At 65.0% G+C, this 57,671-nt stretch carries 44 protein-coding genes and 2 pseudogenes (1 of these 46 cut by a window edge); 12 read left to right on the forward strand and 34 right to left on the reverse strand.

What is annotated here, in order from left to right; all coding sequences use genetic code 11:
• The first annotated feature begins 286 nt into the window (after positions 1–286).
• Positions 287–853: an HPF/RaiA family ribosome-associated protein gene (locus QO014_RS15930; protein WP_266349704.1), complete on the forward strand. Its 567-nt coding sequence runs from the start codon at positions 287–289 to the stop codon at positions 851–853.
• Between the two features lie 138 nt (positions 854–991).
• Here QO014_RS15930 and QO014_RS15935 read toward each other — a convergent pair whose 3' ends face one another.
• The 6 genes from QO014_RS15935 to QO014_RS15960 form a co-directional block, all read right to left on the reverse strand.
• Entirely contained in the window at positions 992–2,185 is a 1,194-nt protein-coding gene (locus QO014_RS15935; RefSeq protein WP_266349705.1) for an efflux RND transporter periplasmic adaptor subunit, read from the reverse strand.
• Between the two features lie 3 nt (positions 2,186–2,188).
• Positions 2,189–4,552: an ABC transporter permease gene (locus QO014_RS15940; protein ID WP_266349937.1), complete on the reverse strand. Its 2,364-nt coding sequence runs from the start codon at positions 4,550–4,552 to the stop codon at positions 2,189–2,191.
• Complete coding sequence (locus QO014_RS15945) at positions 4,549–5,301, reverse strand: ABC transporter ATP-binding protein (protein WP_307258464.1); 753 nt, start codon at positions 5,299–5,301, stop codon at positions 4,549–4,551. Before QO014_RS15945 ends, QO014_RS15940 begins: the two co-directional genes overlap by 4 nt.
• Positions 5,302–5,500: 199 nt before the next feature.
• Complete coding sequence (locus QO014_RS15950) at positions 5,501–5,920, reverse strand: Zn-ribbon domain-containing OB-fold protein (protein WP_266349706.1); 420 nt, start codon at positions 5,918–5,920, stop codon at positions 5,501–5,503.
• A 1-nt stretch (position 5,921) separates the two neighbouring features.
• Positions 5,922–7,202 carry a thiolase family protein gene (locus QO014_RS15955; protein WP_266349707.1) on the reverse strand — a complete coding sequence of 427 codons (1,281 nt, stop codon included), beginning with the start codon at positions 7,200–7,202 and terminating at the stop codon, positions 5,922–5,924.
• Positions 7,203–7,398: 196 nt separating this feature from the next.
• On the reverse strand, positions 7,399–8,532 hold the full coding sequence (locus tag QO014_RS15960) for an epoxide hydrolase family protein (protein WP_266349708.1): 1,134 nt from the start codon (positions 8,530–8,532) through the stop codon (positions 7,399–7,401).
• Between the two features lie 91 nt (positions 8,533–8,623).
• On the opposite strand from QO014_RS15960, the gene QO014_RS15965 reads away from it, so the two are divergent.
• Together QO014_RS15965 and QO014_RS15970 are read left to right on the forward strand one after the other, a co-directional pair.
• Positions 8,624–9,538 carry a LysR family transcriptional regulator gene (locus QO014_RS15965; protein WP_266349709.1) on the forward strand — a complete coding sequence of 305 codons (915 nt, stop codon included), beginning with the start codon at positions 8,624–8,626 and terminating at the stop codon, positions 9,536–9,538.
• Positions 9,539–9,770: 232 nt separating this feature from the next.
• Entirely contained in the window at positions 9,771–10,157 is a 387-nt protein-coding gene (locus QO014_RS15970; protein WP_370877154.1) for an ester cyclase, read from the forward strand.
• A gap of 46 nt (positions 10,158–10,203) precedes the next feature.
• Here QO014_RS15970 and QO014_RS15975 read toward each other — a convergent pair.
• The 6 genes and pseudogenes from QO014_RS15975 to QO014_RS16000 form a co-directional block, all read right to left on the reverse strand.
• Positions 10,204–11,313: pseudogene (locus QO014_RS15975) on the reverse strand (IS3 family transposase).
• Between the two features lie 121 nt (positions 11,314–11,434).
• Complete coding sequence (locus QO014_RS15980; protein WP_266349710.1) at positions 11,435–12,262, reverse strand: hypothetical protein; 828 nt, start codon at positions 12,260–12,262, stop codon at positions 11,435–11,437.
• Positions 12,263–12,285: 23 nt separating this feature from the next.
• Positions 12,286–13,815: an MBL fold metallo-hydrolase gene (locus QO014_RS15985; RefSeq protein WP_266349711.1), complete on the reverse strand. Its 1,530-nt coding sequence runs from the start codon at positions 13,813–13,815 to the stop codon at positions 12,286–12,288.
• Positions 13,808–17,188: a S8 family serine peptidase gene (locus tag QO014_RS15990; protein WP_266349712.1), complete on the reverse strand. Its 3,381-nt coding sequence runs from the start codon at positions 17,186–17,188 to the stop codon at positions 13,808–13,810. Before QO014_RS15990 ends, QO014_RS15985 begins: the two co-directional genes overlap by 8 nt.
• A complete protein-coding gene (locus QO014_RS15995) occupies positions 17,131–19,074 on the reverse strand; it encodes a M15 family metallopeptidase (protein ID WP_266349713.1) in 1,944 nt (647 codons plus the stop codon). The genes QO014_RS15990 and QO014_RS15995 overlap by 58 nt, the downstream gene beginning before the upstream one ends.
• Positions 19,075–20,522: 1,448 nt before the next feature.
• The gene (locus QO014_RS16000) at positions 20,523–21,167 is read right to left on the reverse strand and encodes a TetR/AcrR family transcriptional regulator (protein WP_266349714.1); all 645 of its coding nucleotides are present in this window, start codon (positions 21,165–21,167) and stop codon (positions 20,523–20,525) included.
• 79 nt (positions 21,168–21,246) lie between these two features.
• Between QO014_RS16000 and QO014_RS16005 the strand changes: the two genes are divergently transcribed.
• Positions 21,247–21,972: an SDR family oxidoreductase gene (locus tag QO014_RS16005; RefSeq protein WP_266349715.1), complete on the forward strand. Its 726-nt coding sequence runs from the start codon at positions 21,247–21,249 to the stop codon at positions 21,970–21,972.
• A 229-nt stretch (positions 21,973–22,201) separates the two neighbouring features.
• On the opposite strand, the gene QO014_RS16010 is transcribed toward QO014_RS16005, so the two are convergent.
• Genes QO014_RS16010 through QO014_RS16055 form a run of 10 tightly spaced genes read right to left on the reverse strand, consistent with a single transcriptional unit; the run spans position 22,202 to position 35,715 of the window.
• Positions 22,202–22,735, reverse strand: coding sequence for a DUF2478 domain-containing protein (locus tag QO014_RS16010; RefSeq protein WP_266349716.1), 534 nt, complete (start codon positions 22,733–22,735; stop codon positions 22,202–22,204).
• A 9-nt stretch (positions 22,736–22,744) separates the two neighbouring features.
• Positions 22,745–23,740 carry a GTP 3',8-cyclase MoaA gene (gene moaA, locus QO014_RS16015; protein WP_266349717.1) on the reverse strand — a complete coding sequence of 332 codons (996 nt, stop codon included), beginning with the start codon at positions 23,738–23,740 and terminating at the stop codon, positions 22,745–22,747.
• On the reverse strand, positions 23,737–24,999 hold the full coding sequence (locus QO014_RS16020; RefSeq protein ID WP_266349718.1) for a molybdopterin molybdotransferase MoeA: 1,263 nt from the start codon (positions 24,997–24,999) through the stop codon (positions 23,737–23,739). Before QO014_RS16020 ends, moaA begins: the two co-directional genes overlap by 4 nt.
• Entirely contained in the window at positions 24,996–25,283 is a 288-nt protein-coding gene (locus QO014_RS16025; RefSeq protein ID WP_266349719.1) for a hypothetical protein, read from the reverse strand. The genes QO014_RS16020 and QO014_RS16025 overlap by 4 nt, the downstream gene beginning before the upstream one ends.
• Before the next feature lie 7 nt (positions 25,284–25,290).
• Positions 25,291–26,193 (reverse strand): peptidylprolyl isomerase, encoded by a 903-nt coding sequence (locus QO014_RS16030; RefSeq protein WP_266349720.1) that lies wholly within the window; start codon positions 26,191–26,193, stop codon positions 25,291–25,293.
• A 2-nt stretch (positions 26,194–26,195) separates the two neighbouring features.
• Positions 26,196–26,972 (reverse strand): respiratory nitrate reductase subunit gamma, encoded by a 777-nt coding sequence (narI, locus tag QO014_RS16035; RefSeq protein WP_266349721.1) that lies wholly within the window; start codon positions 26,970–26,972, stop codon positions 26,196–26,198.
• 11 nt (positions 26,973–26,983) lie between these two features.
• Positions 26,984–27,682, reverse strand: coding sequence for a nitrate reductase molybdenum cofactor assembly chaperone (gene narJ / locus QO014_RS16040; RefSeq protein WP_266349722.1), 699 nt, complete (start codon positions 27,680–27,682; stop codon positions 26,984–26,986).
• Positions 27,679–29,205 carry a nitrate reductase subunit beta gene (gene narH, locus QO014_RS16045; protein WP_266349723.1) on the reverse strand — a complete coding sequence of 509 codons (1,527 nt, stop codon included), beginning with the start codon at positions 29,203–29,205 and terminating at the stop codon, positions 27,679–27,681. The genes narJ and narH overlap by 4 nt, the downstream gene beginning before the upstream one ends.
• Positions 29,202–32,945 (reverse strand): nitrate reductase subunit alpha, encoded by a 3,744-nt coding sequence (locus QO014_RS16050; RefSeq protein WP_266349724.1) that lies wholly within the window; start codon positions 32,943–32,945, stop codon positions 29,202–29,204. The genes narH and QO014_RS16050 overlap by 4 nt, the downstream gene beginning before the upstream one ends.
• 28 nt (positions 32,946–32,973) lie before the next feature.
• Entirely contained in the window at positions 32,974–35,715 is a 2,742-nt protein-coding gene (locus QO014_RS16055; protein ID WP_307258471.1) for a nitrate/nitrite transporter, read from the reverse strand.
• 180 nt (positions 35,716–35,895) lie between these two features.
• Between QO014_RS16055 and QO014_RS16060 the strand changes: the two genes are divergently transcribed.
• Complete coding sequence (locus QO014_RS16060) at positions 35,896–36,603, forward strand: helix-turn-helix domain-containing protein (protein ID WP_266349725.1); 708 nt, start codon at positions 35,896–35,898, stop codon at positions 36,601–36,603.
• Positions 36,604–37,137: 534 nt separating this feature from the next.
• Positions 37,138–37,620: a transcription elongation factor GreA gene (gene greA, locus QO014_RS16065; RefSeq protein WP_266349726.1), complete on the forward strand. Its 483-nt coding sequence runs from the start codon at positions 37,138–37,140 to the stop codon at positions 37,618–37,620.
• Between the two features lie 326 nt (positions 37,621–37,946).
• Here the strand turns inward: greA and QO014_RS16070 are convergent, their stop codons facing one another.
• From QO014_RS16070 to hcaE, 7 genes and pseudogenes are all read right to left on the reverse strand, one after another.
• A complete protein-coding gene (locus tag QO014_RS16070) occupies positions 37,947–38,183 on the reverse strand; it encodes a diguanylate cyclase domain-containing protein (protein WP_266349727.1) in 237 nt (78 codons plus the stop codon).
• Positions 38,184–38,220: 37 nt separating this feature from the next.
• Positions 38,221–38,286, reverse strand: a pseudogene (locus QO014_RS16075) (hypothetical protein); the annotation flags it as partial.
• 213 nt (positions 38,287–38,499) lie between these two features.
• Positions 38,500–39,771 carry a 3-phenylpropionate/cinnamic acid dioxygenase ferredoxin--NAD(+) reductase subunit gene (gene hcaD / locus QO014_RS16080; RefSeq protein ID WP_266349728.1) on the reverse strand — a complete coding sequence of 424 codons (1,272 nt, stop codon included), beginning with the start codon at positions 39,769–39,771 and terminating at the stop codon, positions 38,500–38,502.
• Between the two features lie 171 nt (positions 39,772–39,942).
• Positions 39,943–40,755, reverse strand: a complete 813-nt coding sequence (gene hcaB, locus QO014_RS16085) for a 3-phenylpropionate-dihydrodiol/cinnamic acid-dihydrodiol dehydrogenase (RefSeq protein WP_266349729.1) — start codon at positions 40,753–40,755, stop codon at positions 39,943–39,945.
• Positions 40,752–41,087 carry a 3-phenylpropionate/cinnamic acid dioxygenase ferredoxin subunit gene (gene hcaC / locus QO014_RS16090; RefSeq protein ID WP_266349730.1) on the reverse strand — a complete coding sequence of 112 codons (336 nt, stop codon included), beginning with the start codon at positions 41,085–41,087 and terminating at the stop codon, positions 40,752–40,754. Before hcaC ends, hcaB begins: the two co-directional genes overlap by 4 nt.
• 3 nt (positions 41,088–41,090) lie before the next feature.
• Entirely contained in the window at positions 41,091–41,669 is a 579-nt protein-coding gene (gene hcaF, locus QO014_RS16095) for a 3-phenylpropionate/cinnamic acid dioxygenase subunit beta (protein ID WP_266349731.1), read from the reverse strand.
• Positions 41,662–43,026 (reverse strand): 3-phenylpropionate/cinnamic acid dioxygenase subunit alpha, encoded by a 1,365-nt coding sequence (gene hcaE, locus QO014_RS16100; RefSeq protein WP_266349732.1) that lies wholly within the window; start codon positions 43,024–43,026, stop codon positions 41,662–41,664. Before hcaE ends, hcaF begins: the two co-directional genes overlap by 8 nt.
• A 131-nt stretch (positions 43,027–43,157) precedes the next feature.
• Here hcaE and QO014_RS16105 point away from each other — a divergent pair, with 131 nt between their 5' ends.
• On the forward strand, positions 43,158–44,060 hold the full coding sequence (locus QO014_RS16105; protein WP_266349733.1) for a LysR substrate-binding domain-containing protein: 903 nt from the start codon (positions 43,158–43,160) through the stop codon (positions 44,058–44,060).
• A gap of 122 nt (positions 44,061–44,182) precedes the next feature.
• Here QO014_RS16105 and QO014_RS16110 read toward each other — a convergent pair whose 3' ends face one another.
• From QO014_RS16110 to araD, 4 genes are all read right to left on the reverse strand, one after another.
• Positions 44,183–45,964, reverse strand: a complete 1,782-nt coding sequence (locus QO014_RS16110; protein WP_266349734.1) for a hydantoinase B/oxoprolinase family protein — start codon at positions 45,962–45,964, stop codon at positions 44,183–44,185.
• Positions 45,965–45,978: 14 nt separating this feature from the next.
• A complete protein-coding gene (locus QO014_RS16115) occupies positions 45,979–48,042 on the reverse strand; it encodes a hydantoinase/oxoprolinase family protein (RefSeq protein ID WP_266349735.1) in 2,064 nt (687 codons plus the stop codon).
• A gap of 62 nt (positions 48,043–48,104) precedes the next feature.
• The gene (gene araD1, locus QO014_RS16120; protein WP_266349736.1) at positions 48,105–49,100 is read right to left on the reverse strand and encodes an AraD1 family protein; all 996 of its coding nucleotides are present in this window, start codon (positions 49,098–49,100) and stop codon (positions 48,105–48,107) included.
• A 53-nt stretch (positions 49,101–49,153) separates the two neighbouring features.
• A complete protein-coding gene (araD, locus tag QO014_RS16125; protein WP_266349737.1) occupies positions 49,154–50,878 on the reverse strand; it encodes an L-arabinonate dehydratase in 1,725 nt (574 codons plus the stop codon).
• A gap of 172 nt (positions 50,879–51,050) precedes the next feature.
• Between araD and QO014_RS16130 the strand changes: the two genes are divergently transcribed.
• The 4 genes from QO014_RS16130 to QO014_RS16145 all read left to right on the forward strand — a co-directional run bounded on the left by QO014_RS16130 (position 51,051) and on the right by QO014_RS16145 (position 55,839).
• A complete protein-coding gene (locus tag QO014_RS16130) occupies positions 51,051–51,872 on the forward strand; it encodes an IclR family transcriptional regulator (RefSeq protein ID WP_266349738.1) in 822 nt (273 codons plus the stop codon).
• 210 nt (positions 51,873–52,082) lie between these two features.
• Positions 52,083–53,207, forward strand: a complete 1,125-nt coding sequence (locus tag QO014_RS16135; protein ID WP_266349739.1) for a sugar ABC transporter substrate-binding protein — start codon at positions 52,083–52,085, stop codon at positions 53,205–53,207.
• Between the two features lie 89 nt (positions 53,208–53,296).
• Positions 53,297–54,355: an ABC transporter permease gene (locus QO014_RS16140; RefSeq protein WP_266349740.1), complete on the forward strand. Its 1,059-nt coding sequence runs from the start codon at positions 53,297–53,299 to the stop codon at positions 54,353–54,355.
• A complete protein-coding gene (locus tag QO014_RS16145; RefSeq protein ID WP_266349741.1) occupies positions 54,352–55,839 on the forward strand; it encodes an ATP-binding cassette domain-containing protein in 1,488 nt (495 codons plus the stop codon). Before QO014_RS16140 ends, QO014_RS16145 begins: the two co-directional genes overlap by 4 nt.
• Positions 55,840–55,934: 95 nt before the next feature.
• Here QO014_RS16145 and QO014_RS16150 read toward each other — a convergent pair whose 3' ends face one another.
• Positions 55,935–56,975 carry an HAD family hydrolase gene (locus QO014_RS16150; protein WP_266349742.1) on the reverse strand — a complete coding sequence of 347 codons (1,041 nt, stop codon included), beginning with the start codon at positions 56,973–56,975 and terminating at the stop codon, positions 55,935–55,937.
• Between the two features lie 489 nt (positions 56,976–57,464).
• On the opposite strand from QO014_RS16150, the gene QO014_RS16155 reads away from it, so the two are divergent.
• A protein-coding gene (locus QO014_RS16155; RefSeq protein ID WP_266349743.1) for a cytochrome c3 family protein crosses the window boundary here: on the forward strand, positions 57,465–57,671 show its 5' end (the start). The gene runs 2,154 nt beyond the window's last position; the window shows 207 of its 2,361 coding nt (coding positions 1–207); it begins with the start codon at positions 57,465–57,467; its stop codon lies off the right edge, out of view.

Here is a 57,671-nt window from a genome sequence, read left to right on the forward strand (position 1 = left end):
TACTTCAGAAATTCTATGTCCACCGAGATCTCGATCGACGGTGACCTGCCACTGCATTTGGCAGGTCTCGCTCGTGGCTCGGGCTCCAGGATGAAAGCCTCAATCCTCAGGCGAGAGATGCCTGACGGGCTCGGTTGATGCGAGCCGGCGACAATCGGAAGCGCCGCCTGAGCGCCACCGACGGAAGTGATGTTGCATTGATCCGGCTCAATTCCAGGGCCGATGGGTTGGTGCATTCTCCATCAACGGCCGTTTAGAGCAGCAGGGCCAGGGAGAGGGGGCAGCAATGCAGGTTCCCGCAGAAATCACCTTCCGCAATTGCGAACCGTCGGAGGAACTCCGCGCCGAGATCGCCAGGGAACTGGATCGTCTGGAAAAATTCAGCGGCCAGATAACGAGTTGCCATGTGGTGATCGAGGGCCCGAGTTCGCGGCATCGCAAGGGCGGCGCTTTCAACGTCGAGTTGCGCATCGCGATGCCCGAGCGCAAGGATATTCTGGTCAGCCGGTCGCACGGCGACATCCCCGGGAACGAGCACCCGCTCGTCGCGATCAGGAATGCATTTCACACCGCACAGGGTCAAATCGAGGATGCCGAGCGCGAGATGCGCGGCGACGTCAAGACCCACCAGCCACCCGATCACGGACGCGTCACGAGGTTTCTCGCGGGCGAGGACTGCGGCTTCATCGAAACCAACGACGGGCGAGAGTTGTTCTTCAGCCGCAACGCCGTGCTGAACGATGGGTTTGACCGCCTGGTGGTCGGCAGCGAGGTCCGGTTCGTCGAGCAACAGGGCGACAAGGGTCCGCAGGCGAGTTCGGTGCGCTTGATCGGCAAGCACCACCCGACGTAGCGGGATCACCATGTCCACGCTTGGTGCCTTACGGACACGCCAAGCGATGGATGGCGGAGAAACGGCCGCGTAAGCATGCCTCAGAGAACCTCCTGATGCCTTCCCCGAGCCAGCACACCAGTCCCCGACCTCGATTCTTCAGTGTGTTTCCACCCGAACATCATCGGCAACGCTGTCGCTCGGATAGACGATGACTTGGTCGCCTGGTTGCAGTCCCGCGGACACCGCCGCGACGCGGCCGGATCGCCTCAATAGCTGGACGGCACGGAGCCGGGCCCTGCCGCCCGCCACCACATAGACATTCCATTGGTCGCCGGCACGAAACAGAGCGCCGGTCGGAATCATCGTCACATCATCGCGCCTGAACACTGTGATCCGCGCATCGACCTGATAGGCGTCGCCGAGACGGATCCAGTCCTTCTCCGGCGAGACCAGATCGATGAGCACGTTGACGCGTTGCTCCTCCACGCCCAGCGTCGAGACCTTGGTAAAGGCGGCCGGCTCGACCCTGCGCACGCGTCCGGCGAGCACGCCCGCTCCGCCCCAATTGTCGATCGCAACCTCGGCGCCTGGAGCGATTTCCACCGCATCGACACTGAGCACGTCGACGACGATCTCCAAGTCGCGAGGATCGCCGATTTCAAGAATGGGAGTGCCGGGTTGGACAATGGTTTCGCTCTCTTGCGTTACCTTCAGGACGAGCCCCGACACCGGCGCGGTCACGAGCCAGAGGTCAGGCGTCGTGTCGCTGCCATTCCGATACTGCGCGAGCAGCGCCCGGGCCTGTTCCATCTCATGTTCGGCGGCGTGATCCAGAAATTGCGCAGCGCGCAGTTCGCGATCGGCCACGCGCTTCGCGGTCTCGGCACGCTCAAGCACTTGTTGCGTCGACACGCCGCGCTGGGTCAGGGCACGCGCCCGCTCCAGATCGCTCGTTGCTTGCGCGACTTCCGCCTCGGCGCGCTCCACAGCGGCCTTGCTCCGTTCACGGCTGGCTTCGGTGACGCCCAGATGTTCCTCCGCCTCGCGGCGGCTGCGCGGATCGAGGAGGGGCGCCGGCGAAGGCGTGAGCGTCGCAATGGCGCCGCCGGCCGTCACCTCGTCGCCCGCCTTGAGCCAAACGCGACTCAGTCGGCCGGAGAGTGGCGCCGCCACGACGTAGCGCTCGCGGATCTGTGTCTTGCCGTCCTCGTCGATGGTAGCAACGAATTCGCCCTCGGTCGCGGTCGCCGTCTCGACGACCACGCGCTTTGGCACCATCAACCAGATGACCAGCGCCAGCAATGCGGCGACAGCGAAAAAGGACAGAACGCGGCTGAGCGTGATGCGCATCGTCTAGTCCCTCGTCTTGAGCACCGCGACCAGATCGAAACGGTCGACACGTCTGCGCACCACATAAGCGCTGCCGACGGACGCGGCGATCACGACGATACAGGCGGCGAAATAAGTCCCGGCGGTGACGACCCCGGGAATTTGGAAGCTTTCATTGGAGTAGAATTGGGTGATCAGGTGGATGAGGCCCTGCGAAAGCAGCATTCCGAGAGGAAGCGCCAGCGCAATCTCGATCACAAATTCTCCAAGCAGAATTTGGGCGACTTCGGCACGGGTGAAGCCAAGCACGCGCAAGGTTGCCAGGTCCCTCGCGCGCTCCTGCAGCCCGATACGGGCACTATTGTAAACGACACCGATTGCGATGATCACGGCGAATGTCGTGAGGATGCCCGCGCTGACCAGCAACATCTTGGCAATCTTGTCGAGGAAGGAAGCCAGCGTGTAGGTCTTGATGGCGACGGATTCGATGACCGGCAAATCCCTGAAGCGCTGCGACAGGGCCGGCAAGGCCGAAGGCTCGATGAAGAGCGCCGCGCCGGACACGACGTCGCCCTCGCCGGTAAGGCGGTTCAGCGTGCCGATCTCCATATAGGACCCCATGCCGAGCACCTCGTCGACGATGGCGCTCACGGGAACATCGCGTTTCCGACGCATTCCCTCCATGACCTCGACCGTCATGACGTCGCCAGGCGCGACGCCGAGGCGCTCGGCCAGCCGGCGCGTCAGCGTAATGCCGTCTTGCGATATCTCGATGGGGCGAAGCCTTGAATCATGCGGCCGGCGCAATTCTCCGTCCATCGGCAGGCCCGTGACGGCGGTCAGATAGCTGCGCTGGCCGGCGCGCATCCGTACCGGAACGATACGCTGGCCCTCAGCGGCAAGGACGCCGGGCTCTCGGCCCAAATCACCGATGATGCGGCGATCCAGCGGGTGCGGGAATGTCACCGTGGCATTGCCGCGTTCCACCAGGTTGAACTGGATTTCGATCATCGCATCGATGGCGTCGTGCCAGAATAGTCCGAGCACCACCATCGGAATGGCGAAGGCGATGCCGATCGTCGTCAGGGAGGCGCGGATGGGGCGGCCGAGAAGATTGCGCAAGACCATGATGCGCCGTGGCGTCAGCAGGCGCGACGACAGCAGGATCTCCAGCCACGATCTTCGGAAGCGCAGCGGTGCTGCTGGGCGCATTGCGACGGCGGGCGCCAGGACGACCACTTTGCGCAGCTCGGTGACGACGCCCAGAGTCGCCGCGGCGAAGCTGAGACCCACACCGGCTACGATCGACCACGCCGTCAGTTCGAACGTCAGGGTCGGAAGGCGGAAAAATCCCTGATAGCTCGCGATCATAGCGCGGCCGAAGGCGACGCCGCCGACAACGCCAAGCACCGAGCCCAGGATCACGACCACCGCCACCAGCTTCAGGTAGTGCGCGACGAGCGGGGCATTCGAGAATCCGAGGGCTTTCAGCGCTGCAATCTGCTCGCGCTGGGCCGCCACCTGTCGGCTGAGCGTCACGTTGAGCAGGAAAGCCGCCACGCCGAAGAAGATGACCGGAATGATGATGGAGGTCACCTTCTGCTGATCGAGTTCGTCCTCCAGGAACCGGTTGGACGGCTGATCGCGCCTTTCGAGCGCGCCCACCGAGCCGTAGGGTTCGAGCAGCCGGTCCAGTTCGGCGATCACCGGCCCCTGATCGACCCCTGGCGCCAGGGAGATGGCGAGGTCGTTGAACGCGCCCTTCATGTCGAAAGCAGCTTCGGCCGCGCTGCGATCGATCCAAAGAACGGCGTAGAAGCGATCATCCGGAATGGGAGCGCCAGGCTTCACGGCATAGACATATTCCGGTGAGAGCGCGGTGCCGGTCACGGCGAAGTTCTGCACGCGGCCATTGAGGATCACGCGGATATCGGTGCCCGGCACGGCGCCGTTCGTTTCGGCGAAGGCTTCATTGACGACGGCGCCGTGCGTTTCATTCGGTCCTGGCGCCGTGCCGCGCCGCACATGGAGGCGGGCAAGCGTTTCATCCCCACCGTTGGAAAGCGAGACCATGCGCGCCGACACGGGCAGGAGGGAATTGGGCCAGTCGACGATGACGTCGCGGACGATGCGTGGCTCGACCACCGCTACGCCTGGGATCGCTGCCAATCGCGACACGATCGATAGCGGGGCACGTTTCAAGCTGACGAAGATCTGGGGAAACCGCGCGCTGTCATAGAAGCGCGAGCGGCCAGATTGCAGGGAGTTGAAAGTCGAGATCGATGCTACGAAAACAGCTACGCCAGCGGCGACGACAAATGCGATCGTGATGATCTGGCCGCGCAGGGACAGCAGGTCGCGCCAGAGCTTCCTGTCGAGCAGGCTCACCACCTCAACTCCTCTGGCGACAGCCGGCACTCGTTGCGCTCCTCGCCGACGATGCGGCCGCCGCCGAGTTTCAGTACCCGGTCGGCCATTCCGGCGATCGCGGCATTGTGCGTGATGATGACGGTCGTCGTGCCGAGCTGTTCGTTGACGCGGGCAATGGCCGCCAGGACCAGCTTGCCAGTGTCGTAGTCGAGAGCGCCGGTCGGTTCGTCGCAAAGGAGGACGTCGGGTGACTTCGCAATCGCTCTGGCGACGGCAACGCGCTGTTGTTCGCCGCCCGAAAGCTGCGACGGAAAATGGTCGAGTCGCTCCGTAAGACCGACCAGAGCCAGGGCTGCTCGCGGGTCGAACGGCTTTTCGGCGATCTCCTGCACCAACTCGACATTTTCGAGGACTGTCAGGCTGGGTATCAGATTGTAGAATTGAAAGACGAAGCCGACATGTTCGCGCCTGTAGCGTGTCAATTCGGCTTCGCCCGCATTGACGAGATCGTGGTCGCGCCACCTGGCCTCGCCGGATGTTGGTGCATCGAGCCCGCCAAGGATGTTGAGCAATGTCGACTTGCCAGACCCAGAGGGACCGAGCAGCACGACGAATTCACCCTCACGGATATCGAGATCGATATCGCGAAGCGCGTGCACCTCGACTTCGCCCATGACATAGGTCTTCGACAGTCCACGGGCGTGGAAGACCACGCTTGGCGGGAGGTCCTTTGGCGTATGCGTCGGGTGAGAGCCGCCTTGTGTCATTCGACGTCGATCCGGGGTCAGTTTTGAACGCCGTCTGACACGCCGTGGACGCTTTGCGGCTTAACCTGTCGACGCGTACTCTTGCAATGCGATGCAGATCATCTGCGCCATGTTCCGGACGCCTCGCGCGAAACTGGCTGCAGCACGGGCAACGCCTGCTGCAGCCACGATGCAATGCGGGAGCCGTTTGCGCGTCCGCTCAGCCCGCCAAACGGAATGCAATAACTGGCAGATCGCTCATCTGCAGCGTTTCTGCCTTCACCGGAACCGGACCACGCTCGAATAGGGCCTTGAGATCCTCCGGGGTTGGCTTTACGCCGAGAACGATCCCCTGGACGATCGGCCCCTCCTTCAGGCGGAGATGGCCGTAGACATAAGGCGCGATCTTCTCGAACCTCGGATGGCAGGCCGGCGAAATATTGTGTGACGCCAGCAGCAACGTCGCGTCGCCACTCAGCTCGACCGGCGTCACGTCCCAACTGGCGCAATGTTCGCAGCAGCCGGTCGGCGGGAAAGTGTAGCCGCCGCAGGCTTTGCAGGTGACCGCCCGAAAGACGCCCTTCGCGAGCCCTTCGTAATAGGAGCGGATGGCACTCGACTGTTCGGCAACGTTCGGCATGTCAAACACTCCCAAGGACGACGACGGTGCCGATCATGGCGTAGCCGTGTGTGTGAATGACGGATATCTCCGGTGTCTTCCTGATTTGTCGCGGCCCCGCCTGGCCGCGCATCTGCAACACGGCCTCGTAGGTGTCGGTGCCGGCGCTGGCGCCCCAGGCATGGCCGAAGGCGTGGCGGCCGCCGTGGGTCGACATCGGCCGGTCGCCGTCAAAGCGCAGCCGGCCATCGCGCGCCGCGGCGAGCCCCTTGCCGGGTTCGAGATAACCGGTGGCCTCGGCGGTGCAGATGCCGGAGATGTGGGAGCAGTCGTGGGTGTGCAGGTAGTCGATGTCGGCGGCGGTGATGCCGGCCATATCGAAGGCGGCGTCGATCGCGCGGCGGTCGAATTCCCAATAGGTGGCGTCTTCGCCGTACCACGGCAGGTCACTATAGCTGATGCCGAAGCCCTTGAGCTCGACGGGCTGCGATTTGGCGCCTTTGGCTGCGTCCGCGCGGGTGATGACCATGGCCGAAGCGCCGTCCGCGGTCGTTACCAGGCTCAGAAGCCGTGACGGCCACGCCACGAAAGGATTGTGCTTGTCGGATTGCCAGTAGTCGTATGGATCGGAGAAGCCTTCCCTCGCCGCGCGGTCTTCGAGCTTCTCCTGAATGTTGGCTTTGGGGTTCATGGAACCGTGGAGGCGCCGTGTGCGGCAGAGCTCGAACATGCTGCGATCAAAGTCGTCGATCGACATGCCGTATTTGCGGCAGTAACCGAGCGCGACCAGACCGTTATAGGTCGAGAAGATGTCGTAGCCCTGCGGCACGCCATAGGCCTGATTGACCGCCATGTCGGTCCAAAGCCAGGTCTGCTGATGTGAAATCGGCTCGCGCTCGTAGGGACTGAACCCTTTCACCTTGGTGCGCGTGGTTTCTAGGCCATAGACGAGCACCGTGTCGTAGACCCCAGCCGCGACCGACATCGCGGCCATGGCGGCGCCGACATTGGTGGTTGAACATTGCGCCTCGAAATGGACGCCGGCCTTGAACTGCGTGCCGGTCCACTTGGACAGTTGCGAATAGGTGCCCGGCACCTGCGAACTGTGGACCATCGCATTGCCGGCGAAAACCGCGTCAACGTCCTGGCCGGTTATCCCGGCGTCGTCGAGCGCTTCCTTGACCGCGCGCGCCATCAGCTCCTGAATGCTCAACCCCTTCAGCTCAGGCGTTTCAAGCAAATCACCGAAGCGCGAGCAGCCGACACCCGATATCACGGCCCGTTCGACTAATTTGTTTCTCATGGACTGATCCCTCCCAGTCGTACCGAAGGCGTCTGTAGACGCTCTTATGACGAATGCGGCGGGGAACTCGGCACGAGAATGGCGCATCAATCCGCCGATAGCTCATTACTGTTGACCAACTGGAACAGACCGCTTTGATATGGGTCAAACAATTACGCGGAGCTGCATGGGAGGAAAGTGCTTCTTGAGCGAGAATTTAGGGTGGCGACACCGTTGCGATAAATGCCCCTAGGTCAGCCAACAACAGCTGCGGCTCCTCCAATGCGGCGAAATGGCCACCTCTCGGCATGTCGGTCCATTGAACGATGTTGTAGGTCTTTGCGGCGAACGAGCGCGGCGGCGGCAGGAAGACCGGGTCCCTAAAGGCCGCGAACCCCATCGGCGTCTCGACGCGTGCGCCGGCCGGAAAGCGATCGGCTCCTTCGAGCCGCTGCCCGTGATAGATCCAGCTCGCCGTCACGACCGCTGGCGGGGCGACATAGAGCATGATGTTGGTGAGCAGTTGCTCTTCCGAGAAGCGACTCCAGAGATCAGGGCTGCCGTCTGCGCGCCGCGGCAGATCAGCCCAGACGCCGAATTTCTCCAGTATCCATGCAGCAGCCCCGACCGGGCTGTCAGCCATCGCCGCGCCCAATGTCTGCGGCCGGGTTCCCTGCTCATGGCTGTATCCCTGCTCCCAGTCGAGGATTGCTGCCCGACGCACGAACCAGTCCTGCTCTTCGGGCGAAGCGGGAACGACGTCCTCTGCGAACACGCCGACCATGTTCATGTGAAAGCCGAGCAGTGCCTGCGGCTGATCCATGGCCATCCAGCTCGCGATCCCCGATCCCCAATCGCCACCCTGAACGAAGTAGCGGGTTTGCCCGAACAAGCGCTGCATCAGGCCATGCATGAGCCTGGCGGTTCGCCTTGGCCCGATGATGCCTGTGATCGGCGTCGAGAACGCGAAGCCGGGAAGCGATGGCACCACGACGTCATGCCCGGCCGATGCCAGCGGATCGAGCAACTGTTCGAACTCGAGATAAGAGCCCGGCCATCCATGCAGCAACAGGAGTGGCGGCCTCGTCCCATTCCCGCGCTTGTGCAAGAAGTGAATGCGTTCGCCGTCGATCTTGGTCGTGAAGTTGGGCAACCCGTTCAGGCGGCGCTCGATGGCACGCCAGTCGAACACCTCCTGCCAATAGGAAACAAGCCGCCTCAGGTCGTCTTTGCCGATGCCCGCCGACCAGCCGCCCGCATCCGGGAGACCATCCCAATCGTATTGCGCGACCCTGCTTCGAATGGCGGTAAGTCGACGTTCGGGGATGTCGATGACAAAGGGAGTAACCATTCCGTTCTCCTGGCTTGTCGAATTTCAGCGACTGACACAAAAATGGACGTCCTGATCCAGGCTTTGTAGGCTCCCAGCGATGAGAGGTCCTTTGCATCCCGCGCATCACAAGGCCCCCTCTGCAGATTGGGGCAGGGAGCTGGAGCTGTTCGCGCTGGTTGCCGATAACGGGAGCTTCTCGGCGGCAGCGCGGAGACTCGGTCTTGCTCCATCATCCGTTTCGCGCGTCGTCGACCACATGGAGGAACGGCTCGGCGTCCGGCTCCTGCTGCGAACGACGCGTTCTTTGACGCTTACCCCCGAAGGGTCCAGCTATCTCTCGGCCGCCCGCCGCATCCTGGCTGACCTCAGGGAAACCGAGCAATTGATCTCCCATCAGAGTTCACCCAAAGGGCGGCTGCGGGTCAGTGCGTCGATCGAGTATGGGCGGATGTTCCTGCTGCCCGTCCTCGGTGGCTTTATCCAGCGCTATCCGGACATATTGCTGGATGTCAGCTTGACCGACACCGTCGTCGACATCGCGGCCGGTCAAGCCGATGTGGGGATTCGGGTGGGTCCTCTGGCGGACACACAGCTGGTCGCCCGCAAGCTTGCGGAGACCCGAAAGGTGATCGTCGCGTCCCCGGACTATCTGGCGCGACGCGGGGTCCCCGGAACTCCCGAAGACTTGCACGCCCATGACTGCCTCGGCTTCAATTTCAAGCGCACCGCACCGGTCTGGCCGTTCCTGAGGGAGGGGCGCCACTATGCGCTCGCCATCAAGGGGAGCGTCGAGGCCGATAATGGCGATACGCTGAGACAGCTCGCTATCGGTGGCGTCGGCATCACGCGTGTCGGGACCATTACCGTCGAGGAAGAGATTCGATCGGGCGCGCTGATCCCCCTGCTAGAGGAATTCAATCCAGGCGATGTGGAGGAAGTCCACGCTCTTTTCGTCGGGGGCCCGCATATTCCAGCCCGGGTCCGATGCTTTTTGGACTATCTGACAGAGACGCTTCGGCCCTAGCCAAGTGCCGCAGGAGAGCGCCGGCCCCGCTCGGTGACGAACTCGATCAGAGCATGGCGGATCTGGTTTGGCGCCGGGACGGGCGTTAGCGCCATAGTGACGTTCATCCGCGCGCTCCGTGCAAAGGTTCCGTGCGCCGTGCAGCTCTAGGTCAAGCGCATTCCAGCCCCCATCTCTGTGTTGCACGGGCAATCACCGGCCATCCTTCTCTTGCACGATCGGAGACATCCTGGTGACCGCCACCATCGCCGACATCTATCGTTGCTATATCGACTGCCTGAATGCTCAGGACTGGCCGAGCCTCAGCCAGTTCGTGGCGGACGATGTCGAACATAATGGCCGGAGCTTTGGACTGGCCGGCTATCGCGCCATGCTCGAGGAGGACTTCCGGCAGATACCCGATCTCGCCTTCAGGCTTGATCTCCTGATCGAGGATCCCCCGATCATCGGCGCGCGGCTCGTCTTCGATTGCCGGCCAGCCGGCCTGTTTCTCGGCCTTCCCGTCTATGGTCGCCGTGTCTCGTTCACGGAGAACGTCTTCTATGAATTCCGCGGTGCGAAGATCGCACGCGTTTGGTCGGTCATCGACAAGGCTGCGATCGAAGCGCAACTCGCATGACACGCCCGAGCGCGATCACATTGACGTGCTCCCAGATTGCCCTCGCTCATAACTGGACTCTGTTCTCTCTTTGGTCCGTTTTGGACCGAGCCGCAAACTCGTTCGAGGTGAGGCCGCGCAGGCTGGTGTGCGGCCGGTGATGGTTATAGTCGTTCCTCCATTCTTCGGTGATGCGGCGTGCCGATGCCAAGCCGCGGAACAGATGTTCGTTGAGGCATTCGTCCCGGAAGCGACCATTCAGGCTTTTGACGAAGCCGTTCTGCGTCGGCTTGCCGGGCGCGATGTAGTGCCACTCGACGCGGGTATCTTCCTGCCACTGCAGGATCGCCCGCGAGGTCAACTCGGTGCCGTTGTCGGAGACGATCATCAATGGCCGGCCACGTGCCTCGGCGATGGCGTCCAGTTCCCGCGCCACCCGCATGCCGGAGAGCGACGTGTCGACGACGAGCGTCAGGCACGCGCGCGTGAAGTCGTCGACTACCACCAAGACCCGGAACCGCCGGCCGTCAGCCAGCATGTCTGAGACGAGGTCCGGGCTCCACCGCTGGTTCGGCCCCTGCGACAGCGCCATGGGCGCCCTTGTGCCCAGCGCCCGCTTGCGGCCGCCGCGCCTCTTCACCGTCAACCGCTCCTCGCGATAGAGCCGGAACAGCTTCTTGTGGTTCAGCTCGATGCCTTCCCGCTTCAGCAGGATATGCAGGCGCCGATAGCCAAACCGGCGCCGCTCAAGCGCCAGTTCTTTCAGTCGCCCCCGCAGGGCGGCATCGTCCGGTCGCCGTGACGCATAGCGATAGGTCTTCGGGTCGAGCCCGATCAGCCCGCAGGCCCGACGCGGCGAGTAACGCTTCTCTTTGATCGCCCAGGTCACGAAGTGCTTCCTTGTCCTGGGCGTCAGAACTTTCCCAGCCCCTCCCGCAGCGTCGCGACGTCCAGCATCGGCTCCGCCAACGACTTCTTGAGCTTGCGGTTCTCATCGTCGAGCGCCTTCAGCCGGCGTGCGTCGGACACTTCCATACCGCCATTAGCGACTGCGCCAGCTGCAAAACGTAGCGTCGCTGATCCCGCGCTTGCGGCAGATCTCCGCCACAGGAATCCCGGTCTGATGCTCTTTCAGGACGGCAATGATCTGCTCTTCGCTGAACCGGCTCTTCTTCATCCCGTCTCCTTCCGACGGGGGCCAATTCAAACCGAAGGCATTGCAGGGGGCAAGGTCACCCTTCATTTACTCCGCCCGCTTACCTGGATGAGACCTCGACACGAACGAAAGGCTTGATGCTCTAGAGCCGGGCGATGAAGTCGAGGACAGCGCCCGGCGCGAAGCGGTAGGTGCCGTCGATATCGGAGGCGACGACAGCTCCCGCCTCGTCCCGGCCCGTCACCTCGACGCGGTACTCCTTCGCTACCTCGAGTTCATAGCCGCCGGCCTGTGGGAAGCGGTTGCGGTCGAGCAGGAACACCGAGCCGATGATGGCCCAGAAGCCGCGCGGCGCGACGATTCCGGCCAGTTGCGGCGGGCTTGCCTCCGTCACTGGTCCAGCCTCGGTGACACGCACATAGACCTGGCCGACCGCGCTACGGCGCTGGACCTTGACAGAAATCCAGGCCTTGTCCTTCTTCGGCCTCGGCCGGATTTCGGCTTCGCTCGGCGCCTGCCGGTAACCGAGCGCGACGAGGACGCGGTAGACACCGGCGCTGCCGCCCGCGAGGATCAGCGCGGTGAGCAAATGCGACAGCGGCCCGCCACCCTCGCCCGAGACGAGGCCGTATTGGCTGAGCATAGTCTGCACTACATCGATGTTGAACGCCCATACGGCGAGCGCCGAGACGGCGATCATCACCAGTGTCTTGACGCCGCGGCCATAGAAGAGCTCCAGGAACAGCCGCCAGTTGAAGATGACGGCCAGGGCGGATTCTATCAGCACGGCCATGACGAAGAGCAGCGTCAGCGCCTTCAACGAGACGGCGTAGAAATTGGCGCTCCCCATCGTGACCCAGGCCGAGGCGGGCGGCGTCGGCGTATCGGCGAGCGCCGCGCCGGTGAACCCCGCCACGACGACCAGCGCGAGGGTAAGGGCGGCGATGGCGTCGCGGCTCTTCCTGGGCATCGAAGGCTCCCTTTTGGACGTCATCAAGCGAGATCGAACTCGACCCAAAGGCCCGCGCCATGCCGGATCGTGCGGATGGACCCCGACGGCGAGAAGTTCGGCTGCCCGTCGGGATCCGCTACCCAAACATCGTCGGCGCGCACGACACGGCCGGCACAGCGCTCCTTGAGCGCCGTGAGGATCTTGTCATAGGGCATGGCGCCCCAGTGGACGTTGGCCGCATCTTTCTGGTTGGTCGGGATGAATGCCGAGAGATCGGGGCTCGTCATCAATTCGAGGCCCTTGGCGCGCGCCGTGGCGTTTTGGCTGCCGTGATGGCCGACCTTGTAATAGACCGTCCGGCCGAGCAGATCGGGCCCGGTGACGACGGCGCCGTCAACCTGCCATTTCGTGTCCAGCCACGACAGCCAGTTGCCGATCTGCGCGTCGGCGGCGAAGAGCAGGACGCGCTTCGTGTCGGTAAACTCGAAGGCGAGCACGAGGCTGGTATTGTTGGTCCTGTCGTCAAGCTGCATTGCGAGGTCGGCAGAGACGCCGAGCCAGTCCATGTCGATCCGCCGCCAGGATTGATCTCTGGCTTCGGGATCAGGCGCCTTCGCCTTTCGGCGGCCTCGTGCTGGCGCCGTCTCGACAGACAGCGGCCCGAAATAGCGCTCGCGCGCGAAGTCGGCTATCTCCGGGGCGATATCGTCCGGCGGTGAGACCGGCGAAGCGGCCAGTCGCGCGAGATCGCTGCCGACATTGGGATCGAACGGCGCGGCATAGTCGAAGGTCTTGCTGCCGGCCGGATCGGTCGCCGCGAACGCCGACGACAGGGCTCGCTCAAGCGGCCATCCCGGACCGGCGCCCATGGCGTACATCTCGCTCGCCCGCTCCGTCAGCCCCAGCAGCGCCGGATCGCGCGGCGGGCCGAGGACATAAATCCGCAGGCCGGGGACATCCGTTAACTCGATCGGTGGGTCGCCGGGCTCGAAATAGCGCACATGCCCCTTGGCCAGCGCGGCAGCGGCGTCGCGCGAGGCGCGGACGCGCTCGCCTTTGACGCCGAAATTGAAGCCGAGCAACGCATCGAGCCCCGCGTGCAGGCCCGCAAGGTGCGGGTTGAGCGGGCCGGCCGCGCCGAGACGCTGGCTGGACGATTGCAGCGCGGCGAGGGCCTGCTGCTTGAACTTGTCAAGTTCGTTAGCCTGTGCGTCCAGAGGATCCTCGGTCCAGGCCATCCAGACCTCGCCGACCGAAAAGCCTTTGAAGGCGTCCGCCGCGGTCAGGAAGGCAGAGACGTGGTCCGTATGCTCGTGCGTGACGACGACGACGTCGAGGCGGGCCTTGGTGACCGCCGCGATATCGGCGACGACCTTGGCCATCTTGGCCGAGCCGCCGGAGACGGAGGAATGGACGCCGCAATCGATCAGCATCCAGAAATCGCCGCCGCCAGCCTTGGGGAAGCGCAGCAAATGGCTGTCGCCGATGCCCTGGCAGTAGTGGCGCACCGTGACCACCCCACCGATGGAGGGTGCCTTGCCGACCTTGGCCGGTGTCGCCTTCTTAGCCATCCTCCGGACCTCCATCATGGGTGTGCAGCAGCGCGAAGGGCTCACCGGGCGTTTCGCCGAAATAGAGCTGGCGGAGCGGCGAAAGGGCGTTGCCGGACGCCGTCTCGCGCTGCCGTTCGATGCGGCTGGTGCTCGCGCTGTTCTTGACGATGCTGTAGCGGACCTCGCGCTGCCCCTCGCGCGGATCAAGGATCAGTGTCGTGCCGCCACGGAACCAGAACCAGTGCCCGGCCTCGTCGTCCGGATTCAGGGGAACACGGCGCCGTTGCTGGATGGTGGCGACGAACTCGGTTCGGAAAGAACCGTCCGGCGCGACACGGCGGGCCGGACGCACGCTGAACACCTCGAACGTTGTGCTGCCGGGTTCCGGTTGTTTGACGATGTTGCCCTCGCTGTCATAGCGGGGTACGTCCGGCATCAGTCCGAACTGCACCAGAAGCGCCGGATCCTTGTCGAACTCCTGTTTGAGCGCCCGCCACATCGACCAGCGGTTCTTCTCGTTCAGGGCAAAGATCTGCGAGCGGTCGAGAACGCGGTCCCAGCCCAGGTCGAGCTTGGCCAGCACCTTGTCGAGCCAGGCCGGTTTCGGATCATCGAGCGTGCCCCAGGCGAGCGTTTCCTCCGATACGGTGCGCACATCGCGCGGCAGCAGGCCGCGGCGGCGGAACGCCTCCATGAAGGCGACGCGGTAATAGAAGCGGTCATTGGGGACGAGATCGATATCCGCCGTAATCAGGGCGCGCAAATATTCGCCGAAGGTGATGTCGACCGCCGGGCAATAATCCAGTGCGCGAATGCACATGCGCAGGACGTGCCGGGCCGCCTTGCAGCTTTCGGCGGTCAGGGCGTCGACGAGATCGGGATGCAGCGCGCCCTGGGGCAAGATGCCCGTGCCATTGGTGGCCAGACGAATGAGCAGCGCGGTTCGCCGTTCGACGATGCGCAGGAACGCGTCATAGACCGCGGAAACGAGGATCGAGCCGCGCGCATGGACCTCGGTCGTCGTCGCGTAGTCGAGCCCATGCACCTCCGCGCCGAGATAGTCGCGCAGCGGCCCGCCGCGCTGCGTGCCCTCGCCGAACTGCTTGGCGAGACCGCCGAGCAGCTCCGCCGCACTCAGCTTCCCTCCCGCCTGCGCGATCTGGAAGCGCACCAGCTCGGGAATCGCGAAATGCTGGAACAGTGCCACGATGTCGGCGAACGCCTCGTGGAACGCCGGCACGTCCGGATTCGACGCCTCCTGCAGACGGCGGTGCAATCCGTCGAGCAGGGCGTGCGACATCTCGTGGACGACAATGTCGCTTGAGAGGCAGGCAAAGACCATCGTCCCGGGCGCCGTCGCATCGTCGTCCTTTGGCTGGGCCGGGAAATAGCCGAACAGTAGCGCGACCTTCTCGGGACTGTAATAGGCATTCTCGGTCCGCAGCGCATGCGGATAGAGCCGGAGCCGAGGCACTTCATAGCTGGCGGTGCGGTCGTCGCCGTCGGCGTCCTTGGTCACGACCTGGCGCGGCGCCCACAGCGCCTTGCGGCCGAGTGCTTCCTCGAAATGGTCGATTGTCGTCATGGCGACCGCATAGACCATCTGCTGGTGAAAGCCGGGATTGCCCTCCGACGGTGGCCAGCCGTCCTGCGCAAGCAGCCTCGGCTCGTCGAGATTGACCGGGTCGTAGATGCGGTTCGAGGCCGGGTCGATGTCGACCACCTCCAGATACTCGCCAACGGGGCCGGGTCTCAGCTTCTCTTCCCAGCGCACCGTCAGAACTGTCTCGTTGACGACGACCGAGTCGAGTGACTTCGCTACGCTCGGATCGAGCGCGTAGACGCGAAGGCGTCGCTTTGGCGGCGGCAGCGCCTTCTGCTTGCGCTTGATCGGTGGCGTGGGCATCGCACCTGCCGCCGGCGCCGGCGCCTGCGCGCGACCGAGCGCCTGCTCAAGCGCCGCCTTCAGCGGCGTCGACGGATTGCCGGCATCGAGCGCCGCCTCGAGATAGCGCCGGCGCGCGGCGGCCGGAATCTGGTCATCCGGCAGGTCCGGATCGCCGATCGCCTCGTCGACGGCGGCGACGCGCTGCGCCATCTGCGTCAGTTCGAGCGCGAACATCGCGCCCCTACCATCGCCGGCCCCGGCGGCAAAGCTTGGATCCGTGCCGAGCAGAATGTCGAGCCATCCGAGGCTCGCCTTGGCCGGCGGCAGCTTGACGAGATCGTTGGCGGGGACCGGCTGATGCTGCAGCGCCGCGGCGGCCTTCATCACACCTTGGCCGATCTTCTGTAGCGTCTCGGCCGCCGTCATCGCCGCGGTGTTCTTGGTCGCCGAGGTGAAGAGCGCGCGGCGCGCCGCCTCGACCCACATCCACGCCTCGGGATATTGCGCCAGCGCCTGCCGGTGCTCGGCCAGCCAGAGCGCCGTGGCCGCCGCGATCTGCGGCGTCGCCGAGGACGTCCCGGCGCCGTCCATGTCGACGACCTTGCCGCAATCGATCGTCGCCCAGGGCACGTTCGGCGTATAGGCGCCCAGCGCCGTCTGCATCTTGCTGTCCGGGCCGTAGCTGCCCTGCATCGTGCCGGCTGCAAGGCCGGCATAAGCCCTTCCGTCGGCCATCACGCCGCAAGCGGCGAGAACGCGCCGGTAGCGGGCGGGATAGACGATCGATCGTGGCATAGGCGAGCCGGCATAGTTGTTGCCCGCAGCCGTCACCATGACCATTCCAGATTCGTAGGCGAGGTTGATCGCATCGACGAGTGCGGCCGAGGTCAGGCCGCCCATGCTCATGGAGAGCACATGGGCGCCCTGCCGGATCGCATAATCGATGCCCTGCACCATCGTGCCTGTCGAGAAGCGGACGACCCAGTCGGCGATGCGGATCGGGATCACGCGGGCATAGGGCGCCCCGCCGATGAAATCGTTGAAGCCCGGCCAGCTCGGCGAGGTGCCGTCGAGCTTGTTGCCGGCGAGGAGCGCCAGCGTCGCCGTGCCGTGGCCGCGATTGCGGATCGCGCCCATGCCGGTCGGCGTATGATCCGAGGCATCTCCCGGATCGGGATCGCCGTCGACGAAGCTGCGCTGATGGGCCGTATCGAGGTTTATTGGCCGCGTCACGTGCTGGGGATCGTAGCCCGTATCGAGATGGGCGATGACGATCTGCGACAGCTTCTGCTCGAAAGCGGGGCCGAGGGCGGCACGCGCCTTGGCAAGTTCCGAATAGCCATCGCCGAAATTCCAGGCGATGCCGGGGCCGACGGCCTTGCCGCCGGAGGGGTCCTGGTCGTCGAAAGCGCAGCGGTCCGCGGCAGAAGCCGCTGCGGCTCCCGTCACCTCGCGCGGCACGGGGAGCCATTCCTGCTGGATATCGGGCTCGACGAACTGCACATCGGCCGCGGCGGCCGCGGCAAAGCCCTGGCCGGGCGAGAGCAGCTGGTGGGCGTCGTCCCAAGGATTGCCGCCGCCCCCCCCCTCGGCGCCGAAAGCTGAAGCCAGGCTGAACCGGCTGAAGGCGCGAGACCTTTGCCCTTCGCCCCTGGCGGTATAGTCAGGATCGTCCGGACATCGACGCCGGCCGCGCCGAACGCCTTTCCGGTTGCCGCGACAAAGCTTTTCCCATTGCCGCGTACTTTGACCAAGAGCCGTGTATTCGCCATCGCCGTGCCTCCCGGACGATTTCGCTCGACTTCAGATCCTGCCGCCGCGAGAGCCGCTGCCGGCGCGCCGCAAACCCCTCGCTTCAGGAACGCCACTTCGAAATGCATGCCGTCCTTGCGGTTGTCATAGTGCCCGCCCCACCAGAAGCCCCAGTCATTGGCGAGCGGCACGAGTTCGCGCACGGAGCCCTTCTCGCCGACAAGGGCCGGCCGATGGCCGAGCTTGTTGAACTTCTCATTGATGTCGAAGGCACTACCGAAGGCGTGATTGCTGAGATTGGTGCGGCTGCCGCGCACGAAACGGGGCACGAACGAACCGTCATAGATCAGCACTCGGTCGAGCAGCTCCGCCTTCTCCCATGCCGCCCACATGCCCTGCAGCTGCGCGGCCGCCAGGCGGTGGAACTGCATCGTCTGCGGCGCCTTGGAACCTAGCGCCTTGCGCAGCTGCGGGATCGGCACGGCGATGATGTTGTCCCTTTCCCAGCTGCCGAGGATGCGGATTGCCTCAAGATTGCCGGGCTGCGGCGCCGACACGAAATCATAATGGCCGAACAGCGCCTCGCGCTGCGCGTTGGTGACGAGCGGCGAGAAGCCCGGACGCGGCGGAAAATTGGAGCTCGTATCGTCGTTCGCGGGTTCCTCGATCAGCTCAAGGCCGATCGACGCCGCCTCCAGCAGCGTTGCGCGCCCCGCGACGCCATCGGCCGTGAGTTTCTCCCGCTTCTGGAACGCCTTGGTCGCATCGCGCGTATGCTCGCCGAAACCGCCATCGAGGGCGCCCGGATCGAATCCCTGCCCTCTCAGGAAGGTCTGCCAGGCGAGGATGCGCGGTCCCGACATGCCGATCCGCAGTGCCGAAAGCGTCGCCGGCTGCGGCGCGTCGGCGGTTGGCAAGGCGGCAATCCCTGCGAGATGAAGGGAATTCGCGGCCATAATGCCGCCCGTCACGCCGGGCCCGCCGGCCATCGCCAAGGGCGCGGGGGCAGCGGCAAGCGCCGAGGCAGCAACTGCTGCCGGGGCGGCGGAGGGAGCCAGAGCCGCTTCTGCCGTCATCGGGAAGGTCTTGGCGATGTCGAGCGCCTTGTTCCAGCGATTGACCAGCCCCTTCCAGAACTTGCTCTTCTCGTCGCGATGGACGACGTCGCGCTCATAGGCTTCGCGTGCCGCGCGCAGCTTCTTCAGAAGCGCCGGGGCATCGCTCTCCGCCGCCGTCTCGGCGTCGCGGGTCGTCTTGCCGACGGCGCCGTCATCGGCGACGCCGAGCGCCCGCTGCAGGATGCGGGCACCACCGCCGGCGCCGCGGTTGAAGACGCAGTCGCGCAGGTAGGATTCGATCGCCGGGATCCGGGTCCAGGCGGCGGCACGATCCGTGTCCTCGGCGATGAAATCGGTCGCGAGTGCTTCGGCCTCGGCGAACTTCTTCTGTGCGAGCAGCGCAACCAACGCGTCGGCGACGGGCTTGTTGTAGCGCTCATTGATGCCGCCGACCTCATAGGCACCGCCGCCATCGCCGGCGGGGAGCTTATAGACCTTGAGATTTCCGTCGCGGTCACGCCTAGCTTCGAAATCAAGTATCGTCGCCGCCATGCGGTGGCGCTGTTCTGACGTCGCCATTCAGCCCCCCTCTGAACAGTCACCCCGAATATTTCTTGGTTGTGATCATTAGATCGTAACTCGTCATAATAGTAGAGGAATACACGGGGCGCTCTTGAGACTGCGACAGTGACGCGCCACTGCTCTTTAGTCCGGCTGCGGTTAGCGCCTCGGTGGGTTTGATCTGAGCCCCGAAAAATGGACCGTTTTCAGTTGAAGTGTTCCGCGGCAAAATCTCCTGGCTGGGAGGAGCGGAAGACGATTGTGAATAGGCGCGGACTGGAGGCCTCGGCTTGGGTCGACCTGAATATCCAATTTTCATTATTTATTTCGAGTACAGCCGGGGTCATGATCGGCGCCGATCGAGGCCCAGCCAGACTTAGGCTTTCTGAAGTATCGTCAATGAGTTGAAGCCATCTGGTCTGGGGTCCCGCTTCGGCGCCTATTCACAGCCGGCTCTTTGGATTGCCCGACCGACCCTTCTGGAAGCGTATCCAGCCTGGCGGATTCGTATAGACGAGCGGCTCATCATGATCCTCAAACCCCGCCATCGACGCCTCCCTGGCTGGCACCGGCTACCACTTCCTCATGGTCCCCGAAGCTTCGTCCCGTGACGACGCTCTTGCCGCAACGCGCTGCCTGCGGCGGGGAACCGTGTCGCAATAGAGCGGGTCATATTCGATGAGGCGGGCGAGCCGTCCCGTCCTCCCGACCGGGACTAACGTCGACCCGGAGCCGCCGAGTGAAACACAAACTGAGGGCGTCCAGAAAACTCGGGGCAATCCAAAATTCCGCCGCGATGAGCTGCTCGTCGTCGGAAGTGCGCATGTTCTCGGCGTTGGAGCGCCTACGGTCTGGCCAATTCCGAATTCGACCATCGGATACCGCAAAGCGGCGATGCTTGCCCGCTTAACGGCAAGGCAGCACCGGATAACGACAGTGCCGAACCGGCATGTGGCAAAGCGATTCCGCAATCGCGCAAGCGGATCCCGCAAGCTTGCAGTCTGATCCCGGCTAACGACAACGCAATCCCGCCAAACGACAATCGATTTCCCCTGATAGCGGCTGAGAACACCCTTCCAGATGTCGAAAAATCGGCCCATCATTTCACAAAGATATTCAGGTAACGCACGGAAATCGCGTCACTTTCCAGCGGGCACGCGACCCGAGGTCGCGAGGAAGGCCCTCTCTGGCGATTCTGCTCGGAACAGGGAAGCCGGCAGAGACGGGTTCACGGCGGACTGCGCCCACCGCCACAGATTTCTCTTAGCTATTGATTTTTTGGCTTGGCTGCCAATTTGCCTGAACTTATATCCCGATTGATCGGGATGGTATGCGCCATAGTTCTGCGCTGCGTTTCCTCGTGCGCAGCTATCGCAAGTCGATGAAAACCTGCGAACATCGCATCCCTGCCGCGCGGAAGGGGAATATGACGTCAGTCGATGCCATTTCTGTCCTATGGCCGTCGTTCAGCCACCATCGGGTCCATTGCCATCGTCCGACTGTTTGCAGGACACAAACACGCCGACCGTCCCCATCAGCACGCGTTGACGCGCCACGGACTCGGTGTCCTTGTAGCGATCGATGGCCCATGACAGAGCCAGCACGAGCTCGAAGACTTGTTCGGCAGTGACACCGGCTGCGGCCTGGTTGCGCGCCTGAGCGGCCCGCAACAAGCGCCCTGTCTCCACGATCAAGGGCCGGTTCGAGTCGTTCAGCGTCGCCGCAGTATCGGCATGGGCCGACGCCAGACAATAGGGCAGCTCATGCCAGATATGCAGTCGCCAAGCCAGCCCGACCAACCATTCCGCCAGTGCGGGCGCCGGCTCAAGTTCAGCAGACAATTCCTGGCCATAGGCGAGCGCATCATCGAAGCTCGACTGGATCACCGCGGCGAGTAGATCTTCCCGGGTCGGAAAGTTGCGATAGAGCGTTGCATTGCCAACCCCGGCCAGCACGGCAATGCCGTCAAGCGGCGCCATGACCCCTTCGGCCTCAAACGTTCGGCGCGCCGCATCCAGAATGGCCTCGCGATTACGCAGCGCGTCGCTGCGTGGTCGGCGAACCTTGGGCGTGGCTTCGAGAGGCTCCTGCCCAGCGAACATATTGATCATCGCTTCCTGCTTGCATAAGTGGGGAGTATCCCCATATAGATCGATACGGGGAGACTCCCCGCATAAATAGGGAATTCAGATGGAAAAGTCACTCAACGGCCGGACCGTGTTGGTAACAGGCGCGAATGGCGGCCTCGGCGAGCAGTTTGTGATCCAGGCGCTGGAGCGGGGCGCCACCAAGGTCTATGCGGCTGCGCGCAAGCCTCGCCATTGGGAAAACAGCCGCGTTCAAGCGCTGGCGCTCGACATCACCGATCCCGATTCAATATCTCGTGCCGCAGCACAGGCAACCGACGTCGACTTGCTCATCAACAACGCAGCCATTGCGCCGGCCGGCGATTCGATGTCGGGTCCGGAGGCGGAGCTGCGACGCATTTTCGAAACCAACTTCTTCGGCACGCTGCGCGTCGCCAATGCTTTCGTGCCCATCTTGGCAAACCATGGCGGCGGAACGATCCTCAACGTCTTGTCGACTGCGGCATGGATCGGCCTTTCGACCGGGTACTCCGTTTCCAAGGCCGCGATGTGGTCCGCGACGAATGGCCTGCGTTTCCAACTGCAGGCACAGAACACGCAGGTTATCGGCCTCTTGGTCGGCATGATCGACACGCCGATGTCATCGCGCTGGGATTTCCCGAAGGTGAGCGCCGCCAGTGTCGTTGCCCAGGCCTATGACGGTGTCTCCGATGGTGCAATGGAAGTTCTGGCTGATGAACCGACGCGGAACCTCAAATCGATGCTGAGCATGAAAGGTGAAGAGCTTTATCCTATGCTGCACGAGCAACTGGCCTCGTTCAAACCCTGACGATCCGCGTTGCATACCCATAAGGTGCGTTGATGTTCTTCAATCGGCCAGTAATGAACTAGGGCGTTTCTGCTTTTGATTGAATCGGTGGGATTCCCGTCGTGATGAGTTTGTGCTTCAAGATGCTGGCTGGGCGGAGGCCAGCATCGATGGTCCGAGTTCTTTCGAATGATCCGCGCGAGCGGGTGGTTGCGGCGGTTCTTTCTGGCGAGACGAGCAAAATCATCCATCAGCAGACCCCCGGTGCCAGCGCTTCGTCGAACAGACCGGGGTGAAAATCCTCGACGGGCACAAGGCGGGCGAATTCGCCGGCATAGGCCTTGAAGGGCCGGAGATTGATCGCCGGAACGCCGATCATCACGGGAATGCTGCGCTCCAGCGCTGCCTCGATCAGGCCGCGAACGCCGCCGCCCTCGCACTCGACCTTGCCGAACTTGCTCAGCACCACCAGGGTGGTGCCAGCTGCCAGCCCGGGTTCGGCGGCGGTGCAGGCGCGCAGGAGAAGATCGACGTCAAGCGTGCAGCCGCGCGCCGCCTCGCCGCGATGCTCGGAGATCGGGTGCAGCCGTCCGGTGGCAAGATCGCGCAGCGCCATGTCGCATTTGCGCCGATCCGGGCGCGCGATGCTCTGCTGGACCAAGCCGGCGAGGCGAAGGCCCCGTGCTGCGAGGTTTCTGACCGTCTCCTCGAGGAGGGCCTCGAAGGCCGCCCCATCGGCATAGACGATTGCCGTGATCGGTCGGTGCGCGACATCCGCCATCATGCAGGCCTCCTATCCGCCGAGTGCCGACATGTGGCGTGCGAGTTCCGGCCGGCCGCGCTCGATCCGGAAATCATGGCCGCGCGGCTTCGTGCGGATCGCGCCGTCGATCGCGGCGTGCAGCACTTCGTCCGCCTCGGAGCCGCGGAGCGCGGCGCGGAGGTCTGTCTGATCTTCCTGCCCGAGGCAGGAGTAGAGCGTGCCGGTGGCGCTGACGCGCACGCGGTTGCAGCTCTCGCAGAAGCTGTGGCTCATCGGCGTGATGAAGCCGATCCGCCCGCCGGTCTCGCGGATGCGCGCATAGCGAGCCGGACCGCCGCTGCGTTCCGCCATGTCGGTCAACGTCCAGCGGCTCTCGATGAGACGGCGCAGCGTCGTCAGCGGCACATACTGGTCGGTCCGATCGGCGCCGACATCACCGAGCGGCATGGTCTCGATCAGGGTCAGGTCCATGTCGTTGCCATGCGCGAAGGCGATGAGATCGTGGATTTCCGTCTCCGTGATCCCCTTGAGTGCCACGGTATTGAGCTTGACGCGCAGCCCCACCTCCCGGGCCGCGCGAAGCCCGTCCGTCACGACGCCCAGCGTGCCGCGGCGCGTGATGGCGCGGAAGCGGGACGGATCGAGCGTGTCGAGCGACACGTTGACCCGCCGGACTCCGGATGCCGCCAGAGCCTCGGCATGGGTCGCAAGCAGCGTGCCGTTGGTGGTGAGCGTCAGCTCCTGCAGGCGGCCGGCGGCAAGGTGGCGAGACAGACTACCGAACAGCGTCATGATGCCCTTGCGCACCAGCGGCTCGCCGCCGGTGATGCGGATCTTGGTGACGCCACGCGCGATGAAGGCGGCGGCGAGGCGATCGAGCTCCGCGAGGCTGAGCAGATCGCGGCGCGGCACGAAAGTCATGTCGTCGGACATGCAATAGACGCAGCGCAGGTCGCAGCGATCCGTCACCGAGAGCCGGAGATAGGTGATGCGGCGGCCAAAGCCGTCGGTAAGCGTACAGCTCATCGTCCGTATCCCCCTGATGTTCCCGGAGCGCCAAAGGGGAGCACCTCGACCAACGCACCCGGCATGAGGCCTGCGAGCGGAGGCACGACCGCCACGGCATCGGCGGCGGCGAGCGGCGCCAGGCGATGGGAGCCCTCTGGCCCGGCCTGCTCCGCGATCAGCCGACCCTGGCGATGGGAGAGGTGGACCGGCACCAGCGCGGTGCGCCGGTCGACTCGCGCGCCCTGGGCGAAAGCCGCGGCCGCGAAGAGCGGTGACCCGGGTGGTCGGCCGGCGAGCGCATCGATCATCGGCCGCAGGAAGGCGAGGGCGCCGCAGGCGACGGCTTGGGGATTGCCGGGGAGGCCGACGAAGATCGCTGCGCCGATCCGGCCGAGCGCCAGCGGCTTGCCGGGCTTCATGGCGACCTTGACCACATCGAGCGTGCCGCCGCTATCGGCGACGGCATCGCGGACGTGATCGCGCCCGCCGACCGACATTCCGGCCGTCGTAACGACGAGATCGCAGCCACGCGCCGCGATCGCAAGATTCGCCGCGATCGCGGCGCGATCGTCGGGAACGGTCACGAGTTCGATTTCGGTGCCGGGTCCGCCCAGCAGCGCGGCGAGCATCGGACCGTTGGAATCGTGAATCGCGCCGCCGGAAAGCATCGAGCCGGCGGGGCGCAGTTCCGATCCCGTCGTCAGCACCGCGATGCGGATCGGTGCCGCGACGCACACGGCGCCGATGCCGAGCGCCGCGAGCAGGCCGATCTGCGCCCAGTCGAGGCGGTCGCCGGGATGATTGACCACTACGCCGGCTGGAACATCCTCCCCGGCGCGCCTGATATGGCTGCCGGGCGTCGGACCAGGCTCGAACAGGATCCGCCCGCCGATCCGCCGTGTCGCCTCGATCATCACGACGGTGTCGGCGCCTTCGGGAAGTGCGCCACCGGTCATCACGCCATGGGCCGTGCCGGACGCGAGCCTCGCCGGTGGGTCGCCCGCCTCAGTGGTGCCGCAAAGAGGCAAGGCTGCAGCATGGCCGCCGCCGTCGCCGAGACGGATCGCATAGCCGTCCATCGCCGCCTGGTCGAAAGGCGGCAACGCATGCGGCGCTACGACGGGGCGGGCCAGAATGCGCCCGGTGGCGGCCGCGAGCGGGACGATCTCGTGCCGTGCCGTCGGCCGCACCATGGCGCGCGCCAACTCGCGGGCCGCGTCGAAGCCGGCGAGCACGTCATGCGGGCGATGGCAGCAGTCGGGGGCTGGCATGCTCATGACGCCACCGAGGCGGGCGGGAGGGATCGCTCCAGAATGGCGCGCATCGCGGCGAGGCCGGGGTCGGTCGCGCGGCCCATGATCCCGACGAGCTGCAGCCATTCCTCATCCGAGGCCGTGTCGAGGAACCCGCGTACGGCCGACGCGACCACCTCCGCGGGGGTCCTGCTTGCAGCAGCGGCGGCAGAGTCCAGGCGGTTCTGCAAGGCCGGCGCCTCAAGCGCCGACACGAGGCGCTCCGAAACCCCGGGCTCGTCCAGCGAGGCGATCAATCGTCCGAACATGATGACCTCACTGGACCAGAGGCGAAGCGGCGCCATCCATGGCGATGCCGCGAATATCGGCCCGGCCCACCAGGATCGCGATGTATTGCGCCGTCGCCTGCCGGCGGACATGCGCGTCGAGATAGGCTGCGATCGCGTCACGCACCGCCTCGAACGGCAGGACGCGTCCTTCGACACGGCGATTGAGCCGGATGAGATGCACGCCATAGCGCGTCTCGACCGGCTCCGAGATCGCTCCGGGCGCCAGGCCGACGAGCGCGGCCTCAAACTCCGCCGTCGTGTCGCCGGGCCCGATCTGGCCGAGGCTGCCGCCGAGCGCGGCGGACGGACAATCGGAATGCGCGCGGGCAAGCGCCGCGAAGTCTTCGTGCCCGGCCAGGAGCCTCGCCCGCAGCGACGTCGCGGTCTGGCGGGCTGCGGCGAAGTCGGCGGCATCGTCGCGGCGGGCGGCGAGGAGGATGTGATCGGCCTCAAACAGCGGCGCGTTGGTAAAGCGCTGCCGGTTGTTGCCGTAGAAACGGCGCAGCGTCACCTCGTCGGCTTCAGGGACGGTGATCTCGCGCTCCGTCAGGCCGCGGATCAACGCTTCCTCCCGAGTCTCGACACGTCCCTCGGCATCCGTGGCCGGTTCGGCCGCGAGTTCGAGGCGGGCCGCCTCCTGCAGCAGGAGTTCGCGGATGACGAGCGCACGGGTCGCGGCGCGCCAGCCCTCGCCGGGATTGGGGGCCGGGAAGTTCTGCACCTCGGCGGCGATCGCCTTGCGGCTGATCGGCACGCCGTTCACGCTGACCGCCGGCATGGCGACCCGCTCCGGTGATGGTGCGGTCGGAACGGGCGCTGGCCCGTGCTCGTGCGGGTGCTGGTCGGCGTGGCTGCTCGCGGCGGCATGGTCGATGACAAGGGTCGCCATGGTCACTCTCCCTGCGGGCGCGTGGTGCGCGCCGGTCCGGCCTGAACTGCGGGGTGCGCAGCGGGCAACGAGGCGCGGCGCTTGCCCGGGTCCGCAAAGCGCGTGCGCACGACCTGATAGCCGGGCCGGCCGAGATACCAGACCGGCGCGCTCCAGATGTGGACGAGGCGCGTGAACGGAAAGACGAGGAAGATCGTCATCCCGAGAAGCAGATGTGCCTTGAAGATGGGACTGACGTCGGCGACGTAGGCCGAAGCGTCAGGCTGCAATGTCAGGATGCCCTGCGCCCAGTTCATGAACTTCACCATCTCATGGCCGTCCATATGGCCGAGCGAGACGAAGATGGTGGAGAGGCCGAGGGTGAGTTGCACCCACAGGAGCAGCAGGATGGCGATGTCGCCGAAGCTCGACGTCACACGGATGCGCGGATCGAACAGGCGGCGATGCGCGAGCATCGCAATGCCGATGAAGCAGGCGATGCCGGCGATGCCGCCGACCGTGATGGCGAGGCCCTGCTTGAAGCTGTGGCTGATGCCGAGCGCGCCGAATACCCAGATCGGGGTCAGCAGGCCGACGAAATGGCCGCCGAAGATGACGAGGATGCCGACATGAAAGAGGTTCGAGCCCCAGCGCAGCTGCCGCCGGCGCAGCAATTGCGACGAGCCCGTCTTCCAGGTGTACTGCTCGCGGTCGAAGCGAATAAGGCTGCCGAGCAGGAAGACGGTGAGGCAGAGATAGGGATACCAGCCGAAGACAAGGTGGTTGAGATAGGCGGACATCGATCGCTCTCCTATGCGCCGGCTGCGCCGCGCCGGACGTCGCGGCTGCCGGCGCGCATCTGGATCCTGAGGCGGTCGACGGAGCATCCGTCGCTCGCGTCGCCGGGGCCGAAGGCGACGGCGGTCTCCTCCCATTCGGCGTCGAGGGCCGCGAGGTCGCCGTCCCGATCTTCAGGCGCAATTTCGCCGGCAAACTGAATGCTGCTGCCGGCCAGAGCGGCCACCGCCGCCACGACGGCCGCGTAGCCCGAGTCACGACGCGCCAGCCTTTCGCAGAGCGCCTCGAGAATCGGCAGCGTGTTGGCGAGTTCCTTCCGCGCCTCGCCTTCAGGACGCGTCGACAGATATTCGAGGAAGAGCGGCAGATAATCGGGCAGTTCCCCGGTCGAAAGCACCATGCCGCCCCGCTCATAGAGGGCTGCCAGATCGACCATCGCCTGGCCGCGGTCCCGGCTCTCGCCGTGGACATGCTCGAACAGATGCAGCGAGAGATGCCGGCCGCGATCGAAGAGTTCGACATAGCGCTCCTGCACCTCGATTGGATCGCCAGCGGCGAGCGCATCGAGGAACGGCCAGAGCGCATCGAGCCGACGACGCGGGACCAGTTCCTCCGCCGTCAGGACGTTCCGGATCTCGGGCACGGCCGCCTGCAGCACCGGCGAAGGATAGGAGAGGAGCGCCGAGAGCGCCTTGAAGGTCGTCGCCATCATGCGATCTCCATCGGATTGCGAGCCTTGCCCGTCTTGTTCGTTGCGAAGAGATTGAGGTCGGTCTCGCCACCCGAGCAGCCATTGCCGAAGGAGAAGCCGCAGGAGCCGCGCGCCTCGTAGGCATCCTCGCTCCATTCGCGATGCGCGGTCGGGATGACGAAGCGATCCTCGTAATTGGCGATCGCCATCACCTGATACATGTCCTCGATCGCCGCGCCGGTGAGGCCGACCTTCTCGGCGATGCGCGGATCGATATGGCCGTCGACCGTCTTTGCCCGCATATAGGCCCGCATGGCGAGCATGCGCTCGAGGGCGAGCGCCACGGGCTCCTCCTTGCCAGCCGTCAGCATGTTCGCGAGATAGCGCAGCGGAATTCGCAGCGAGCGGACATCCGGCATGACGCCGTCCACGCCCATGCGCCCCGACGCGGCGGCCGACTGGATCGGCGACAGCGGCGGCACATACCAGACCATCGGCAGGGTGCGGTATTCGGGATGGAGCGGGAAGGCGACTTTCCACTCCATTGCCATCTTCCAGACCGGGGAATGGCGTGCCGCCTCGATCCAGGTCTCCGGCACCCCGTCGGCACGCGCCTGCGCGATCACCGCCGGGTCGTTCGGATCGAGGAACAGCGAGAGTTGTTCCTCGTAGAGATCCTGCTCGTTCGCCGTCGAGGCAGCGGCCTCGATGCGGTCTGCGTCATAGAGGATCACGCCAAGGTAGCGGATGCGGCCGACGCAGGTCTCCGAGCAGACCGTCGGCTGACCGGACTCGATGCGCGGATAGCAGAAGATGCACTTCTCGGACTTTCCCGAAGACCAGTTGTAATAGATCTTCTTGTAAGGACAGCCCGAGACGCACATGCGCCAGCCGCGGCACTTGTCCTGATCAATGAGGACGATGCCGTCCTCCTCGCGCTTGTAGATCGCGCCGGACGGGCAGACCGCGACACAGGCCGGGTTCAGGCAGTGCTCGCAGAGCCGCGGCAGGTACATCATGAAGGTGTTCTCGAACTCGCCGTAGATCTCCTTCTGGACGCCTTCGAAATTGATGTCCTTCGAACGCTTCTCGAACTCGCCGCCGAGGATCTCCTCCCAGTTCGGGCCCCATTCGATCTTCTCGATCCGCTCCCCGGTGATGAGCGAGCGCGGCCGTGCCGTTGGGAAGGCCTTCGATTCCTTGGCCGTTTGAAGATGCTCGTAGTCGAAGGTGAACGGTTCGTAATAATCGTCGATCTCGGGGAGGTCCGGATTGGCGAAGATATTGGCGAGCACCCGCCATTTGGCGCCGATGCGCGGCTCGATGCGACCGCTCTTCTTGCGTCGCCAGCCACCGTTCCACTTCGCCTGGTTCTCCCATTCGCGGGGATAGCCGACGCCGGGCTTGGTCTCGACATTGTTGAACCAGGCGTATTCGACGCCCTCGCGATTGGTCCATACGTTCTTGCACGTCACCGAACAGGTGTGGCACCCGATGCACTTATCGAGGTTCAGCACCATTCCGATCTGGGCGCGGATCTTCATTCTGCTGCCTCCTTGTGGGCATCGGCGTCAGTGGGTTCTTCGAGCCAGTCGACTTCGTTCATCTTGCGGACCACGATGAATTCATCGCGATTCGAGCCCACGGTCCCGTAATAGTTGAAGCCGTAGGATTGCTGCGCGTAGCCGCCGATCATGTGGGTCGGCTTCAGGATGGTGCGCGTGACCGAGTTATGGATGCCGCCCCGGTTGCCGGTCATCTCGGAGCCGGGCGTGTTTATGATCTTCTCCTGCGCGTGATACATCATCATCATGCCGGGCTTGACGCGCTGGGAGACGACGGCGCGGGCCGTCAGCGCGCCATTGGCGTTGAAGACCTCGACCCAGTCATTGTCGATGATGCCGGCGCTCCGCGCGTCCGTCTCGGAGATCCAGACGACCGGGCCGCCGCGATTGAGCGTCAGCATCAGCAGATTGTCGGTATAGGTCGAGTGGATGCCCCATTTCTGGTGCGGGGTGATGAAGTTGAGCACGATCTCGGTATTGCCGTTCGGTCGCGCGCCCTTGACGGCGGGGATCGTCTTCAGATCGACGGGCGGCTTCCAGGTGACGAAGCCTTCGCCGAAGGCCCGCATCCATAAATGATCCTGATAGAGCTGCTGGCGGCCCGTGAGGGTGCGCCAGGGGATCAGTTCGTGCACATTCGTATAGCCGGCGCTGTAGCAGACCTTCTCGCTCTCGATGCCGGACCAGGTCGGCGAGGAGATGATCTTGCGCGGCTGCGCCTGGATGTCGCGGAAGCGGATCTTTTCGTCTTCCTTCGCGCGGGCGAGATGAGCATGCTCGCGCCCGGTCGCCTTCGATAGGGCCTCCCATGCCTTGACCGCGACCTCGCCATTCGTCTCCGGCGCGAGCATGAGGATCACCTCGGTCGCGTCGATGTCCGTCTCGATCTTCGGCAGGCCTTTCGCCGGCCCGTCGCGGTGCACGCCGTTGAGCGCGCCGAGCGCCTCGACCTCGTGCCCCGTCTTCCAGGCTATGCCTTTGCCGCCATTGCCGATCTCGGTCATCAGCGGGCCGAGGGCGGTGAAACGGGCATGGATCTGCGAATAGTCGCGCGTGACGACATTGACCGTGGACATGGTGCGGCCGGGGATCGGGAGGGTTTCGCCGCGCTTCCAATCCGCGACATCGAAGGGCTGGGCCATCTCGCCGGGCGTGTCGTGCTGGATCGGCGTGAGCACGACGTCCTCCTCGACGCCGAGCACCTCCGGTGCGATCTCGGAGAAGCGCTTCGCGAGCTCCTTGTAGATCTCCCAGTCCGAGCGCGCTTCCCAGGCCGGATCCACCGCGGCCGAGAGCGGATGGATGAAGGGGTGCATATCGGAGGTGTTGAGGTCGTTCTTCTCGTACCAGGTGGCGGTCGGCAGGACGATGTCGGAATAGACGCAGGTGGTCGACATGCGGAAGTCGAGCGTGACGAGCAGGTCGAGCTTTCCCTCCGGCGCCTCCTCGTGCCAGACGATTTCGGTGTTGCGCACGGCGCCGTCGGCGCCGAGATCCTTGCCCATGACCCCATGCGTGGTGCCGAGCAGGTGCTTCAGAAAGTATTCGTGGCCCTTGCCGGAGGAGCCGAGCAGGTTGGAGCGCCACACGAACATGTTGCGCGGCCAGTTCGCCGGATCGTCCGGGTCGTGGCAGGAGAGCTCCAGCTCGCCGGATTTCAGCGCCTTGGCGACATAGTCGTTCGGCTCGGTTCCGGCATCACGGGCGCGGGCCGCGATGTCGAGCGGGTTCTGCTTCAGCTGCGGCGCCGAGGGCAGCCAGCCCATGCGCTCGGCGCGGACGTTGAAGTCGATGAAGCTCGCCTTCCAGTCGCCTTCCGGCGCCGTCGGCGACAGGATCTCGGCCGCCGTTACCGTCTCATAGCGCCACTGGTCGGTATGGGCATAGAAGAACGAGGTCGCGTTCTGATGCCGCGGCGGGCGCGACCAGTCGAGCCCGAAGGCAAGCGGCGTCCAGCCGGTCTGCGGCCGTAGCTTCTCCTGCCCGACATAATGCGACCAGCCGCCGCCCGACTTGCCGACGGCACCGCAGAACACCAGGAGGTTGATCACGCCCCGGTAGCCCATATCCATGTGGTACCAGTGGTTCATGCCCGCGCCGATGATGATCATCGAGCGGCCGTCGGTCTTCTCGGCATTGGTCGCGAATTCACGCGCCACGGTGATGATGGCGTCGCGCTTGACGCCCGTGATCCGTTCCGCCCACGCTGGGGTGAAGGGCACGTCCTCGTCATAGGACGAGGCGACATTGCCGCCGCCGAACCCGCGATCGAGGCCGTAATTGGCCATCATGAGATCATAGACGGTGGCGACAGTCGCCGTGCCCCCCTCGGCGGTCGCGATGGTCAAGACCGGCACGTTCCGGGTCAGGATCTCCGGGTGGTCCGTCGCGACGAAATGCTCGCTGGCCCGGCGACCGAAATAGGGAAAGTCAACGGCCCTGACCTCGGCGCCATCGCCGGCGAGGGAGAGCTTGAGGCGCGTATCCCGTCCCGCTCCGTCCTTCTCCTCGAGGTTCCACTTGCCGCTTTCACCCCAGCGGTAGCCGATGGAGCCGAGCGGGGCGACGAGCGCGCCGCTCGCTTCGTCGATCGCGACGGTCTTCCATTCCGGATTGTTGGTCTCGCCGAGCGAACTCGCGATCTCGGAGGCGCGCAGCAGCCGCTCAGGCACCAGCCGGCCGTCGCGTTCCTCGAGGCGGACGAGGAACGGCATGTCCGTGAAGCGGCGCAGATAGTCGTCGAAATAGGGAACCTGCCGCTGAAGGTGATACTCGCGCAGGATCACATGGCCCATGGCCAGCGCCAGCGCCGCGTCGGTGCCCTGCTTGGGGTTCAGCCAGATGTCGGCGAACTTGGTCGCCTCGGCATAGTCCGGGCTGACGACGGCGCTCTTCGTGCCCTTGTAGCGGACCTCGGTATAGAAATGCGCATCGGGCGTGCGCGTCTGCGGGACGTTGGAACCCCACAAGATGATGAAGCCGGCATTGTACCAGTCGGCGCTTTCCGGAACGTCGGTCTGTTCGCCCCAGGTTTGCGGGCTCGCCGGCGGCAGGTCGCAGTACCAGTCGTAAAAGGAGAGGCAGACGCCGCCGATCAGCGAGAGATAGCGTGCCCCGGCGGCATAGGAGACCATGGACATCGCCGGGATCGGCGAGAAGCCGATGACGCGGTCGGGACCATGCTTGCGGATCGTATAGGCATTGGCGGCGGCGATGATCTCGTTCGCCTCGTCCCATGTCGCCCGCACGAAGCCGCCATGGCCACGGATCGACGTATAGGAATGGCGCTTGTCGCCATCCTCCACGATCAATGCCCAGGCGGCGACCGGCGAGAGCGTAGCCCTCGCGGCACGCCAAAGGCGCAGCAGGCGGCTGCGGATCATGGGATATTTCACCCGCGCGCCGGAATAGAGGTACCAGCTGTAGGACGCGCCGCGCGAGCAGCCGCGCGGCTCATGGTTGGGAAGGTCGGGCCGCGTGCGCGGATAGTCGGTCTGCTGCGTCTCCCAGGTGACGATTCCGCCCTTGACGTAGATCTTCCACGAGCAGGAGCCGGTGCAGTTCACGCCATGGGTGGAGCGGACGATCTTGTCGTGCTGCCAGCGCTTGCGATAGCCGTCCTCCCAGGAGCGGTCTTCGGCGGTGACCACGCCGTGACCATCCGAGAATGTATCGACGTTCTTCCGGAAGAAGGTCAGGCGGTCGAGGAAATGCGACATGGGTGTGGTCCCTTGTTTCGCGTATGGATCAGGCGGTCCGGGCCGGACGCATGACGGCGCCGCGGCGAGCCCGCTCGACGTCGTGCAGCAGGCCACCCTTTCGGGCGTAGACGAACCAGGTGATGGCGAGGCAGCTCACATAGAAGCCGAGGAAGCCCCAGAGCGCGGCCTCGGCGCTGCCGGTGAGCGCAATCGAAGTACCGAACCCCTTGGGGATGAAGAAGGCGCCGAAGGCTGCGATCGCGGAGGTGAAGCCCGTGATGGCGGCGGCTTCCTTGTCGGCCTGGCGACGACGCGTCTCGGCGTCGGCACCCGGCATGAGCCGATCCATCTCCTTCGCGCAGATCGCCGGGATCATCTGGAACGTCGAGGCATTGCCGACGCCCGTGGCGAAGAAGAGCAGCAGGAAGGCGCCGAAGAAGCCCCAGAACGCGCCGGGCTGGTCCTTGATGCCGATGAACCAGAGCACCGCGCCGCATCCGGCCATCATCAGGACGAAGACGAACAGCGTGACGCGTGCCCCGCCATAGCGATCGGCGAGCCAGCCGGTTCCCGAGCGGGAGAGCGCGCCGACGAGCGGCCCGAGAAAGGCCAGCGAGAGCGCATTGACCTCGGGGAAGAGCATCTTGGCGAGCAAAGGAAAGCCGGCGGAGAAGCCGATGAACGAGCCGAAGGTGCCCGTATAGAGCCAGCACATGATCCAGTTGTGCCGGCGCTGGAAGATCACCGCCTGCTCGGCGAAGGAAGCCCTTGCCGAGGCGATGTCGTTCATGCCGAACCAGGAGGCGAAGGCCGAGAGCACGATGAACGGCACGAAGACGAAGCCGGCATTCTGCAGCCAGAGCGGCGTTTCGCCTGCCGCGCCCTTCGCCATCGTCGGATCGCCGCCGAGAGAACCGAACACGCCGGCCGTGATCACGAGCGGCACGACGAACTGGACGACGCTGACGCCGAGATTGCCGAGCCCGGCATTGAGCGCCAGCGCGTTGCCCTTCTCGGCCTTCGGAAAGAAGAACGAGATATTGGCCATGGAGGATGCGAAATTGCCGCCGCCGAAGCCGCAGAGCAGCGCGAGGATCAGCAGGACGACATAGGGCGTGTCCGGATTCTGCACCGCATAGCCGATCCCGACGGCCGGAATGATCAGCGACCAGGTGGTGAGGGTGGTCCAGAGACGGCCGCCGAAGATCGGCACCATGAAGGAATAGAAGATTCGCAGCACTGCACCGGAGATGCCCGGCAGAGCCGCCAGCAGGAACAACTGGTCGGTCGAGAGCGCGAAGCCGACCAATGGCAGCTTGGCGACCACCACCGACCAGACCTGCCAGACCGCGAAGGACAGCAGCAGCGCAGGAATGGAGAGGAAGAGGTTACGGCGCGCGATGGGCCGGCCGGTAGACTTCCAGAAGACGGGATCCTCGGGGCGCCAGTCGGTCAGGACGGACGTGTTCCTCTTGGGCACGGCGACGGGCACCGGCATGTCCTGCATCTCGGGGAAGGGCGGCAGCTTCGCGAGGGCAGCGCCGGCCGCGTTCGTCTCCATCTGCGCAATCGCGATGCGCATCCAGATGAGCGCGACGCTCACGAGGGCGAAGAGCGCCATGAAACAGCTCGTCCAGAGCCCCGTGAGATCGAGCAGGACGCCGAACAGGATCGGCAGGACAAAGCCGCCAAGTCCGCCGATCATGCCGACGAGGCCGCCGACTGAGCCGACATGGTTCGGATAATAGACCGGGATATGCTTGTAGACGGCCGCCTTGCCGAGGGCCATGAAGAAGCCGAGTACGAAGATTGCGACAATGAACCCGGGCAGGCCCATGGCGAGGTGGAAGGCGTAGTCGCCACCCGCGCCGTGCACGACATAGTCGGTCGGTGGATAGGAGAGGACGAAGGTCGCCACGATGCCGACGAGGAACGTCCATGTCAGCACGCGCCGTGCGCCATAGGTGTCGGAGAGATGTCCGCCATAGGCACGGAACAGGCTTGCCGGCACCGAGAAGAACGCGGCGATCATGCCGGCCATCTTGATGTCCAGTCCGTAGACGTTGATCAGATATTGCGGCAGCCACAACGCCAGCGCGACGAAGGCGCCGAAGACGAAGAAATAGTAGAGTGAGAAGCGCCAGACCTGGACGTTCTTCAGCGGTTCGAGTTCGAGCCACGCACTCTTCGGCTGTTCGCCGCGGCGCTTCTGTTCGGCGTGAACCGGATCGTCCCGTGTCGTGAAGTAGAACAGCACGGCCATAACCGCGAGCCCGATCGCCCAGACCTGCGCGACGGTCTGCCAGCCGAAGGCGACCAGCACGAAGGGGGCGAGGAATTTCGTCACCGCCGAGCCGACATTGCCGGCGCCGAAGATGCCGAGCGCGAGGCCCTGCCTCTCTGGCGGGTAGAAGCGCGACACATAGGCGACGCCGACCGAGAAGGAGCCGCCGGCGATACCCACGCCGAGGGCGGCGAGAAGCATCTGCGGATAGGTGGTGGCGTAGGCGAGCAGGAAGGTTGCGACCGCGGCCGCCAGCATGGTCGCCGCGAAGATGAGGCGCCCGCCATGGCGGTCGGCCAGGATGCCGAGCGGCACCCGCAGCAGCGAGCCGGCCAGGATCGGCGTCCCGACCAGGAGGCCGAACTGCGTCTCGGTCAGATCGAGATCGGACCGTATGCGGATACCGATGATCGCGAAGATCGTCCATACTGCGAAGCACGCCGTGAAGCCGGCCGTGCTCATGCCGAGGATCCGCCCGGCATCGGGATGTGAGGTCGTCGCCATTCGTCAGAACTCTCTTGCGATCGGAGCGCTCGGGCCGAGGCGGCGAAATTGTGCCGCGCTCGATCCAGCCATGGGCAGGCTGAGGCAACCGGCGCGTCGGCAGCTTGATATAGGTCAATTCATGACGTGATTTTTGTCACGCGTTGACGTGATATGTCTCACAAAGAAGGAATGTTTGGAGTGCTTGATGCGATCACGACGGTGTCCGAGGCCGAGGTGCTGCCGATCCTTGCCGGGATGTCGGCGGCTCGGCGGCAGGATCTGCTCGCCAATGCGATCCTGCACAGTGTCCCGACAGGGACAGTACTGTTTGAGCAGGGCGAGGTGCCGAACTTTCAGCTGATCATCGTCTCCGGCTCCGCGCAACTCCTTGGAAAGTCAGGCGCAGGTCGCGAGGTGTTGATCGAAACCGTGCGGGCGCCCGACCTTATCATCCCGGCTGCGGTGGTCAGCGGCGCACCTTATCTGATGCAGGCGCGCGTGCCCGAGCCCTCGCGCTTCCTGCTCGTGCAGGCGGACGTCTTTCGCGACGCTGCTGCGGCCGATCCGGTCCTGGCGCAGGCGGTAATCGGTTCGCTCGCGACGCAATTCCGCCGCATGGTCCGGCAGATCAAGAACCTGAAGCTGCGTACGACGACGGAACGCGTCGGGTGCTATGTGCTCGCGCTTTCGGCACGGCAGGGAACCCCCGACCGCGCCGTGCTTCCCTATGAAAAGACGCTGATCGCCTCCGAGCTCGGCATGACGCGCGAATCCTTCTCCCGGACGCTCGCGAGCCTCGAGAACTCAGGCCTCCAGGTGGAAGGCCAAACAATTCTGATTCGCGACGCTCGCAGTCTTGCAGCCGCTTGCCATCCTGACCCGCTGATTGACGATTCTCCGCTCTGACTGAACCGCCCCTTAGGTTCTTGGACGCCTTCGATGGCGTCGTCCCAGCCTTGAAGCACGAACTCTGCTCATCGAACGGCTCGCTTAGTTCCGGCACTGAGGAATCCGCACCCGTGCGGCTGACGTCATCCCCGAGCAAGGTTTTTGATGCGAGCACCCGGACTTCCGCCAATACGGTGCGCATGCGCCACATGGTTTGAGCGCAAGCGCCATTGGGCTCGAGCGCAATGGCCGGGCCGGCGCTGTTGGGGATGAACGCCAGCCGCTCTGAAGTGTCGAAGGCTCGGTCGGCGCTTCCGCGCATGCCCAGGCGCTGTTCGATCGCGTCATGGTCGGCCGCAATATCGATGGCGGCATCAGCGATGCGCCGCCCGCCCGCAAGTTCTCCGACCGGGGGACTGCTTCCGCCTCGCTCGCGGCAGTCTCGTGGGCAGCCGGCCAGCCGGGGTTTGCCCAAATCATCGATTTTGTGCAGCCTTATTCGGCTCTATCCGTTAATCGAGTTCGCAAAGCCCCAGTCAGGAGATCGATCCCGTGAGCGTCGCGTTTGTCAAAGAAGAAAGCGCCGAGGCCGCGTCGGAGACCATTTTGCCCGCTCGCCCGATCTCCGATCGGATCAACCTCGTCACGGAAGCGGGCCTCCGTCTCCTGCAAGACGAATTGGCCAGGGCGCAAAAGGCTCTTGAGGCCGCTGACGCGCTGGAAGACGTCAATGAGAGGCGGCGGCAGTCGGCGCTTCCCGTTCGGGATATGCGCTACTACGCCGAACGCATCCGCACGGCGCAGGTGTCTCGGCCGCCTGCATCGAATGAAGTGATCGCCTTTGGCCACACTGTAACCTTCGAGCGTGACGATGGGCGGAAGCAGACCTTTCGAATCGTCGGCGAGGACGAGGCCGACCCGTCTCAAGGTTCTATTTCGCATGGCTCGCCGGTGGCCATTGCCTTGCTTGGGAAACGCGTGGGAGACGTTGGCCGGTTAGGGAACCACGAACTCGAGATTCTCTCGATCGCCTGACCGACCATGACCCATGCGCGGCATGGCAGCTCCGCGGTCTGTCGTCAGGCCCGCGCTCCACATCGCACCGATTCCCGCGCCTGTGCCTGCATCTGGATCCGGGGTGGCCGGAGCTTCGTCATGTCGCGGCGATGCGGGGCGCACACTCGGGGGGGATGTCGCCGACGGGGCGCAAACGATCCTCTTGGCTCAGGCTGAGCCCACGATGCGCCGGCTCAATAGCCAGGCTGGGCAGTGTCGTCGGTCGTTTGGGTCGTCGCCTAGATCATTTCATCGTTTCATGGAAACGCCGAAATGATCTATCTATTTGATTTGTCGCGCTTCCTTCACGCAAACCGGTGCCCACTTCGCTCGGAAGCGCTCTGGGCTATGGCTTCTCGGGTCGTGGCTCGTCCCGCCGCTTTGGCGGCGTAGAGCCCGCGGTCGGCTCGATGGCGCCAGGCGTCTGCGTCCTCGCCGGCCGAAAGCGTCGCGACGCCGATGCTGGCGGTCAGTCGACCGCGTGTGGGATGCTCGATAGCCGCACCCGGCAATTGTTCGAGCAGCCGAATGACCCAGCGCATCGTTCACTTCCTTGAAGTGATCCAGGTCCAGCAACAGCAATGACGCGGCCTCGCCGGTGCGACGCGCCCGGCGCCACGCGCGCGCCAGCGCTTCATCAAACATGCGGCGGTTGGGAAGGCCGGCTCCGCTCGGCTATTCCCGTCACTCGGTGCTGCCGATCACAGACGGCAATTGGTGCTTCAGCAACTTGAACGTCGAGGCTGACCAGTGCGGGATGCAGAATACAGAAAATGTCCTCGGCGCCGTCGGTTTGCACGGCAATGCCCGATAGATCACCCGTCGAACGGGCCTGTTGAGCCGTCTGACGCCTCGGCCTCACCGTACCGCGGCGGCGAGCTTGCGGAGGTCCTGTTTGGGATCGCGGAGGGCTTCGAGGTCGACTGGGCGCCCGGATGCGATCAGCTCCTTGGCCGGGCGCATCTCGCGGCCATTGTCGACGGTCACCGCGCCGACGATGCGGCCGTCCGTGACGCCGAAGAGCGTATAGCGCGCGGCAGTCGGGTCGCCGCGGCGGATCCAGTCGGTCGCCTCGGGCGAGCCCGCGACCTGGAAATTGCTCTGGTACTGGTCGGTCCAGTACCAGGGGAGTTCGTGTGCGCAGGGCACGTCCCGCACCATGGCGGCGGCGACGGCCGCGCCCTGCACGCGCGCATTCTGCCACGTTTCCTGTCGGATATGCCGGCCGAGCGACTGATGCCACTGATGCGCCACGTCGCCGGCCGCATAGATCGCGGGATCGGATGTTCGGCCAAATTCGTCGGTGACGATGCCGTTGTCGATGGCCAGACCGGCCGCGACGGCCGGCTCGGTGTTGAGGGTCACGCCGATGCCGTAGACGATCAGGTCGCCCTCGAAGCTGCGCCGATCCTCGCAGGTCAGCAGGAAGCCGCCGCCTTCGGTACGCCGCGCATCCGCCAGCGCCGCGCCGAAGGCGAAACGGACGCCGCGTGCCTCGTGCATCAGCATCAGCGCGTCGGCGAGCGGCTGCGGCGCCGCCCGCGCCATCAGCCTGTCGCCACGCTCGATGACCGTGACCGTGGCGCCCAGCACGGTCGCGCTCGCCGCGACCTCGAGCCCGATCACGCCGCCACCCACGACGAGCAGCCGCTTGCCCGGCGCGATGGCCGCGCGCAGCGCCTCGGCGTCTCCGAGCGTGCGCATGGTGAAGACGCCCCCACCAAGGGCGTCGAGCAGTGGATAGGGACGCGGGCGGGCGCCGGTCGCGATGAGCAGCCGGTCATAGGCAAGCGTCTCGCCATCGTCGAGCGTGACGATGCGAGCGGCGCGGTCGATCGCCGTCGCACGCCGGCCGAGCCGCGTCTCGATGGCGCGGGCGGCATAGACATCCGCGCCATGGATCGTGACCTTGGCCTTATCGGGCTGGATCAGCACGTCCTTGGAGAGCGGGGGGCGCTCATAGGGCAGGTGCGTTTCCTCGCCGACGAGAATGATCCGCCCGGCAAAGCCCTCGTCACGCAGTGCGACGGCCGCAACGGCGCCGGTCTGACCGCCGCCGATGATGACGAAGCTGCGCTCGTCCCGCGCCGGCTCGGCTTCGATCGGGGTCGGATGCTCGGATAGGGTCATGGGTGTCCTCCGATCGCCGCTCTTGCGCGGCTTGCCCTTGTGGGGAACAGGCATGGGGACGGCCGTTTGCGGTCCCTGGAGCATCGGACCGAAAAGTGGATCTTCGGGTCGATCCGATGCGAAGATAAGGAGCCAGATCGCCTCTTTGCGTCCGGCAGGATGCATGGTGATCTAGAGATCGAGGCCGCCTGCCACATGCCGGATGCCACGGATGCCGAGCCCGCAATCGGCATTGATCATGACGCCGCTCAGCGTGCGGTTGTTGGCACGTGAAGCGAGCAGCACGAAGGGGCCGGTGAAATCAACGGGATCGGGGAAGAACTGCAGCGGCAGGATGGCGCGGATCGCCTCGGGCGAGCGCGAATCCATGATGCGGCGATCCTGCTGGCCGAGTGCTGCCGGGCCGCGCAGGTCGCTCGCCATGCCGCTCGGCCCGACGCCGTTGACGCGGACCTTCGGCGCAAGCTCGTAGGCCAGCTCGCGAATGAGTCCGACCACGGCATGTTTCGAGGCGGTGTAGAGCGGGCCGCCGCCACCGGGATAGAAGGCCGAGTTCGACAGCGTGAAGATCATCGACCCTTCGGAGCGGATGAGCGCCGGCGCCGCCGCCTTGGCGCCGAGGAGGCATCCCTTCACATTGACGGAGAACAATTCGTCGAAGCCGCGCGCCAGTTGCTCGGCCTCCGTGCCGACGAGGCTTGCGCCATGGTCCCAGATCGCCGCATTGCCGATGAAGCAATCGAGCTTGCCGAATTGCGCCTCCATTGCGGCCACGGCGGCCGCGTTTGAAGCGAAATCGGCGACATCGCCCTGAACGGCGACGATGTCGGACCCGAAATCGGCCTTGAGCTGGTCGACCTTCTCCGGCGAGCGCTCCAGCACGCCGACATGTGCGCCTTCGGCCAGGAAGCGTTCGACGATGGCACGGCCGAGGCCGGAGCCACCGCCCGTGACGAGGCACGCCTCACCCTTGAGCCAGCTCATTCTGCGGCCTCGCTGAGCGCATCGGCGCCCATGTCGACATAGACCTCGCCATCGCGGATCACGATCGGGAAGGTGCGCAGCGCCTCGGTCGCCGGCAGGCAAAGCGCGCGGCCGCTCTTCAGGCAGAAGCGCGCGGCATGAACCGGGCACTCGACCGTCGCGTCGTCGTCGACATAGCCCTCCGACATCGAGGCGGTCGCGTGGGTGCACATATCAGCGACGGCATAGAAGGCGTCACCGACATGGAAGACGGCGACCGCCGGCTCAGCCTCCACACGGAGGCCTTCGCCGGACGGCAGCGCGTCAACGGAACAGACGTGGATCTCGCTCATTTTCTAGAACAGGATGCAAATGTTGGGGGCGACGAGCACGAACTGATCGAGTTCCATCTTGCGCTCGAAGATCTGCCAGGTGGAACCGACGCGGCGCAGCTTGTCGCGTCGCGTACCGACGAAGGAATAGATGTCGGTCTGCTTCGAGGCACGGTGGATATGATAGTTGCTCGCCGTCTCGACGACTTCGCCGTCATAGGAGAGGACGCGCAGATTGGCGACGAGGTGGCGTGTGCGAGAAGGCGGCTCCTCCGCCCAGGCCATGCCGGTCTCGAGGCGCGCGACACGGCGTTCGAGCTGGTACTTGTCCTCGTTGAAGATGTAGGTCAGCGGCGGGTGCACGCCGCGACGCCGGTCGCGGGTCTGCGACTGCGTGTTCGTCATCAGCACGTAGCTGACATCCTCGGCGAACAGTTCGAGCCAGTCGCGGAAACGCCAGTCGTCGAGCAGCGAGGCCTCGAAATAGAGGAACTGCTCGATCTCCCGCTGCAGTTCGAGCGGCACGCGGTAGATCTCCGCCGCGAGCTTCTCGAGCTTTTCGTTGGTGAGCGGCGCCTTGTCCAGTGTCGCGAGATCAGACATTGGTCAGCTCCTTCTCGGAGGCCTTGGCGAGAGCCTCGATCTCGCCCCAGTTCTCAGCCGACATCATGTCGGCCCAGTGCTGGTAGAAGCCACGCGCGGCCGTCTCGGCGAAGGTGTAGTTGGTGAGGCCCGGAATACCGTCGGTGCGGCGCTCCTCGAAGCCGCGTCCCATCTGCATGCAGAAATCCGTCTTGCGGGCGATATGCCCCTTGAGCACCTTCTGCACCTCGACCCAATTTTCCGAATCGTCCTGCTCCAGGAAGCCCGCCGGACCGAAGGAACGGGCGTGGCTCTTGACCAGGGCGTCCTTGACGTCGTCCGGCATCTCCTTGTCGCCGAGGCAGAACGCCCAGACCTCGATCTTGTCCGGACCGCGCGGGTGCCAGACGCGCAGCGTCTGGGTGCCGTTCAGCCAGGAGAGCGTCGGGAACATGGTGTTGTGGCCGGCGAGGCGCTTGGCACGGACTTCGCCGAGGCGTTCGACGGCCTCCGGATAGTGCTCGCGGAAATAGGCCGAGACCTGTCCACCGACCCAGACATTGGCGTCCGGCTTGCCCGTGAAGAAGAAGGCGGAGCCGTGGCCATTGCCGGAGAACTGCACGCCGCCCAGCGCATCGGCCCAGACTGGCTTCGCGGTCTGGCCCTCGCCGAGTGGCGAGCCGTCGGCCTTGTTCGCGGTCGTGGGCTGCAGCACCTGGATGGCGGAGGCGTGGGTATAGGGGGCATGATACTGGTCGGAACAGAACTGCTCGGCAGCGAATTTCCAGTTGCAGTCGATCGTCCATTTGTGGACGCCGCCCAGCACCTCGGTCCCGCCGGCACGACGGTCGAGGAAGCCGTCGAGATACCACTTCATGTCGCCCATATAGTCTTCGAGATCCGGGGCGGTGGCGTCCCAATTGCCGAAGATCAGGCCCTTGTAGGTCGCGACCCGCGTCACGCGGGTCAGACCCCATTTCGATTTGTCGAGCTGGTCGCGATAGGCCTCCTTCTCGAGCGGCACCGAGTTGAGCGCGCCGTCGAGACCGTAGGACCAGCCGTGATAGGGACAGGTGAAAGCGCGCGTATTGCCGCCATCGGCATGGCAAACGCGCATGCCGCGATGCCGGCACTGGTTAAGATAGGCGTCGACCGAGCCGTCTTTCTGCCGGACGACCAGTATGGCATCCTCGCCCATATAGGTCGTGAAGAAGTCTCCGGCCTTCGGGATCATGCTTTCATGCGCGAGGAACAGCCAGCTGCGCGCAAAGATGCGCTCAAGCTCCAGCCGATAGATGTCGGGATCCGTATAGATCGCCGGCTTTACGGTGCCTTCGCGGGAATTGACAAGGGAACGGACATGCAACAAGTCGTCCACAGCGCTCCTCCTAGCGTTGTTGCTCTTCTTGAATTCCTCGAAACTGCACAGAGCGCGCGGCGGATGGAAATACTTTATAACTTGGACAGTAAGAGCTTTTAGGTCTAAATAAGCCTATGGAGCTGAGACATTTGCGTTATTTCGTGGCGGTCGCCGAGGAACTGAGCTTCACGCGGGCCGCTGAGCGGCTGCATACTGCTCAGCCTTCGCTCAGCCACCAGATCCGCGATCTGGAGGACGAGGTCGGGGTGGAGCTTCTGTCGCGCAACAAGCGGCATGTCGCGCTCACCGAGGCCGGTCGCGTCTTCCTGGACGAGGCGCGCCTCGTGCTGGCGCAGGCGCAGCGCGCCTGCCAGCTCGCCCGCCAGGCGGCAGGGCCGGCCCGGGCGACGCTCAATGTCGGCTTCGTGCCGGCGGCCGAGGTGAAGATCTTCCCGCGCGTCCTGCCGCTGATGCGGGCGAGCATGCCCGGCCTCGCCATGACGTTCCAGAACCTCCCCACCGGCGCACTCGAGGACGGGCTCCTCGACGGCTCGATCGACATCGCCTTCATGCGTCCGCCGCTGCACGACGACCGGCTGGCGAGCGAGACTGTGCTGGAAGAACAGATGGTTGCGGTGATCCCGGCCGACCATCGGCTCGCGGCGAAGGCGGCGATTGCAGCGCGCGATCTCTCGGGAGAAAACCTCGTGCGGATCAATCCGCGGCAGGCCGGCGTGCTGCATGGGATCACGCAGGACTGGCTGGGCGCGCATGGCGTGGTGATGGGCAGCGGCCAGGAGGCGGACAATGTGCTGACGCTGCTGACGCTGGTGAGCATGGGCGGCGGCGTCGCGCTTCTTCCGGACTATGCGAAGGAACTCGTCTTCCGCAACGTGACGACACGCCCGCTGGCCGACCCGGCAACCCCCGCACCGCTGATCATGGCCTGGCGGCGCGCCGATCCATCAAAAGCCGCCACCACCTTCCGCACATTCGTCTGCGACGCCTTCGGGGTGACTGGGCAGGAGCAGGGGGAGAGGCTTGGGCGATAGGCGCGCATCCTCGAGGTCTCGCAGCGTCGCCGCTGCCTCGCCGGAACGTCCGGCATGTGCGGGCAGGCTGCACCGACCGAACCTGATCTCGGTCGGTGCAGATTTGATGGAGCGGGGTGGGATCAGACCTGCCCGACGGCGCCGCGCCTCTGGGCCGTCATCTTGCCATCGATCTCGCCATCCTCGGTGAGCGCGACGCCATAGACCGATTCGGCGCGTTCACGGCTGATCCAGCCTTCGCGAACATCGTGCAGGACGCGCGCCGGATCGCGTTCATGCGGATGGCCATAGCCGCCGCCACCACCGCTGATCGAAACCATCGTCTCATCAGGGCCGATCACGACTTCGGCGCAAGCGGGAACCGGTTGCAGCGAGCCATCCGCCAGGCGACGGAACTGGGCCGAGCGTGCGCCGGCGAGGCCGCCTCGTGTGCCGAGCGCGGGATTGACATTGCCGTCGCTGACATAGGCGACCGTCATGGCGCAATCGACCGGCGCGAATTCCGAATAGGCGCCGAGCGCGCCACGGAAGCGGCCGGCACCTTCGGAATCCGGGATGAGCCGGCGCTGGTGCACGAAGATCGGGTGGCGCAACTCGTCAATCTCGATCGAGTCCTGGTAGCACATGCCGGCATTGCCGACATGGAGGATGGTGAGCCAGCCATCCGTCCAGGGCGTACCCGCCCCGCCCGTACAGCCGAGATAGACTTCGTTCACGAAGGGCTTGCCGTCATGCACGCCGGAGACGACGCCGCAGGAGGGCGGTATCAGCGCGCCGGTCTCCGCCTGGCCGAGGCCATCGGCGAGTTCGGCGATCGCCGCCTGGACCGGATTGGCGACGCGGTCGGCGATGTTGGTGGTCGCGACCGAGCATGAGGTCGGGTGGCGCGGCCGGCCGACGACGCAGCCATCGCGCAGATGGATCTTGATCCGACGGAAGCTGCCCTCGTTCTTCGGCACCGTGTGATCGATCGAATTGAAGATGCCGATCATCGGCGCCGACAGCGAACAGGCCTCCGACAGGTTGAGCCCGTTCGGCATTGAATCGGGATTGTCGGTCATGTCGACCTCGATCATCGCCTCGTCGGGCTTGACCTCGACCGTCGCCTTGATCGTCACGCCTTCGGCCGGCGTGCCGGGGAAGGCGTCATGCGTGCTGGTGCGGGTCACGCGGCCCTTCGGCAGGGCGCGGATCACCTCGATCATGCGCTTTTCGCTATAGTCGAACCATTGCCGCGAATAGTCTTCCAGCCGGTCCCAGCCGATTTCCTTGCCGAGCGCGAGGATCTCGCGTTCGCCGACGCGGGCGGCCCCCAGCGTAGCCAGATAATCGCCCCACCACTGGTCCGGAACACGGATGCGCATCTGGCACATGCGGATGATGTCCATCACGTGCTGGTAATTGTCCTGAACCTTGACGGCCGGGAAGATCAGCGCGCCCTCATTATAGACGTCGACGGCGGCGCCCATATAGGTCGTCGGCAGCGAGTTGCCGCAATCGGCCTGGTGCGCCTTGGCGAGCACGGTGAACCGATGCACGCCCTCCTCGTCGATGATCGGGATCAGGATCGAGTGATCGGCTGGATGCGTGCAGCCATGGTAGGGCGAATTATGGAGGAAGGCGTCGCCGCGCTTCAGCACCGGATGATTGTCGGTCATCGTGCGCGACATGATGTCGGGCCCGCGCAAGACGTGGTTCGGCAGGCTTTCGGCGGTCGCGAGCAGCTCGTGCTTCGCCGTCAGCACCACGCAGGAGAAATCGCGCGCGATGGTGAGAATGCCGGAGCGTCCGGTCCGGTGCAGCGTGTTCGCCATCTTGCGGGCAATGCCCTCGAAGCGGGCGGTTAGTACGGCGAGCGTCGAGCCGTCCATGGTCTTGGTGGCAGAGGCGTTGGCGCCAGTCATGGTGTTCTCTCCGCTCAGACTTCGATGACGAGATTGCCGGATGCGTCGCGCCAGGCCTTCGCGCCGGGATCGATGACGATCGATGTGAAATCGGATTCGACGATGGCCGGGCCGGCCAGCGTCTCGCCCTGCGGGATCGCTTCGAGCCGCCACACATCGGCGTCGATCCAGTCGGTGCCGAGGAAGCGGACCGGCCGCGAGGCGAGCTTCGCCGGGCGGCCATCGGCGGCAAGACGGCCCGGGACGCCGGAGCCGATGCGGCAGCGGACCTCGGCGTTCCAACTCACCGTTTCGATGCCGGCCTTGTCGTCGCTGACGGCAAAGATGTCCTGGTGCATCTGGTGGAAGTCGGAGACGAGCGCGCCGACATCATCGCCGCCGGCAAAGCTCGGCACGCGAAGCGGCACTTCGATCTCCCAAGCCTGGTCCGTGTAGCGCGCCTCGGTCGACCAGTCGATCTCGACGCCCTTTGCGCCGGCACCCGGACCGGCCGCGAAGGCGTCGCAGGCCTCCTTCAGCCCGGCAAGAACCCCGTTGACGCCCTCGATATCGAAGGCATCGCTGCGCGTGTGGAACATCGCCTGCTGGTGGGCGGTCAGGTCGGAGATCAGCGCGCCAGAGGCCGAGAGCGCAGCACCTGCCTCGGTCACCAGCACGCGCTTGCAGCCGAGGCGCCGCGCGATCGCGACGCAGTTCAGGCCGGCGGCGCCACCGCCGGCGACGAAGGTCGCCTGCGTCGGATCGATGCCCTGGTTGACGGTGATATCCATGATCGCCTGGACCATGTGCTCGGTCGCGAGCGCCACGATCACTTCGGCGGCCTCTTCGACGGTCTTGCCGAGCGGCTCGGCGACATCGCTACGGATCGCATCGAGTGCGCCGGACTTGTTCAGCGCCATCTTGCCGCCGAGAAAGAACTCGGCATCGATGAAGCCGAGCGCCACCGAGGCGTCTGTGAGCGTCGGCTTCGTGCCGCCACGGCCGTAGCAGACCGGGCCGGGCACGGCGCCGGCGCTCTTCGGGCCGACATGGAGCAGTCCGCCCCGGTCGACCCAGGCGATCGAGCCGCCGCCGGCGCCGATGCTCTTCACGTCGACCGAGGGCATGCCGGTCATGTGGCTGCGGAAGGGCTGGCCGAGCCAGGTCTCGCGGCTGCGCGGAATACGGCCACGGCGAACCAGCGAGACGTCGAAGGTCGTGCCGCCGGTGTCGCCGACGATCAGCGTCTCAGCAGCGTCGTCGGCGCCATAGGCCTTGGCGGCGACCGGAGCCATGCTCGGGCCGGAATTGATCAGGTGCACCGGCGCTTCCGCGACGCGCGCCGCATCCATCACGCCGCCCTGCGAGGTCACGACCAGCACGCGGCCATGAAATCCCGCCTCGCGCAGGCGCTGTTCCAGGCCGCGCATATAGGCGCCCATGATCGGCTTCAGCGAGGCGTCGATACAGGTCGACGAGGCGCGACGATATTCGCGGATCGACGGGTTGATCTGGTGCGACAGCGTATAGGGCACGCCGGGGAGGTGCTTCTCGATCAGCGCGCCGACAGCGAGTTCATGCGCCGGATTGACCACCGACCAGAGGAACGAAACACCGATCGCCTCAACGCCGGCGGCCCGGACTTCTTCAAGGATGGAGACGACGGCGTCCTCGTCGAGCGACGTCTTGACCGCGCCCGAGACGGTGATGCGCTCCGGCACTTCGTAGGTCAGCGCGCGCGGAACATAGGGCTCCGTATAGGGCACGGTGAAATTGAATGGCTCGATGCGCCCGCCTTCGCGGAAGACCAGCGTGTCGGGATGGCCCTTCGTGGTCAGGAAGGCCGTCTTCGCGGTCGATCCGGTGACGATCGCGTTGATCGCATGCGTCGTTCCGTGGACCAGGATCTCGCCACGGCCGAGATAGGCGTTCAGGTCTTCGCCTGCCGCCTCGGCCGCGATCCTGAGGCTGTCGATCACGCCGGCGACCGGATCGGAGGGCGTGGTCGAGGCCTTGTGCATGCTGAGCACGCCCTCTTCGGTCGCGACCATCAGATCCGTGAAGGTGCCGCCCGTATCGACGGCAAAGCGAAGGCCCATATTCGGCTCCAGATAGAAGAAGGAAGGCGCGGCGCAGTGCGGCCGCGACTATAGGGTCAAGCTCAGAGCGAACGCACCACGAAGCTCGGCGCGGGCGTGGCGATCATGCGGTTGCGCAGCGGACGGCCGAAATCGGGCACGTCGATCTCGAAACTGTCGCCCGAGCGGGTCTCGACGCCATTGGCGCAGCTCAACAACGGCGCGCCGAAGAAATAAGCATGCAGGTCGCCTGGCCGGCGGAACATGTCGTAGCGGAAATGGTAGTGCTCGAGATTGCGGACCGAATGCGACATGTTGCTTTCGCCGCTCAGGAATTCGCCCTCCCAGAGCGTTTCTCCATCGCGGATGACGCGGATCTTGCCCCTCGTATCCTCGGGAAGATCACCGACCAGTAGTTCCGGCCCGATCGAGCAGTCGCGCAGCTTCGAATGGGCGAGATAGAGATAGTTGAGCGCTTCCGTGACCTGATCGGAGAACTCGTTGCCGAGCGCGAAGCCGAGCCGCCAGGGATTGCCGTCCGGGCCGATCAGATAGAGGCCGACGATCTCGGCCTCCTCGCCGCCCGCCAGCGCGAAGGCGGGCATCGGAATATCCGTCTCCGGCGGCACGACACAGGTCCCGAGCCCCTTGAAGAACCATTCCGGCTGCACGCCGACTTCGCCTTCCGCAGGCTTGCCGCCTTCGAGGCCCATGCGGAAGATCTTCATCGAATCCGTCATGTCGGCATCGGCGCCATGGGCGATCTCGTGCATCTTGTCCCGCGCGTCGGCGCTGCCAATATGGGTCAGGCCGGTTCCCGTGATCCAGAAGCGAGCGGGCTCCGGGTGATCGAGCGGGGCAAGCAGCCGACCTTCGGCGATGATCTCGTCATAGCTGACGGGCGCCTCGTGAGTGGCGGCCGCCACGGCCGCGGCAAGGCTCACGCCGCGCTCGATGGCGCTGCTGGCGAGATCATAGACCGTGGTCGATCCGGCGAGGGGCACGATGAAGGCGCCGCCTTCATCGGGAAAGCCGACTTTCCGCTCGCCCGAACGGCTCTTGAACTGCACAAGACGCATGGAATGCTCCGAGAAGATGGAATGAGGGGCGTTGGGCGCGAGGCGCGCCGCGCTCAATGGGAGTTGCGGGGAATGCCGGCACCGCGCGGACCGGCGAGGAAGCCGAAATCGGCGCCTTCATCTGCCTGCAGCACGTTCTGGACGTAGAGGCTCTGATAGCCGGAGGCCGGCGGTACCGGGGGCTGCCAGAGAGCGCGGCGCCGTTCCAGCTCCGCGTCCGGGACATCGAGATGCAGGCGGCGCGCCGGCACGTCGAGCTCGATCATGTCGCCTTCCTGCACCAGTGCCAGCGGACCGCCGGCGGCGGCCTCGGGAGCCACATGCAGGACGACCGTCCCATAGGCGGTGCCGGACATGCGGGCATCGGAAATGCGCACCATGTCGGTGACGCCCTCAGCGAGGAGCTTGGGCGGCAGGCCCATGTTTCCGACCTCGGCCATGCCGGGGTAGCCACGCGGGCCGCAATTCTTGAGGACCATCACGCTGTCGGCGTCGATATCGAGATCCGGATCGACGATGCGGCGCTTGTAGTCCTCGATCGTCTCGAAGACGACGGCACGACCGCGATGCGTCATGAGGCTTGGCGTGGCCGCCGAGGGCTTCAATACGGCGCCCTGTGGCGCGAGATTGCCGCGCAGCACCGCTATCCCGCCCTGGTCGGCAAGGGCATTGTCGAATGCGCGGATGACTTCGGTGTTGTAGTTCGGCGCGTCGGCGACGTTCTCCCAGGCCGATTGGCCCGAGACGGTCGGCGCATCCTTGTTCAGCAGGCCGTGCTCGCCAAGCGCGCGCATGACGGCGGGCAGGCCGCCGGCATAATAGAACTCCTCCATCAGGAAGCGCCCGGAAGGCTGCAGATCGACGATGGTCGGCACATCGCGGCCGAATCTGTCCCAGTCATCGAGGCCGACATCGATGCCGATGCGCCGCGCGATCGCGATCAGGTGCAATACCGCATTGGTGGAGCCGCCGATCGCGCCATTGACGCGGATCGCATTCTGGAATGCCGCAGGGGTGAGGATCTTGGAGAGCGTCAGATCCTCATGCACCATTTCGACGATGCGCCGACCCGTCAACTGGGCGAGAGCATGGCGGCGCGCATCGACGGCCGGGATGGCCGCGTTCTGCGGCAGGGCGATGCCGAGCGCCTCGGCCATGCTCGCCATCGTCGAGGCGGTTCCCATGGTCATGCAACTGCCGGCCGACCGGCTCATGCCCGCCTCGGCGGCCATGAACTGGTCGACCGTCATGCGGCCCGCCTTCACCTCTTCATTGTAGCGCCAGACCACGGTTCCCGAGCCGATGCTCTCGCCGCGATAATTGCCGTTCAGCATCGGGCCGCCCGACAGCACGATCGTCGGCAGGTCGCAGGAGGCGGCGCCCATGACGAGGGCGGGCGTGGTCTTGTCGCAGCCGACCAGCAGCACGACGCCGTCGAGCGGATTGGAGCGGATCGACTCCTCGACATCCATCGAGGCGAGGTTGCGATAGAGCATCGCGGTCGGCCGCATGTTGGACTCGCCGAGCGACATGACCGGGAATTCGAGGGGCAGGCCGCCGGCCTCGTAGACGCCGCGCTTCACCCGCTCGGCCAGATCGCGCAGATGCGCATTGCAGGGCGTCAGCTCGGACCAGGTGTTGCAGATGCCGATCACGGGGCGACCGTCGAACGCATCCGCCGGCATGCCCTGATTCTTCATCCAGCTTCGATGCATGAACGCATCCTTGCTGGTGCCGCCGAACCAAGCCTGGGATCTCAATTTCTTTGCTTCGGCCATTGCTCACGCCTGGATTTATGATAATGTTCGGCTATGCAGAACAACGTTCTGTTATACAAATCGTTAGGACAGGCTGCGGATATTGTCAACCGACCTCCTGGCTCGCTATCGATGGCGGGTCGACGGGTCTCTGCCGGAGCCTGAGGACGCATGACCGAAAGGGCGCATTGACGTGTCGGAAACCACCGAACCTTCAGACGACAAATATCCGCTGCGCAGCGTTGGCCGGGCGCTGGATGTGCTGCAGGCGCTAGGTGCCGGCAGCGGCAACGGCATGAGCGTCGGTGAAATCGCCGAGGCGATCGGCGTCTCGCGCTCGACGGCCTTCACGCTGCTGCAGACCATGGTGGCGCGCGGTTTCGTGGCGGATACGCGCATTGGCGGCGCCCGGCTCTATCGTCTCGGGCTCACTCTGGTGCATCTGGGCGACCGCGCCGTCGCCGAGATGGGAATCACCCAGATCGCAACGCCGATCCTGCAGCAATTGACCGATGCGACGCAGCTGACCTCACGCCTGGCCGTGCTCGACGATGGCTATGCGGTGGCGATCGGACGCGTCGATGCGCCGGGACCATTCCGCATGACCGCTTCGCTCGGCCGTCGGGAATTGCCGCATTGTTCCTCGGTCGGGAAGTCGCTGCTCGCGCGGCTGCCGAGCGAGCAGGTGATGGCGATCCTGACCCGCCTCGGCATGCCGCGTCGCACCGAGCACACGCTCACCTCCCAGGCCGCGCTGATCGCGGATCTGCGCGAGACGGCCGCGCGTGGCTATGCCTTCGACAATGAGGAAGACAATATCGGCGTCGTCTGCGTCGGGGCCGCCGTCTATGACCGGACGGGCGATGCGGTCGCGGCGATCAGTGTCACCTGCATGAAGCTCGGCCGCAGCGAGGATGATCTGCACCAGCTCGGCTCGGCGGTCCGCGCCTACGCCGATCGGATCAGCCTCCTGCTCGGCGGTCCGGCTCATTCCGCCCTGCCGCCTCTGGCCTAGCGGCGCATATCCATCGATTGCGAATTGACGCGGCGGTCCCCTTGGGACCGGTCGCGGCCGGCTGCCCTCGGCCCAAGCCCAATTGCGCGCCGCGCTCACAAAATGCGCTCGGGCTCATATTGACAAGACGACTTCGTCCGATAGAGTTCTAGTGCACAAAACATAGTTCTGTCTAGCAGAACAAAATTCCAGATGAGAACGGAGCTCCCTATGTCCTTCCTTCGAAGCCATATGCTCGCCATGGCCGGTCTGGCCCTGGTCGCGAGCGTCTCGGGCGCGGGCCTCGCCGCCAATGCCGCCGAGAAGACCGTCCCGGATGCTGCGAAGACGCACCAGATGCCCTGGGGCGAGTTCAAGCTCGCGCCGCGCATCGTCAAGAAGCTCGAGGCAGGCGAGAAGGCGAACATCATCGTCGGCATCGAGGGCACCGGCATTCCGATCCAGGGCGCCGAGATGCGCATCGGGACCAAGAAGGGCTGCGAGACCGCCAACACGGAGCTCTCCGCCGATTGCCGCATGGTTGGCCCGGTCAATCCCGACACGACCAAGCAGTTGGCCGAGCTCGAGACGCTGCTGAATTCCGGCCAGGTCGATTGTCTCGCGCTGCAGCCGCCGCTGCCGAACCAGTTCACCGGCATCATCAACAAATATGCCGACGCGGGCATTCCGGTTTTCACGCTCAATATCGACGCGCCGAAGGCCAAGCGCTTCGCCTTCTACGCGCTGAATGAAGTTCAGGCTGGCACGATCAACGGCGAAACCACCGCCAAGCTGATCAAGGCCAAGGGCATCAAGGTCGACCAGATCGCCATGGGCAGCGGCGCGCCCGACCAGCCCTGGGCACAGGCCCGCATGGAAGGCTTCATGGCCGGCTACAAGTCGGTCTTTCCGGATGCGAAGTTCTTCAACGACGTGAAGACCGGCATCCCGACCGGCAAGAACTTCACCACGCAGGAAGTGCTCAATTCGGTCACGCCGTTCCTGACCGCGCATCCCGAGGTCACGCTGTTCTTCCACACCGACCAGGGCGTCGAAGGCGTGGGCAATGTGATCCGCAATCTGAAGCTGAACGGCAAGGTGTTTGCCGCCGGCTTCAATGTGAGCGGCGCGATCCTCGACGCCATCGGCGATGGCACGACGCTCGTGACCATCGACCAGGGCTTCGACAACCAGGCCCAGGCGCCTGTCGAGCAGTGCGCCAAATATCTCGCCACCGGCGAGACGCCGGCTGATCCGCTGCAATATCTTCGCCCGATCGTCATCACGCAGGCCGGCGGCGAAGCCGAGCTCAGCGTCGATGCCGGCCGCGAGCGCCTGAAGGCCGCCGCCCACTAGGCACAGGCACGACTGATCGCCCGGCGCGGAGATTGTTCAATCTCCGCGCCGTTCTTCTAAGCTCTCTGCTTTCGTCGCCCGGAGCCAACATGCCCAAATCCCTTTCCGCCCTCCTGGGCACGCAAAAAGTCTTGAACAGCCTCAGGACGCTGGGTCTCGCCCTGGCGATCGTGCTGATCGCCCTGATTGTCCAGTCGCAGCGCTCGGCCTTTCTCAGCCCGGAAAACATGCTGACGCTGGTCCGTTCCATGGTCGCGCTCGGCATGGTGGCCTTCGCGCAGATGCTGGTGATCCTGCTCGGCGAAATTGATCTCTCGGTCGGCGCGGTCTACGGGCTCGCCGGCACGGTAGCCGCCACGCTGTGGCTCGGCGGGGGAAGCCTGCCCTTCACGACGCCGCTTCTCGTCGCCTTGGCAGCGGGCCTCGGCGTCGCGTTGTTGACCGGCCTCGTCAACGGCTTCCTGACGGTCCGGGCCGGACTTCCCTCCTTCATCACCACGCTCGGCATGCTCAATGTCGCCGACGGGCTCTCGCTGATGATCAGCAATGCGACGACGTTCACGCCCGCCTATAACGATCCGCTGCCGCCGGCCTGGGAACTGTCCTTCTTCCACGGTCTCGGCGGAGCGCTGATGGCCTATGACATTCCGGTCGAGACGCTCTGGCTGTTCGGCGCCTTCATCCTGTTCTGGGTCCTGCGCCACCGCACCGTCTTCGGCTTCCGCCTGGTCGCGATGGGTGGCAATGCCGAGGCCGCGCGCGTCGCGCGCCTGCCGCTCAAGAAGTACAAATATGTCGTGTTCCTGCTCAGCGCGCTGATGGCAGGCCTCGCCGGCATCATTGACTTCTCCTATGTCGGCTCAGTCGGACCGACCCAGTCGAGCTCGCTGTCCTTTCAGGTGATCGCCGCCGTCGTCATTGGCGGTGCGAGCCTGAATGGCGGACGCGGCACCGTGGTGGGTACGTTGCTCGGCGTCATTCTCCTGGCCCTCCTCAACAATGGCCTCGCGCTCCTCGGCGTTGGCTCCTTTGTCCAGCTTCTCTTCATCGGCCTCGTCACGATCGGCGCCGTCTGGCTCGACCTCGTTTCGCAGAAGCTGATCCGCAGCGCCGGCCAGCGTTCGGCGCGCACGGGGGCGGCGACATGATCCGCCTGACCGGGAAGGCCATCACCAAGCGCTACGGCGCGACGCGCGCGCTGGACGGGCTCGACCTCGATCTGGCCTCGGGCGAGATCATCGGCATTGCCGGACCGAACGGCGCCGGCAAGAGCACGCTGATGCGCATGCTCGCCGGCGAGGAGAAGGCCGACAGTGGTGAGATCGTGCTCACGCGTCCCGATGGTCCGGTGCAGGAGGTCTGGCGTCGCGTCGCCGTCGTGCACCAGGAGCCGCATGTCTGGCCCAACATGACCGTCGAGCAGAATCTCGCCGTCGGGCGGGAAGGGCGCTGGTTCGGTCGCGTCGCGCCGGACCCTGATGCAGCCGGGGCCGTGCTCGAACGGCTCGGCATTGCACAGTTCGCGCATCATGAACTGGCGGATCTCTCGCTCGCCGTCCAGCAGCGGGTGGAAATCGCCCGGGCCATGCTGAGCGATGCGGATGTCTATCTGTTCGACGAGCCGAATTCGGCGCTGACCGAGCAGGAATCGGAAGCCCTCTTCGCCACCATGGGTGAACTGGCGGCCGACGACCGGATCGTGCTGCTGATTACCCATCGCCTCAACGATTTCGTGCGCAGCTGCCAACGCGTCCTGGTGCTGCGCGACGGGCGGATCAGCGGCGAGATCAACGGCGCCGCGATCAGCGAAACGGCGATTGCAGCACAGTTGACGGCCACGCATGCGTCTCAGGAGACGGCCAGCACGGGATCCGGCCGCACGGCGCGATCGGTCCAGTCGTCCAAGCCTGTGCTGCGGCTCGATCGCTGCTCCGACCGGCTCGGCGCCTTCAACGCCGTCTCCATCGACCTGATGCCCGGCCGCATTGTCGCGCTCTCCGGTGTCGAAGGCTCCGGCGCGCGTGAACTCGCGCAGGCGATCGGCGCTTTCCGCCCCATCCACACCGCCGATGGTTCGAAGCTTCGTTCCGATGCATCTGTTTCGTATCTCGCGGCGAGCCGACGGCACACCGTCTTCCACAATATGAGTGTCGGCGAGAATCTGGCGGCCCGGTTGGGCGGAAACGTGATTGGCGGGCGCGGGCGGCTGCTCGATCCGGCCAAGATCGAGACGCTCGCCCGGCGCAGCATCACCCGCTACCGCGTCAAGACCGGCGGAACCGAGCTGCCGATCACCGCGCTCAGCGGCGGCAACCAGCAGAAGGTCGTGCTCGGCGCGGCGATGGAGCAGAACACCGACATCATCGTCATCGAGGAGCCGACACGCGGCGTCGATATCTCCAGCAAGGCCGATATCTACGAATTGCTGCGCGATTTCGCCGCCGAGGGCCGGTCGGTGGTCGTGTTCTGTACCGAGGTGCAGGAGATATTCGACGCAGCCGACGAGGTCGTCGTGCTGTCTCGCGGCGCGATCGTCGGTCGCATCGACATGGCCGGCATAGCCGACATCCCAACCCTCGCCGACCTGCTGGCACGCTATGAGAGCGGCCCAGCCAAGGTGAAGGCCGGCTAGTTGTCGGATCGAAGGGGGCCGTTCATCAGGGCCGGAATGCGATGCTGGGCCTGCGAAGCCCACCAACTCTGACGGATTCGCTCGACCGTCGGCGCCTATTTCGGCTCTGCGAAGATCCTCGCCCAGTCGTTCTTCATGCTGATCACGGTCCATTTGCGAGATGCGGCCTCATCCATGAGCGACTGGCTGAACGCGCCGACCTTGGTGTCCGGCAGGCCATTGGCCGGGCCATAGGCGAATTCACGCACGGCGTCATCATGGAGCACGAGAAGGCCCAGGCGTGCACCATCGCCGGCGGTCGTCCATTCCAGCATCTGGCGATCACCGTCGGAATTGCCGAAGGCGATCAGCGGACGTTTGCCGATAAACATGTTGATGCCGACGGCCTTGCCGACGCCGTCATCGACGAAGAACATCTTCGGCTCGCGCATCAGGACCGGCTTGCCGTCCTTGTACTCATAATTGGTCACGGTGCTGGAGCCGACAATCTGCTCGCGCGGGATGCCATAGACCGCGTTGGCATAGGGGCGAACGAACTCCTGCCCACCGCCGGTCACGATATAGGTGCGGAAGTCGTTGGCGCGCAGATAGCTCATCACTTCCAGCATCGGCACATAGACGAGGTCCGTCACCGGCCGCTTCAGGATCGGGTTGCTCGATCTGGGCAGCCAGTCCTTGACCAGCGTCTCGAACTCGGCGGTGCTCATGCCGGAATGCGTCACGGTGACGATCTCCAGCCAGTCCTTCTCGCTGAACTTGCTGATCGCGGCGGAATCATTTGCGAGCACCGACTGGAACGGTTCCGTGTCTTTCCATTCGGGATGCTGCGGCGCCATGGTGGCGATCCGGTCGAGCGCGAAAAGAGCCTGGCTGTAGAGCGGATGCTCCGCCCAGATCGTGCCATCTTGGTCGAACACCGCGATGCGGTCGGCCGGCTCGACAAAGTCGGTGCTGTCTTTCGTCGTCGTTGCGGTGACGAGCCGAATGATCGCCTGCTTGGCGGCGCCGTCGTTCCAGGACGGCAGCGGGTCCTGCTGCGCCGAGGCGGGAAACGGCATTGCGGCAAGGCCGGCAATCACGACCAACGCGGCCATGAGCGACCGGCGATTGATCCCTCTCCTGATCGGATTGAGCATCGGTTTCTCCCTCTGTCGCCGAAAGCTCCGACCGGGCGGTCCCAGCGGACCGTCCGACCGGATGAATGAGGTGGCGGGACCCGCTACCAGGGCCCTGCTATCGGTCTCGGCGCGCTCCTGCGGCCTTCGCCTGAGCGCTGACCTCAGCCCGGTGGCAGAGAAGAGTGCCTCGCGTGAAACCGGCCGGCTCGTCCGAGACTATGGAGAAATACAGCAAGCTCATTCAGACTTGAGCGAGTATCCCCCGCGCAATCCTTCAGAGCGAGGCCTATTCCGGCCCAATCATGCTCTCGAATGACGAGCGTTTCAAATATCCGCCGGATGCGCTGGAGAAGCAGGACTTCTCGCTGCCGCTGCCAAGGGGTCATTAAGCCCTGCGATGCGCCCGGAAGACTGGCAGGGGAGGAGAAGCCCGCCGATGCCCTTTTGCCTGGAGCACCAGGCGGCCTACACTGGTGTGGGACTTGGGGGTGCTGAGGGGAATCGGCCATGCGGCTTGATCGGGCAATCTGGACCGGAGCGACGGCGCTGGCGGTCGGCGTCCTCACGGCCGGCCTGATTGCCCTTGGCGGCGTGCTCTTCGTCCAGGATTCGGCAGCCGAGGTCGCCGGTGCGCCGCTCGGCCCAGGCGGCATCGGCGCGCTCACGAGCATGGCGCCGGCCGGCTTCGTGGGGTCGGCCGCCTGTGCCAATTGC

The sequence above is a fragment of the Kaistia dalseonensis genome (assembly GCF_030814715.1).
Taxonomy (GTDB): domain Bacteria; phylum Pseudomonadota; class Alphaproteobacteria; order Rhizobiales; family Kaistiaceae; genus Kaistia; species Kaistia dalseonensis.

Excerpts from the sequence above, each read along its gene's own strand:
- QO014_RS15930 (WP_266349704.1), top strand. The coding sequence starts at position 287 with ATGCAGGTTCCCGCAGAAATCACCTTCCGCAATTGCGAACCGTCGGAG.
- QO014_RS15935 (WP_266349705.1), bottom strand. The coding sequence starts at position 2,185 with ATGCGCATCACGCTCAGCCGCGTTCTGTCCTTTTTCGCTGTCGCCGCA.
- QO014_RS15945 (WP_307258464.1), bottom strand. The coding sequence starts at position 5,301 with ATGACACAAGGCGGCTCTCACCCGACGCATACGCCAAAGGACCTCCCG.
- QO014_RS15950 (WP_266349706.1), bottom strand. The coding sequence starts at position 5,920 with ATGCCGAACGTTGCCGAACAGTCGAGTGCCATCCGCTCCTATTACGAA.
- QO014_RS15955 (WP_266349707.1), bottom strand. The coding sequence starts at position 7,202 with ATGAGAAACAAATTAGTCGAACGGGCCGTGATATCGGGTGTCGGCTGC.
- QO014_RS15960 (WP_266349708.1), bottom strand. The coding sequence starts at position 8,532 with ATGGTTACTCCCTTTGTCATCGACATCCCCGAACGTCGACTTACCGCC.
- QO014_RS15980 (WP_266349710.1), bottom strand. The coding sequence starts at position 12,262 with ATGCCCAGGAAGAGCCGCGACGCCATCGCCGCCCTTACCCTCGCGCTG.
- QO014_RS15985 (WP_266349711.1), bottom strand. The coding sequence starts at position 13,815 with ATGGCTAAGAAGGCGACACCGGCCAAGGTCGGCAAGGCACCCTCCATC.
- QO014_RS15995 (WP_266349713.1), bottom strand. The coding sequence starts at position 19,074 with ATGGCGACGTCAGAACAGCGCCACCGCATGGCGGCGACGATACTTGAT.
- QO014_RS16000 (WP_266349714.1), bottom strand. The coding sequence starts at position 21,167 with ATGATCAATATGTTCGCTGGGCAGGAGCCTCTCGAAGCCACGCCCAAG.
- QO014_RS16005 (WP_266349715.1), top strand. The coding sequence starts at position 21,247 with ATGGAAAAGTCACTCAACGGCCGGACCGTGTTGGTAACAGGCGCGAAT.
- QO014_RS16010 (WP_266349716.1), bottom strand. The coding sequence starts at position 22,735 with ATGATGGCGGATGTCGCGCACCGACCGATCACGGCAATCGTCTATGCC.
- moaA (WP_266349717.1), bottom strand. The coding sequence starts at position 23,740 with ATGAGCTGTACGCTTACCGACGGCTTTGGCCGCCGCATCACCTATCTC.
- QO014_RS16020 (WP_266349718.1), bottom strand. The coding sequence starts at position 24,999 with ATGAGCATGCCAGCCCCCGACTGCTGCCATCGCCCGCATGACGTGCTC.
- QO014_RS16025 (WP_266349719.1), bottom strand. The coding sequence starts at position 25,283 with ATGTTCGGACGATTGATCGCCTCGCTGGACGAGCCCGGGGTTTCGGAG.
- QO014_RS16030 (WP_266349720.1), bottom strand. The coding sequence starts at position 26,193 with ATGGCGACCCTTGTCATCGACCATGCCGCCGCGAGCAGCCACGCCGAC.
- narI (WP_266349721.1), bottom strand. The coding sequence starts at position 26,972 with ATGTCCGCCTATCTCAACCACCTTGTCTTCGGCTGGTATCCCTATCTC.
- narJ (WP_266349722.1), bottom strand. The coding sequence starts at position 27,682 with ATGATGGCGACGACCTTCAAGGCGCTCTCGGCGCTCCTCTCCTATCCT.
- narH (WP_266349723.1), bottom strand. The coding sequence starts at position 29,205 with ATGAAGATCCGCGCCCAGATCGGAATGGTGCTGAACCTCGATAAGTGC.
- QO014_RS16050 (WP_266349724.1), bottom strand. The coding sequence starts at position 32,945 with ATGTCGCATTTCCTCGACCGCCTGACCTTCTTCCGGAAGAACGTCGAT.
- QO014_RS16055 (WP_307258471.1), bottom strand. The coding sequence starts at position 35,715 with ATGGCGACGACCTCACATCCCGATGCCGGGCGGATCCTCGGCATGAGC.
- QO014_RS16070 (WP_266349727.1), bottom strand. The coding sequence starts at position 38,183 with ATGCGCTGGGTCATTCGGCTGCTCGAACAATTGCCGGGTGCGGCTATC.
- hcaD (WP_266349728.1), bottom strand. The coding sequence starts at position 39,771 with ATGACCCTATCCGAGCATCCGACCCCGATCGAAGCCGAGCCGGCGCGG.
- hcaB (WP_266349729.1), bottom strand. The coding sequence starts at position 40,755 with ATGAGCTGGCTCAAGGGTGAGGCGTGCCTCGTCACGGGCGGTGGCTCC.
- hcaC (WP_266349730.1), bottom strand. The coding sequence starts at position 41,087 with ATGAGCGAGATCCACGTCTGTTCCGTTGACGCGCTGCCGTCCGGCGAA.
- hcaF (WP_266349731.1), bottom strand. The coding sequence starts at position 41,669 with ATGTCTGATCTCGCGACACTGGACAAGGCGCCGCTCACCAACGAAAAG.
- QO014_RS16110 (WP_266349734.1), bottom strand. The coding sequence starts at position 45,964 with ATGACTGGCGCCAACGCCTCTGCCACCAAGACCATGGACGGCTCGACG.
- QO014_RS16115 (WP_266349735.1), bottom strand. The coding sequence starts at position 48,042 with ATGGGCCTTCGCTTTGCCGTCGATACGGGCGGCACCTTCACGGATCTG.
- araD1 (WP_266349736.1), bottom strand. The coding sequence starts at position 49,100 with ATGCGTCTTGTGCAGTTCAAGAGCCGTTCGGGCGAGCGGAAAGTCGGC.
- araD (WP_266349737.1), bottom strand. The coding sequence starts at position 50,878 with ATGGCCGAAGCAAAGAAATTGAGATCCCAGGCTTGGTTCGGCGGCACC.
- QO014_RS16135 (WP_266349739.1), top strand. The coding sequence starts at position 52,083 with ATGTCCTTCCTTCGAAGCCATATGCTCGCCATGGCCGGTCTGGCCCTG.
- QO014_RS16140 (WP_266349740.1), top strand. The coding sequence starts at position 53,297 with ATGCCCAAATCCCTTTCCGCCCTCCTGGGCACGCAAAAAGTCTTGAAC.
- QO014_RS16145 (WP_266349741.1), top strand. The coding sequence starts at position 54,352 with ATGATCCGCCTGACCGGGAAGGCCATCACCAAGCGCTACGGCGCGACG.
- QO014_RS16150 (WP_266349742.1), bottom strand. The coding sequence starts at position 56,975 with ATGCTCAATCCGATCAGGAGAGGGATCAATCGCCGGTCGCTCATGGCC.